The following is a 57,671-nucleotide window of genomic DNA, read 5'->3' on the forward strand; positions in this document are numbered from 1 at the left end:
GAGAGTACCAATGGTGCGAGCAAGTTCACCTTCCAGTGCCCGCTGGTAGTTAACTTGTTCACTGAATTGGCTGATACCAAATTTTTCTTGATCCAGTAATTCAAAACCGACCGCACCGCCTTTAGGCAGCCCTTGTTGCGCCAAACGCAGGCGGGTTTCATGCACCTTCTCTGCTGGGATCAACAATGCGCCGCCATTATCAGCGAAGCGGTAAGGAATATTCAGTTGTGTCAGTTGTGTAACGATTTCACCACCGTCACGATCACTGAGATTGCTATAAAGGACGCGGTAATCGGGGCTTTTAGCCCATAACATCAGCGCGACAATGATAGCGACAGCCGCTGCCGCCGCAATCAGCAGTGGGATTTTTGGATTCGCGCGTAGGCGTGCCAGCGTCGTCGTAAAAGCGTTATCACGATTTTCACCGCCAGTTATTGAGGCATTCATACACGTCCTTGGCCAAGCTGAACAACGTTTGAGTGAGTATTTTTTATATAATTAGTGTGTCGGAACAAAACAGACTCCCAAGTGCTGTAAGCGATAAAGCATCAATAGCTGTTCTCCCCTTTTATGGGCATGCCATTATTTGCCGTAAGTTATAATTCGATGGGTCAATAAGCTGGTATTTTTGGGCCTAATTATCCGCTTTAGCGCAAAAATGATGTGTTAGGGTGTCATCCTGAAAATAGTGACAGGTGATAGCGGGTGCTTCAGCGCGCTAACGAACTCACGGTGTCATTTAACCCACGACGTTATTTGATCGACGACCTATTCGGGGATGAGCATGTCTGTTCAAGGTATTGAAGGCGTTTTACAGCAGTTGCAGGTCACGGCATTGCAGGCATCGGGATCGGCGAAAACACTCCCCGCCGAGGCGGGTTTTGCCAACGAGTTAAAAGCGGCTCTCGGTAAGATCAGTGAAACCCAGCAACATGCCCGGACTCAGGCACAAAATTTTGAGTTGGGTGTCCCCGGTGTTGGCCTAAATGATGTGATGGTGGATATGCAGAAATCATCAGTCTCGTTGCAACTGGGTATTCAGGTGCGCAATAAGCTGGTCGCCGCTTACCAAGACGTGATGAATATGGGCGTGTGAGATTTTATCACTCTGTTTCGTGCGATAGCGCCCATAAATAGAGTGATGCGGTGGTTCCGTAGGGGGCGTAGCGGCGGCGGTATCGTTCAAAACGTTCACGCGGCAGTGTTTTATGGCGATATAAATTCATCATGCCACGGCGGATCGCCAAATCACCCCAACTGAGTACATCGGGGCGGCAGAGTGAGGATATCATTAACATTTCTGCGGTCCAGATGCCCACGCCATTGAGGTTGGATAACTGAGTAATGACATCACTATCAGGTAATTGCGCAATAGCCGCTAAATCCAGTGAGCCATTCAGTGCCGCCTCTGCTGCGCCTTTAATATATCCGGCCTTTTTCATTGTCATGCCACATCCCTGAATCGCTTCTGCGGATGCTGCCGCGACAGTGAATGGCGTAATCGTGCCCAGTAGTGCTACCAGACGGGCATTAACAGTGAGTGCCGCTTTAACCGATATCTGCTGATCGACAATATTTCGGATCAATGCGGCAAATAGATCAGGGGATAATGGGCGGGCTATCATTCCCAAACGGTCGATGGCCGCGGCCATCTTTTTATCCCGCCGTTTGAGATGATTAATCTCGGTTTCACCGTAACTGTAGAACACGTATTCCCTCCGGTCAGCGCCTAAGAAAAGGCGAAACTAAATAAAATCCTAACGAGCAGTAACTGGCTATGTAGCATAGCGACACTTTACGCTAATAACTCTCCCTTTCTTGCTCTCTAAGCCGACTCAGCCAGTAAAATATCTTGGTTACCTACTTTTTGCAGTAATACTGAGATATCAATGGCATCAACTTTATCCGCTTGCAGATGAGCCACGGCATATTCATGCCAAATACCGGATTGCAGGAACAGAATAAACAGATCTCGATCCAGATGATTTTCATTCACCATGTTAACCATAATATTCAGCGCTTCAGATAACAGCTTCCCGGGTTTATAAGGGCGGTCAGCGGCGGTTAGGGCTTCGAATACATCGGCAATGGCCATCATCCGCACAGGAATACTCATCTGTTTATAGGTCAATTGGTAAGGGTAGCCTTTACCATCCATGCGCTCATGATGCCCACCAGCAATCACTGGGACATTCGCCATGGTGCGTGGGAACGGCAATTTTTTTAGCATCACTATGGTTTGCATAATGTGTTCGTTTATTTTGTAACGGTCCTCCTCCGTCAATGTTCCACGACGAATACTGAGGTTATAAATCTCCCCTCGGTTATAGAGGAAGGTTGGCTCTTGTACTTTGAAATCATAATATTCTGGGCGCTTATTTTTATTATCGCGGTAAATAATATGCTCTTCTTTATCTGCCAGCATTGGCTCTTGCACGGGTAATGATGGCGCGCTCTGTCTGGCCTTACGCACCCGTTCTTCATGGGCCACACCGGCGTTATCATCTAATGTTCGAGTCCAATGGTAACCGGCGATCTGTTGGATGCGCGCAATAGCCTCATCAGACATAAACTCGCCGCCGATATTACAATGTGCAATAAAGTAAAAATCTTCATCTAACTGACGTAGTTCGTCAGCCAGTGCTTGCTGATCAACTTCACTGGCTGTGATGGTGGCATGACGACGCAAGAAGGCGATCTCTTTTTCACGTTTTAATACTTCAAATCGCATCCGTATTTCGTGAATACGATCGTAAATTAACTCCAGTTTTGTCGATTTATCAACGACAAATTCGGGGGTAGTTATCTTGCCACAGTCATGTAACCAGCAGGCGGTGTGCAGTTCTTCCCACTCGTTCTCTGATAAATTAAAGTGGGCAAAAGGCCCCTCTTTAACATTCACCGCTGCCCGTGCCAGCATTTTGGTTATTTCAGGTACGCGCTGACAGTGCCCGCCGGTATAGGCACTTTTGGCATCAATGGCACCCGCAATAAGCTCAATAAAGGCATTAAGCAGATTTTTCTGTTCTTGCAATAAGCGCTGAGTTTCGACGGAAACCGATAAACTGCCCACCAGAGCATTCACCAATTGGATTTTCGAGCGTTCACGTTCGGCATTTAACACATAAGGATTAAATAACAGTAAAAAGCCTAATAATTGATCATCATGTGTCTTCATCGGCACGGCAATAAAACGCAAAGGTAAATAGGGTTGCAGGAAATCTTGTAGCTGATTAAATATATTCTCTTTGTTCAGCGTTCCGACAATGGTCTTCCCTTCAAGCACTTGCTGGAAGGTGCTGAAGTTATCATTTTCTATCTGTAGCGAAGACATCTCTGTCACCGGAATATTTTTGCCATTCCAACGGAATGCAGTCGGGGTAAAGGTCCCGGTATCTTTATCAGTGAGAAAAATAATCCCGCCGGTCATGGCCGCAATTTCGGTTGTTTCACTTAATAGACCCTGCATTTGACGATAGAAATTATTTTCTGTGGTCAGCATATTACCCATCGATATAAATTGTTTCAGCGTTGACTTCATTTTTGACATGGATTTATGCAGCTCATCCACTTCTTCAATCACAGAGTGCTCTAATTCGCGCTCCTCGAAATACAAGTTACTGATGGAGTCGGCATCTTGCCGTAATCGAATAAGCGGTTTGGATATTTTTCTTGAGAAATACCAAACAAGTGGCAAACCAAGCATCAATAGGATAAATGCAATAAAGGTTGAATGATTACGGATAGAGTTTGCATCAGCCGTCAAATAGCTCGCAGGTGTTGCAATAACCAACTGGTAGTCATTGCCGTTAGTATTAATATCGACAATCGAGCCGAACCAAGACTGATTTTTCGCTTCAAACATAATACTGCGGGCAGGGTCACTCTGCTGAGTAGGGTTACTGGCAAGGCTATTTTTTTGAGTATTGAGTAGCGCTTGTAATACAGGAACTTGCTTGTCTTCGCTGGTGACGGTCGCCGCCGTCTCTTTGGTTTTTGGTAGGCTAGCAATCACTTCACCGCGAGAGTTTATAATAATGGCCTGACTACCCGGCGGCAGATTTTGTCTGATTAGGAATTGTGATAATGAAGCCAGAGAAACATCTAATCCAATAATTGCCTGTTTATTTTCAGCCTGACGACTGTAGGTAAAGCCCACTTCACCTGTGCCTTTAAAAATATAGATAGGGGAGGTGATCAGTGTGGGGCTGGCGGCCGCTAAAATAAACCAATCTCTCCTGCGAGGATCATAGTTATCATTATCTCGCGGCATCACCGCAATAACTTGTTGCTGCTTATTCAGATAAATAAAACGTTTTTCCGGCAGACTATCCAGAAAACGATTACTTTGAATCATCCATTCGGCGTCTTCAGGCGCATGGAATAGTACACGGTTAGCCTCAGTCAGACGGCGTAACATAAATAAATCGCCGTTGGGGTAAGCGCTATAGATAGCACTGGCGTAGTCATTTTGTTGCAGAACTTCAATAAACTTACCGACAAAAGCCATTCTTTGCTCAAGTGTCGATAATTCTGTTATTTGCATACTGGCGAGAAGGTTAACTGACATCATCATGGGCCGGGTTACTGCATCCAGTTCAGCGGCAATGGCCTCTCCGGTTTTTTGATACTGACGGTTGGTGCTGATTTCAGTCAATTTAGTTAATTGGCTATGGCCAAAAGCAATAATGACAACCCCAATTGAGACGATCAAGAGAGTAAATAGGGCGGCTATCTGGATGTGTAGAGGATAGCGGTTTTTTAGTCCGAACAGGTTACTTAACATCATAGCCATCCCGAAGTTTATTATTCAGTCATTTATAATCATAGAATGTGATGAAATTATAAACACCTATCCCTGGTTTTCAGTGGGCTATAAGTAATTGTATGATTAAAAAGACTTTACCTAATATTGGGTCAGGATTGTTGGATGAAAAAACTAATCGCAGTCTGAAAAAGAATGATTTAACGCGCGGAATATCTAAAAGCAGTATTTAGCAGCCCTGAATGTTGACTATATAAAAGAGTCTGGCGAGTGAACTCAATGAGATGCGGCAATATGACTCAATGGCTTAACGAGCACCATAGGAAAAGATAAACGTTTCACCTGAATAGGTTACATAGTGCCTAAATCAGGCGTGTGCAAACGTAAATAATCATGATAATCATCTGATGATGTTTCATGTTCTGCCGCCTGTAAACGATGATGTCCACGTATGGCTGTTGGCGCAAAACCAAAACGTTTGCGAAAACGTTCGGCAAAACGTGATGCACTTTCATAACCTACTTGGCTGGCAATTAAAGAGATTGGCCAATCTGTACCTTGTAATAAACGCAGTGCGCTGGTCATACGTACGTCGATCATCAAATCGCGTAAGAGTATATTTTCCGCTGCGAGTTTTCGCCTTAATACCACTTCACTCATCGCCATATGATCGGCTACTTCGGATGCAGACCATATTTTATGTGGGTCAATAGCCAAACAACGGCGTACTTTTTCACTTAAGGTATGACCTTCACTAAGGGTAAATTTAACACCGCGGTGGGCCAACCAAAGGAGTAATTCCAGCATCCGATGCCGGACGATGGCGGGGGGGATATCCCCGATATCTGAAATGGCTTTAAATGTATTACCGAAGGTATTAATGAACTCAGGGGCTAAATTGCGCACAGGCATAACCCCAGGAACAAACCCAAGCCCCGCTGAAGCCGGATGATTAGCAAAGGTCGCTATCAAACGGGGGTCACAGCGCAGTTGATGACTAAAAAAAAGTCCGTCATCAGATAAGCCATTAATAACATCAACCGTTTGTCCGCTACTTACCGCCACTATTTCACCCGCTTGAACAACACACTCCTGATTATCCCAGCGAATGATCTTATGCCCACGGTTAACCATAATGAGCAAGGGATTCTCAATATAGACTGAAGTGAGTAGTAGCTCTGTGTGTTGAATAACATGTGCTGAGCTACCCACACCAGGGCAAAAATTAATCGTACGTTCCATCGATATTCATTTCACAATTTTAGCCTGAGAATATCTTTACGCTTTGAATGGCAGACTAGCAACTCATTTTAATAGAAAATTTACAGTAACTGACTATTTTAGCGAAAAGTTATAGGGGGTATAATAATAGCCAGTTCGACATGGGTGATTGTTACTCTCAATATAATCTCATGTTAAAAACAATGACAATAAAAATTGATTGTCATGTTAATAATTGCAGTTGCATAGGATTTTTCGCCGCAAATCGATATATTAAGATTCTGTGACCGACAGATTACTGTGTTTCACCTAGCAGCAATGCATGGTCAGGAAACTGACCATAAGTATTATTAACCACTTGCTGTCGGGTGGATTGCCCAACCAACTCACTTAATGCATCAAGACGCTGTTGTAATAAACGCTTAATTTCAACTTCATTATCCAAAATAGCTCTTAATTTATCCCGTAATAACTCTTGTAATGCCAAGGATGAGCATGAGGATAGGGTGATATTAGCGGTATTTTCAACAGCTTTGAGATAAGTCATTTCCAGATCAACCAGCGCATCCCAATTACCCTCGGTCGCCAGCATTAACATTTGCTCACTCAGGGTCAGGATTTGTTGATATTCGGACAAAAGATGCTGGTGACGTTCCATTAAATGGGGTCCTAGTTGGGTTGATAATTGGGGCCGATCTGCCGCCAGGCATCCGCAATATTCTCGAGCAAAGCAGCGACTTCATTAATTGCCTGTTCGTCATTATGCAAATTGGCATGCAGTAAACGCCGTGACATATAATCGTACAAAGCAGATAAATTCTCAGCCATTTCGCCGCCTTTCTCCACGTCCAGCCCTGCGCTTAGGCCATTATTGATAATATCAATCGCTTTAGAGAGTGCGGTGCCTTTGCCAGGAATATCGCCTTGACTCATCAGGATGCGAGCTCGAACTAGGGCGCTTTGCGCCCCGTCGAACAACATCACGATCAATTGGTGTGGGCTCGCACTCATGACACCACTTTCCAAGCCTACTTTAGCGTAGGCCTGGCTCCCTGATCGGTTGTACATATCCTATCCTTTATGAAGAAAATTGCTGCGTTAAGAAGCTGGCGGTGTTATTCAACGAACTGACTAACTTATCGAGTTGAGTAAATTGCGTCTTATACCGTTCGATTGTGGCAGTAATGCTTTCAGTTGTTGCCGTAACCTGTTTATCCAGATTTTTTAACGTCTTATTGATGCCATCAGTCACCGTTTTCAAGGTGCCCTTGGTGGTATCCAGTGCTGTCTTAAGCAAAGTATCAGTCTGGGTAGCGAATCCGGTAGTTGTACCATCACCGACAAAAAATGCCGTTACACTGTTTGGCTTATCTTTTAGCGCTGCATCCAACTTGGTTGAGTCGATAACTAATTTGCCATCAAGATCCTGCGTAATACCCATGCTGGCCAATGTTTTTAGGTCACCGACTTGCGAAGAGGCCAGTTGGCTTTTCAATTGAGTTTGAATATTACGTAACACACCATCACCGACTAAAGCCCCATTACCCACAGATTGGTCTTTGCCAGCTTCTACAGCGGTGTATTTAGTTAAAGAACCAAAGGTGGTTTGCAATGAGTTGTAGGCATCAACAAAAGTTTGTATCGCTGCTTTTGTTGCTGTGCTATCACGAGCAATAACTAATTGTTCTGGCTCATTGGTTTTCGTTAAGGTTTTGAGATTAATGGTGACACCCTGTGGTGCATCCGTAATCGTATTACTTTGGCGAGTAATGGCGACGCCGTTAACAATTAATGTGGCATCTTCTGCTTTAACTTTTTGTGTCATTGCACCGCTGCCACCAGTGCTGCTTGGTGTGTAATTCAGGAAATCATTTAACTTATCATCGCCGGTAACACTGATGGTCATTTCTGACTTAGTGCCCGTATCTTTGGCGGTTAATGCGAGATAATAGGTATTATCATCCGCTTTCATAATACTGGCGCTAACACTGCCCTCTTTTTTATTGATGGCATCGCGAATATCTGTCAGAGATGTCTGCTGGTTAGTTAATGTGATTTCCAGCGGTTTTTCTTGCCCCGGCTGGGCAATAGTGATGGTACGAGTACCATTATCATTACCTAATTTATCAGTCGCATTAGGGACGTTACCAGACAGTAATGACTGCGCTTTAGCAATGTTTGTCACTTCAACAGTGTAATTACCCGCAGTGGCCTTGCTATCAGTTGTTGCACTAAACGCAGTGTTAGAGCTACTGACTGTGGTTGTACTGAGCGTATCCGCTTTTTGTAATGCGGCAGAGGCCGTTTCCAGTTTCGCTAGCGCACTTTGTAATACGCCATAGGCGGTAAGCTTAGCTTTATAGCTAGATTGCTGAGTGGTTAACGGCGTTAAACGGGTCTGCTCTGCAGCAGTTAATTTATCCAGTAAAGTGCCTAACTCCATATTTGACCCGATACCCAGTGTACTGATACTTGCCATGTCTAATCCTTAATATTCAAGTGTCGTTACCGGGTTATCGGCCAGAGAAGGAAAAAGTTTACACATAAAATAGAATTTATGATGGGCAGAATAACGGGGGATAACAGGGGGCTATTTACCCTATTGAATAGAACAGTAATTAAAGAGGAGATAAAGAATAATTTTCTGAGAATTTTAAAATTATTTCAAAGAATGGCTAAAGGTTCCTTAAAGAGCGCCGATACAAGTTGTGACGGTGATGAAGCCGTGGGCAGTAAGCCCAAATCATAACCCAATAGCATTTAAGGAATTCACTATGTCAGTAATTAATACTAACATCCTGTCTCTGAATACTCAGAACAACATGACCAAATCTCAGTCCGCTTTAGGCTCTGCCATTGAGCGTTTGTCTTCAGGTCTGCGTATCAACAGTGCGAAAGACGATGCTGCGGGTCAGGCAATCGCTAACCGTTTCACTTCTAACATCAAGGGCCTGACTCAGGCTGCGCGTAACGCTAACGACGGTATCTCTGTTGCACAGACGACTGAAGGCGCGTTAAACGAAATCAACAACAACTTACAACGTGTGCGTGAACTGACTGTTCAGGCATCTACCGGCAGCAACTCTACCAGCGACCTGTCTTCAATCCAAGACGAAATTCAACTGCGCCTGGACGAAATCGACCGCGTATCTGCTCAAACTCAGTTCAACGGCGTGAAAGTTCTGAGCACAGACACCAAAATGTCTATCCAAGTAGGTGCTAACGATAACGAAACTATCGATATCAGCCTGAAAGAAGTGACTTCTAAGACTCTGAATCTGGAAGGTTTCAACGTTACTGGTCCTAAAGGTGGTTCTGCAGCGACTGCTCTGGCTGCTGCTGATTTCCAAAAAGCTTTTGGCTCTACCACTGCGGTGACTACTGCAACTTCAGCAGAAAAAACTCCTGGTGATCTGGCAAGCCGTTTAGGTGTGGCTGCTGCTAGCGTGACTGTTGCTGGTGCACCAACGAAAGATAGCGCGGGTAATTGGTTCACTAAAGTAGATATCAAAGCAAACGACGCTACTGAAGCTAACAACCTGAAAGCCAATGGTTTTGATATCGCTTCTGGCGCAACTAAGTCCTTCTATATCGCTGTTGATCCACAAACCGCTGATACCACAACTACAGCAGGTACTGCAGCTATTGCTATTGATACCTCCAGCCTGAGCCTGAAAAAACTGACTACTGGTGCAACTAACGATCCGTTGAAAGCACTGGATGCAGCGATTTCTGATATCGACGTTCAACGTAGCTCCCTGGGTGCGGTACAAAACCGTTTCCAATCTACAGTAACTAACCTGAACAACACGGTTAACAACCTGACTGCTGCACAAAGCCGTATTCAGGATGCTGACTATGCAACTGAAGTGTCTAACATGAGCCGTGCTCAGATCCTGCAACAAGCGGGTACTTCAGTATTGGCACAGGCTAACCAAGTTCCACAAACTGTATTGTCTCTGCTGCGTTAATTGGTGCACCAAGTTATATAAACAAGGCGGCACATTGTGCCGCCTTGTTATTCTAAGTAAATTATTGTGACAGATTAATTTACTTAGAATAAAAAAATATGATTTATGGTCACCATTGAGGTTTTTGTGAAAGAACTTACTGTAGTTCAGCCCATCTATGTCGAGAATTTCAGTTGCATTGGTGCATCTTGTCGTGATCACTGTTGTAAGCGCTGGACAATAACGCTGGATAAAAATACTTACCGTAAGTACGCTAAAAGCCACAATCCTGATATTAAGCGAATTGCTGTGACTAATATTTCGGTCACTCGCACCAGCACTGCTAATTGGGCGGCAATAAAGCTGACTGAGCAAGGCAATTGCCCCTATTTAGATGAAGATCAACTCTGCGGAATTTATAAGCGTCTGGGTAAAGATGCACTAAGTGACACCTGTACTGTCTATCCTAGAACTGAGCATATTTATAAGCACGAAAAACGGCAAAGCTTGAATATATCCTGTCCAGAAGCCACGCGTCAGGTACTATTTAATCCAAATAGCCTAAAAATGAAAATGCAAGTCGTGGAACAGAAAGCTTTTTTTCAAGCTTCGGAGCTTCCTATAGAAGGGAATCTGATCAACCTTTTCTGCGTCAATTTATTAATGCCAAATCAGACTCGGATAGAAGAAAATCTTTACAGCATGGCATCCTTCCTACTTTTCTATCAAAAGTTAGAGGGCGATATCAATAGTAAACTGCCTTATATGGAGTCGGGTTTCGAAGGATTGCTTCTAAAACTTGAGTCCGGTGAAGTTATCGGGTGCTTAGATAATCTTCCCTTTAATGAAGAGTTACAATGGCAGCTTTTAATAAGATTACAAAACATCATGACGAAAACGCCTGAATCTCGGGGGCGTGAAACAATATTCAACTATTTGAATAAGCTACTTGACTATATTGTTTTAGATTTTGATGTTGAACTTATCGCCGATAAAATGAAAGAACTGAGTCGTATTTGGCGCGAAGATGCCAGCCCATTTTTTAATGAAAACCCACATGTTTTACGTAATTATTTTCTTTATCGGCTACACCATAATCAATTTGCAATAAATAATGAGACTTCACTGCTGAAGCAGTTTTATTTAATTGTGGTTGATTTCTTCTTCATTCGTTCTTTGATCAGTGCTTATCTGAAGGATAACAAATCGTTAACGGAAGATGTCATTATCGATATCTTCTATTCTTATCATGCATTTAGCCAACACGGCAGTGGTATTACAAATATCTTTATTGAGGAGATTGATAAAGTAAAAGTGAATGACGATCTCTCTTCGCTGCAATTACTGATATAGCACGGACAGCAAAACAGGCAGCATTTGCGTGAGTTAATGCAGAATTAAGTCGATAAAAAAGAGGCATCAAAGTTTATTACGTGGGGCATAAGTCAAATAGCCGCCTTTTTATAGGTCTATTCCGCCGATTGTCTGACTGACCTGACAGGATAATGGTACGACTCTCTTACCCTTAGGTGCCTGTCTAGTGAGCGATTTGTATACCGCCGAAGGCGTGATCGACAAAAATTCCCTCTGGCAACGCTATGTTCCTCTGGTTCGCCATGAAGCACTGCGTTTGCAGGTTCGCCTGCCGGCCAGTGTGGAGTTGGACGATTTGTTGCAGGCTGGGGGTATTGGTCTGCTGAATGCTGTCGAGCGTTATGACGCTTTGCAAGGAACTGCGTTTACCACTTATGCGGTGCAGCGTATTCGTGGCGCGATGTTGGATGAACTGCGTAGCCGGGATTGGGCGCCGCGCAGTGTGCGACGTAACGCCCGCGAAGTCGCCAGCGCGATGCAACAGGTTGAACAACGTGTTGGTCGTCCTGCCACTGAGCAGGAGGTGGCGAAAATTCTTGATATTGATTTGGTGGAGTATCGCCAGATCTTGTTGGACACCAACAATAGCCAACTTTTCTCCTATGACGAATGGCGGGAAGAGCATGGTGAAAGTGTCGAACCCTTGCTGGAAGGGCATGAAGATGCCAATCCGTTGCAACATTTGTTGGAAGGAAATCTGCGGCAACGCGTTATTGAAGCGATCGAGGCATTGCCGGAACGCGAAAAGATGGTGTTGACGCTGTATTACCAGGAAGAGCTGAACCTGAAAGAGATAGGAGCAGTGCTTGAGGTCGGGGAATCCCGCGTCAGTCAGCTTCATAGCCAGGCGATAAAACGCTTACGCGCCCGCCTGAATAATGACTCTTAATTCACTTTCGCTCAGTGATATCACAGTGTTTAACTTTATTAATGCAGGTCTTCTTATGCCAGGACTTCAGCTAAAAAAGCGGCCGCTGAGCCGTTATTTAAAAGATTATAAGCACGGCCAAACACATTGCTCACACTGTAATAAACAACTTGACCGTATGGCGTTAGTTTTTCGCGGACAAATTATTAATAAAGAAGCGATCGCCGGTATGGATCAGCCGATTGACGATCAAGTGTGGTCAAAACTTCAGCATGAATTAACTGCATTATGCCGTTTTTGCAGCGAGATATATTGCAACAGCACGCCGGGCTATTTTGATATTATGGCATTCAAGCAATATTTGTTTGAACAAACTGAGATGAGCCACAGCACGGTTCGCGAATATGTCGTGCGCTTGCGTCGCTTAGATGAAATGTTGGTTGCCACTAATTATCCGGCAGAAAAATTTGCCAGTGAAACTATGCATCAACGCATTATTGATGAGCTGCCAAATGCAGCACATAACAATTATCGTATTGCTTTGCGTAAATATGATCAGTATTTGGCGTGGCAAAAGAATTACTAAACTCTGCCATAAAAGCTGATCGGGTGTTGAGAAAACTCTGTATTTTCAGCGATATCACTCGTGTAATAACGCAAAATTATCAAGTCATTGTCTATTGTGACTTTACGCCCGGCAAGGTGCATCTTGGCCGGGCGTTTTAATCTTTATTCTTACCTTTATTCAAGCAACAGGGGCGGTGACGGCTCTTACTCACTCGAATGACTGACAAGTAGACGCGCATCTTAATCCACTTTTTCCCGCTATGTTGACCCTTGAAATCGATGGGGCATCGCCTATCTACCCCACAAATTAAGCTATTCTTCTGCGTTAGTGATGACTGACATCTATAATAAAATCAGTGATTATTAATGTAACATCTGATAAATCTATGTTTCCCCTTGATCATTGAAGTCGCTGGGTTGTTAGCAATGTCAATCTCTGGCTTTGTCAGCTCATGGAAATTAATGAGCTTGCTGCTGACCTGCAACTTCAAATATTTTGGGTAATAATTGTCTTAAACATTAATTCTTTGGGGGAACCGTGACGTTTCAACACAAACTGGCACAATTTCCACGTCTGGATCTGGTCGGCAATGCCACACCATTAGAAAAACTATCCCGGCTATCTGATTATCTGGGACGTGAAATTTATATCAAACGTGATGATGTCACGCCTTTGGCTTTAGGCGGCAATAAGTTGCGTAAGCTTGAGTTTTTGGCGGCTGATGCATTGAGTCAGGGGGCGGATACCCTAGTGACAGCGGGTGCGATTCAATCTAATCATGTGCGCCAAACAGCGGCCGTGGCGGCAAAACTCGGATTGCATTGTGTGGCGTTACTTGAGAATCCTATCGGCACAACGCAGGAAAATTATCTGACCAATGGCAATCGATTGCTGTTGGATTTGTTTAATGTTGAGGTGGTGATGTGTGATGGCTTGCACGCCCCCAATCAGCAATTAGCTGAATTAGCAACTCGGCTCGAAGCACAAGGTTTTCGCCCATACGTAGTGCCTGTTGGTGGCTCTAATGCCTTGGGCGCGTTGGGCTATGTACAATGTGCATTGGAAATTGCCGCGCAGTCGGCGGGGAGTGTGGCTTTTAGCTCGGTCGTCGTGGCCTCTGGCAGTGCCGGGACTCATGCCGGGCTGGCTGTGGGTTTGCAGCAATTGTTGCCGGATGTCGAATTGATTGGTGTCACGGTGTCGCGCAAAGCGGATGAGCAGCGACCCAAGGTGACCCATATTCAACAAGAGTTGGCCGCATCCTTGGAGATCACTGGCCAACAGGCAGATATAACCTTGTGGGATGACTATTTCGGGCCACAATATGGTATGCCAAACGAAGAAGGGCTGGCCGCTATTTCGCTACTGGCAAGGCTAGAAGGGGTATTGCTGGACCCGGTTTATACCGGTAAGGCGATGGCAGGTTTATTGGATGGTTTGGCGCTGGAAAAATTCCGCGATGATGGCCCGATTCTGTTTATCCATACAGGTGGTGCACCGGCTCTCTTTGCCTATCATCCACAGGTGTAACCTTTGGTTATTGCTTATTCCATTTGTAGCTATGGTTATTAGTTTATATTCCTTTATTTCATTAATAGCACTGATAAAGTGCTGAATATCAAAAATAAACATGACAGTCGGGGTATTTATGGTTTTTTCAATTTTTCGTCGTCGAGTCGTTCTGGGTATGGTGGCGGTCGCACTCGCAACCGGCCTGAACGTGAAGTCTTATGCTGCGGCTGATTTACTCAATCAGGTTAAAGAACGAGGCACTCTGATTGTTGGGTTAGAGGGCACTTATCCGCCATTCAGCTTTCAGGGTGAAGATGGCAAGCTCACCGGTTTCGAAGTGGATTTTGCCAATGCTTTAGCTGAGCATATGGGTATCAAAGCAAAAATCACCCCAACCAAATGGGATGGTATGCTGGCTTCGCTAGAATCTAAGCGAATCGATGTGGCGATCAATCAGGTCACCATTTCAGATGAACGCAAGAAAAAATATGATTTCTCAACCCCTTATACGGTTTCTGGTATTCAGGTGTTGACCAAAAAAGGCAACGAAGGCAACTTCAGCAAACCTGAAGATCTGGAAGGCAAAAAAGTGGGTGTCGGTTTGGGCAGTAACTACGAACAGTGGTTACGTGAAAACCTGAAAGGCGTTGATATTCGCACTTATGATGATGACCCAACGAAATACCAAGATCTGCGCGTAGGCCGTACCGATGCCATCTTGGTTGACCGTTTGGCTGCTCTGGATTTGGTAAAGAAAACCAACGGGACACTGGCGGTTGCAGGCCCGGCGTTTGCTCGTCAGGAGTCAGGGGTCGCGCTGCGTAAAGATAACCCTGAATTGTTAGCGGCAATCAATCAGGCTATTGCCGAGATGCAAAAAGATGGCACGTTGGCCAAAATCTCTGAGAAGTATTTTGGTGCGGATGTAACTAAATAATGCATGAAAGTATTCAATTGGTGCTGGATTCAGCACCATTTTTATTGAAAGGTGCTTGGTTCACCCTCCAGCTGAGTCTGGGGGGTATGTTTTTTGGCCTGGCATTAGGTTTTATGTTGGCAATGATGCGGTTATCGAGTTTCTTGCCATTTTCACTCCTGTCCCGCTTTTATGTCTCGATCTTTCGTGGCACCCCGTTAATCGCCCAACTGTTCATGATTTATTATGGCTTGCCCCAGTTTGGTATTGAGCTAGACCCCATGCCTGCGGCCTTGATCGGTCTCTCACTTAACACGGCAGCGTATACGTCAGAAACATTACGGGCCGCGATTTCGTCGATTGAAAAAGGGCAGTGGGAAGCCGCAGCCAGTATTGGGATGACGCGTTGGCAGACACTTTATCGGGTGATTTTGCCACAAGCTGGGCGGACGGCTTTACCCCCACTGGGTAACAGCTTTATCGGTTTGGTCAAGGACACCTCACTGGCGGCCACGATTCAAGTTCCCGAGCTTTTCCGTCAGGCGCAGTTGGTGACTTCCCGCACATTGGAAGTTTTCACTATGTATCTGGCGGCGTCATTGATTTACTGGATTATGGCAACATTGCTGTCAGCACTGCAAAATCGGCTGGAAGCCCACGTTAATCGTCAGGATCAGGAGTAGCCATGAGTACCATAGACGTTAAAAAACTGACCAAACAGTTTAAAGGTCAACAGGTGCTGCACGGTATCGATCTTGAAGTGAATAGCGGTGAAGTGGTCGCGATCATCGGCCCTAGCGGTTCAGGCAAGACCACCTTATTGCGCAGTATTAACCTGCTGGAGATCCCCGATTCGGGGATTATTCGAGTCGGCGATATTGAGATTGATGGCAGCATACCTATCAGCAAGCAGCAGCGGCAGGTTCGCGCGCTGCGCCAGCAAGTCGGGTTTGTGTTCCAGAGCTTTAATTTGTTTCCGCATCGTTCAGTGCTGGAGAACATTATTGAAGGGCCAGTGATTGTTAAAGGTGAAAAGCGGGCTTCGGCTGAAAAGCGCGCCCGTGAATTGCTGGCAAAAGTGGGATTGAGTGGCAAGGAGGATGCTTATCCACGACGCTTATCCGGTGGGCAGCAGCAAAGGGTCGCGATAGCACGGGCTTTGGCAATGCAACCACAGGTTATTCTGTTTGATGAGCCGACTTCTGCGTTGGACCCCGAACTGGTGGGGGAGGTGTTAAATACCATCCGTGCACTGGCAGAGGAAAAACGCACCATGGTTATCGTGACTCATGAAATGAGTTTTGCCCGCGATGTGGCGGACAGGGCGATTTTTATGGATCACGGACGGATCGTTGAGCAAGGCCCGGCGAAAGCGCTTTTTGCCCATCCGCAACACGAACGAACTCGACAGTTTCTTGATAAGTTTTTGAATAATCACTGATTCGTCTGAATCTGAGTGTGATAGCTAAAGTGGGTTCAGAGGGGGCAGCTTATTGCCCCCGTTTTACCTAGCCGCCTTACAGGAAGGCTTCGAGTTTAAGTCGATGAGCTGTGGTCTTAACTTCTTTCATCCGCCCATGACCGGGCAATACTTTTTGTTCAACCGTCACTAATCCGGCTTTTTTCAGAATAGCCACATCGCGGGTGACAGCGCTGCGATCTCTTTTTAACAGCGTTGAAAGGGAGGTGATAGAACCGGGATGCATCTTTACCGCCCGCAGCAGCACGATGCGGGCAGCACTGAGTACCCGCACCATCTCCAGCGGATCTTCAAAGGTAATCGTGTGTTCCTCGGGCAATGCTTTCCCTGCATCAGCCAAGGCTGCGAGCTGTTTGCCGCGTGTAAAAAAATCATCTTCCGTTGCTGTTTTGATGACGAGCTTGTCCATTAACTTCTCCTTAATGAAGTCCAATCCTTTTGAAAGCAATCCTCTACCTGTTCAAAGCTGATAAAATTAACCGCTTCAATGCCGCCCAAATAGTGGCGATGATGGAAACCATGGGCATTGTCATAACCGATGACTCGACCATTATCACCCTGCGATAACCGGTGATTGATATAGGCTAAATTATAGCGCGTCACAACACCGTACTGATCAGCCCATATCTCACGCCGTAATTGACCATTACCGCGCCGATTCGCAATTTTATGGAGCTCATCGACAATTTTCTTATCAGCCATGAGTATAATAATCACCTCTGTGGTTGTTGTACACAATATCTTCATTCAGAAGAAAGCTAGGGCGCAAACATCTCAGCAATTTGCTTGAATTAATAATGGGTTAATTGCCGCCGCCCGCACAAGTGGGCCAAACGAACTGTGCGGGATGCCGTCAGAAGAGAATGGTTTTGTTGCGGCTTTACATTAGGCGCTGCGAGCAATCTCGAAGAATAAGCCGCCAACGCTACGGCTACCGAGACAAAAATAAAGGCCCCGAAGGACCTTTATGCAGGAGTGATTAAGAGGCGGGATTGACCTAACCGCGAATGTGAAACCCTAGCCGATGGTCATCAGGCTGGCATTGCCGCCTGCCGCAGCGGTATTCACGCTGAGGGAGTGCTCAATTAACAGGCGCTCCAGCAGGATATTCGTTTCGCCACGTGCGAAGCCTTGTACTGAGACAATCGGCCCGTCGATTTGCGCTACCTGCTCACAGACAGTGCGTAACTGATCCGCATCGCCATGGTAGATAGCTGCATCAAAGCTCCCATTTGCCGTTTGCCAATCATGGGTGAGGGTAATGCGTGCTTGCACGACCGCCGGTAATTTGCGCAGCAGATCTTTTTGTACGCCATTTTCCGACCATAAAACCTCACTCCCGACCGCCAATACGGCGGCCAGTTGCACCAGCGCATCCGCTTCGGTATCGGCCAAGCAGAGGACGCGTTCGCGGGGGAGTAGGGCGTAGGTGTTGCGTTCACCAGTCGGCCCAGGTAGCAGCCGGACAGTCCCCCCTTGCGCCAGTTCACCATAGCGCTGTGCCAACTGGGACAACTCGCTATGTTGCTGTGCGTCCATCCACGTGATCAGCGCGTGATGGGCCGTTTGTAACACCTCGCGGCCCGCGATATTCGGTGCCTGCTCATTATCTTGCTGCGCCAGTGTGTTGATCACCGCATCTTCTGGACGATGAGAGAGCAGGCGGTATAAGTAGAGCGGCCCCCCCGCTTTTGGCCCTGTTCCTGACAGCCCTTCGCCGCCGAAAGGTTGGACGCCAACAACCGCCCCAACCATATTGCGGTTAACATAGAGGTTGCCCACTTTGGCTTTTTCAGTGATATGGGAAATGGTTTCATCAATACGGGTGTGAATACCTAATGTTAAACCATAACCAGATGCATTGATTTGATCGACCAAAGCACTGAGGTTCTGTCGCTGGAAGCGCACGACATGTAGCACCGGGCCGAAGATCTCTTTTTGCAGCTCATCAAAGCTCTCCAGCTCGATCAGGGTTGGTTTGATGAAGGTACCGCGTTGCCACTCTGGCTCATCCTGCGGGTTGGCGCGAGCCGCCTGATAAACTTTACGTCCTTTGGCGCGCATTGCCTGAATATGGCGCTCAATGCCCGCTTTGGCGTCGGCATCAATCACGGGTCCAATATCGGTAGAGAGGCGCTCTGGGTTGCCCATGCGGCACTCCGCCATCGCGCCGCGCAGCATCTGTAAGGTATGCTCAGCAACATCATCCTGAATGCAGAGAATACGCAGGGCAGAGCAGCGCTGACCCGCACTGTCGAAGGCCGATGCCACCACGTCAGTTACCACCTGTTCGGTGAGTGCTGATGAGTCCACGATCATGGCATTGAGGCCACCGGTTTCAGCAATCAGCGGGGTTGGGCGACCTTGTGGGTCGAGTCGGCCGGCAATGCTGCGCTGCAAAATGGCCGCCACTTCGGTGGAGCCAGTGAACATCACACCGCGCACACGGGGATCATTCACCAGTGTTGCCCCGACACTATCACCTTGCCCCGGTAACAGTTGCAATACACCTTGCGGAATCCCGGCTGCCAGTAAGATACGCACCGCCTGTGCGGCAATGAGCGGTGTCTGTTCTGCGGGTTTGGCTAACACACTGTTACCGGCAGCCAGTGCGGCGGCGATCTGACCGGTAAAGATTGCCAGTGGGAAGTTCCACGGGCTGATGCACACCACTGGCCCCAGTGGGCGGTGGCTGTCATTGGCAAAGTTATCTCGTACTAATCCGGCATAATAGTGCAGAAAATCAACGGCTTCACGTACTTCGGCAATAGCATTACTAAAGGTTTTACCCGCTTCGCGGACCAGTATCCCCATCAGGGTTTGCATCTGAGCTTCCATCAACTCGGCAGCACGCACCAAGATGGCGGCGCGTTCAACGGGTGGGGTTGCAAACCAGATAGCCCCTGCACTGGCGGCGGCCTCCAAGGCGCGGCTGACTTCAGCCGTCGTCGCTTCACGCACGTAACCGACAATATCAGTCGGTTCAGCCGGATTGGTCACGGCTTTTTCTGTTCTATTATCCAGTTCAGCGCCACTATTCAAGTCAGCCCCACTGTCCAGCTCGGCATCAATGATAGGTTCTGCCCGCCACACTTGGCTGGCACTGGTGAGTAGGGCGCTGGAGAGTGAGGCCAAACGGTGTTCGTTCGCCAGATCCAATCCGCTGGAGTTGGCCCGCTCTTTACCGTACAACTCACGCGGTAATGGGATGCGCGGATGCGGCAAACCGAGTTGCCCCTCACTGGCCGCTATCGCCTCTACCGCGCTGACTGGATCGGCAACCAGTTCATCCAGTGGCAGTGTGGCATCCGCAATGCGGTTCACAAATGAAGTGTTAGCTCCGTTTTCCAGCAGGCGGCGCACCAGATAGGCGAGTAGAGTTTCATGAGTCCCTACCGGCGCATAAATACGGCATGGGCGGTTAAGTTTACCGTCAGCCACTCTCCCCACCACTTGCTCATACAGCGGCTCACCCATGCCATGCAGACATTGGAACTCATACTGGCCGGGGTAGTAATTTTGCCCCGCCAGATGATAAATCGCCGCTAAAGTATGTGCGTTATGTGTCGCAAATTGAGGGTAAATCAGGCTAGGCACCGCCAGCAATTTACGGGCGCAGGCCAGATAAGAGACATCGGTATACACTTTGCGGGTGTACACCGGATAACCCTCCAAACCCTCCACTTGGGCGCGCTTAATTTCGCTATCCCAATACGCCCCTTTGACCAAACGAATCATCAGTCGGCGACGGCTACGCTGAGCCATATCTATCACGGCATCAATGGTTGCAGGGCAGCGCTTCTGGTAAGCCTGAATCACGAAACCGATCCCATTCCAACCGGCAAGTTTGGGTTCAAAGCAGAGTTTTTCCAGCAGATCGAGTGAAATTTCCAGACGATCGGCCTCTTCTGCATCAATGTTAATCCCGATGTCATACTGGCGAGCTTGTAAGGTGAGCGACAGTAATCGCGGATAAAGCTCATCCATCACCCGTTGGTATTGAGCGCGACTATAGCGGGGGTGTAGGGCGGAAAGCTTGATGGAGATGCCCGGCCCCTCATAAATGCCCCGTCCATTGGAGGCTTTGCCAATGGCGTGAATTGCCTGCTGGTAGGAGAGCAGATAGGCCTGCGCGTCAGCTTCAGTCAGCGCGGCTTCCCCTAACATATCGTATGAGTAGCGAAACCCTTTATCTTCCAGCTTACGGGCATTTGCCAGTGCTTCGGCGATGGTTTCACCAGTGACGAATTGTTCACCCATCAGGCGCATCGCCATATCCACGCCTTTACGGATCAGTGGCTCGCCACCTTTGCCGATAATGCGGTTCAGTGAGCTGGAGAGTTTGACTTCGTTATGGGTCGAAACCAGATGCCCGGTAAACAGCAAGCCCCAAGTGGCGGCATTGACAAACATGGATGGGCTGCGGCCCAGATGGGAGTGCCAGTTGCCGTTGCTGATTTTGTCGCGGATCAGCGCGTCACGGGTCGGTTTGTCAGGAATCCGCAGCAGGGCTTCCGCCAGACACATCAAGGCTACGCCTTCTTGCGAAGAGAGGGAGAACTCTTGCAGCAACCCCTGCACGATCCCCGCACGGCCATTGGCGCTTTTTTGATTGCGTAGTTTCTCGGCAATGGAGTAGGCGAGGGAGTGTGTGGCTTGCGCCAAATCAGCCGGCAAACGCGCTTGCTCCAATAACATCGGGATAGCTTCTGTTTCCGGACGGCGATAGGCCGCAGTGATGGCGGCGCGGGTCACTGATTGTGGCAACACCTGCTCGGCAAAATCTAAAAATGGCTGGTGGGCGCTGTCAGCGACTTGCGGCATAATGTCGTCCGCTTCCAGTGGCTGAGGGGCATAGGTCGTTGGAAGTTCAGGTAATTCACTGCCACTTTCCAGTCGCTCTAAATAGTTAAAGATGGCCTGCTTGATTAGCCAGTGCGGCGTGCGGTCTATCCGTTGTGCTGCGCCCTTGATTCGGTCGCGGGTCGCTTCATCGAGTTTTACGCCCATTGTGGTGCTAGCCATGCTGTCAGGCTCCTTTTATAAGGGGAGTTATGATTTTATTTCCGACAATATCAATCATGTTGCAACTTTGTGCAACCGTGTTAAATCAGGCATGTGAATGAACTGTGAATTCAGTCTGGTTTTTAACAATTATTCAGAGGGAGAGATAGCGAATATATTACGAGTTGTGATGGCGAAGACTAATAATAGTAGGATTTGTGGGGTGTTTACCTCAGGTATCACTCATTTTGTCATGGAAGGTGTCACTCCAAACGCGGCTTAATGTGATGTGGCGTGAATTTTTTGTAAATAATTTGTTTAAATTGTTGTGGGTGAAGAAAGTCCTCCACTAGGATAGCAACCTCGAGCTAGCGGTTCGCTGGCGAATAGTTGTACTAATAATTTTTTTAAGGTTGGATGTTTATCTGCGGTTAACAGTTTATCTGAGGTTAATCGTTTGTCTCTGGTGCAACTGAGTGTCACGTTCCGACCATCCAGAGATAAACATGATGCCGCCCTCAGAGAGAAGAACTAAAAATAGCAGACATATTAAAACGATAAAGGCACTAGGGAGACATTGCATGACCATGAATACACCGATGTTGGTGACTTTTTTAGTTTACATTTTTGGGATGATATTGATTGGCCTCATGGCCTACCGGGCAACCAATAGCTTTGATGATTACATTCTGGGCGGGCGAAGTTTAGGCAGTGTCGTGACGGCACTCTCTGCTGGCGCTTCCGATATGAGTGGCTGGCTTTTGATGGGGCTTCCGGGTGCGATTTTTCTGTCGGGTATCTCCGAAAGCTGGATAGCCATTGGTTTGACAATTGGTGCTTATCTTAACTGGAAGTTGGTCGCTGGCCGTTTGCGGGTTCATACCGAAGCCAATAATAACGCGCTGACCTTACCGGATTATTTCACCAGCCGATTTGAAGATAAAAGTAAATTGCTGCGGGTGATATCAGCCGTGGTGATTTTGGTCTTCTTTACCATTTATTGTGCATCAGGCATTGTGGCTGGGGCGCGTCTGTTTGAAAGCACCTTTGACATGAGTTATGGCACGGCGTTGTGGGCGGGAGCGGCAGCCACTATCGCCTACACCTTTATTGGTGGTTTCCTTGCGGTCAGTTGGACCGATACCGTGCAGGCGACACTGATGATTTTCGCCCTGATATTAACGCCGATTATCGTTATTCTGGCGGTGGGAGGCATCGATACATCAATGATGGTTATCGCCGCGAAAAACCCAGCCAATATCGATATGTTTAAAGGGTTGAATCTGGTCGCTATTCTCTCGCTGTTGGGCTGGGGTTTAGGCTATTTCGGCCAGCCGCATATTCTGGCGCGTTTTATGGCGGCAGACTCCCATCGGACGATTCGTAGTGCTCGTCGCATCAGTATGACTTGGATGATCCTCTGTCTGGCAGGGACGATTGCGGTGGGCTTCTTTGGTATCGCCTACTTTGAAAACCACCCAGAGCAAGCGGGAAATGTGACCCAAAATGGGGAGCGGGTATTCATCGAGTTAGCCAAGCTGCTGTTCAACCCATGGATTGCCGGTATTCTGCTCTCCGCCATTCTGGCAGCGGTCATGAGTACATTAAGCTGCCAGTTGTTAGTGTGTTCTAGTGCGCTGACAGAAGATCTGTATAAAGCCTTCCTGCGCAAAAAAGCCAGCCAGAAAGAGTTAGTCTGGGTTGGCCGTGCCATGGTGTTGCTGGTGGCATTGATCGCCATTGCACTGGCAGCGGACCCTGATAACCGCGTGCTGGGTCTGGTCAGTTATGCCTGGGCAGGCTTTGGGGCAGCATTTGGCCCAGTGGTGCTCATCTCGGTGACATGGCCACGCATGACCCGCAATGGCGCACTGGCGGGGATGCTGATTGGGGCTATCACCGTTATCGTCTGGAAACAGTACGCATGGCTGGGCTTGTACGAGATTATCCCCGGCTTTGTGTTCGCGTGTATCGCCATTGTGGTGGTGAGCTTGATGGGTAAAGCACCGAGCAATGCCATTACCGAACGTTTCCGCGATGCTGAAGCGGAGTTCAAAACCGTTTAATCACCGCGTTGACTTTACTTAATCAGCCTCCTACCAAAATAGGGGGCTTTTTTTATAGGAAAACCGGCCTGTTTTGCTCGCGATATGACGTGGCATCCTGATGAATTCATGCGTTATCTCACCACTCAGAAACAATTTGCCACACTTTGATTAACAATATTCTTACGCGCTCTATTGAATTTCTTTTTAACAGAATGATAATCACTATCGTTTTGAGTTTTACTTTTCTTTACGCAAATTGACGTTGCTTGTCATCATCGCGTTATACCCATACCTACCGCAGGGGTTCCGGCATGTTCGTCCCATTTCTTATTATGTTTCGTGAAGGGCTGGAGGCAGCACTGATTGTTAGCCTGATCGCCAGCTATCTTAAACGTACTCAACGCGGTCAATGGATGGGGGCAGTGTGGGTTGGTGTGATCACAGCGGCGGCGCTCTGTCTGGCTATCGGCATCTTTATTAATGAAACTACTGGTGAGTTTCCGCAAAAGCAGCAAGAGCTGTTTGAAGGGATTATCGCGGTGGTGGCGGTGTGCATATTAACCTATATGGTTTTCTGGATGCGCAAAGTGTCCAAGTCAGTCAAAACACATCTGGAAGGGGCAATCGACAGCGCCCTCAATTCTGGCCGGAGTCAGGGCTGGGCCTTGGTCGCTATGGTCTTCTTTGCCGTGGCTCGGGAAGGGCTTGAGTCCGTATTCTTCTTACTGGCGGCTTTCCAGCAAGATGTCGGCATTGGCGCGCCCATCGGGGCCATATTGGGGTTAACCTGCGCTATTCTGGTCGGCATGGCGATCTACTGGGGTGGCATCAAGTTGCATCTGGCTAAATTCTTCAAATGGACCAGCCTGTTTATTCTGTTTGTTGCCGCAGGGCTGGCAGCGGGTGCGATAAGAGCCTTCCATGAGGCGGGTCTGTGGAACCATTTTCAAGATATCGCCTTTGATCTGACCCATGTGCTCTCAACACACTCACTGTTTGGCACCTTCCTCGAAGGCATGTTCGGCTATCAAGAAGCGCCAACCGTCAGTGAAGTAGCGGTCTACTTTATCTATCTGATTCCGGCATTAATCCTATTTTTCCTTCCACCCCGCACCACGGCGGCCACAACCGCCCCTGCTGCGCGGAAAACTCACTAATCATTCAGGGATTTATCACATGTCTAACCGGTTCTTCCGTCGCACAGCGTTGCAAGTCGCGTTACTGGCACTACCTGCTTTGGCTATCAACGCACAGGCTGCTGATATTCCACAAGTTAAAATCACGGTGAATGATAAGCAGTGCGAGCCAATGGCGCTGACGATTCCTGCCGGTAAAACCCAGTTTATTGTCCATAATGTCAGCCAGAAAGGGTTGGAGTGGGAGATCCTCAAAGGGGTTATGGTGGTTGAGGAGCGCGAGAATATTGCTCCGGGCTTTACCCAAAAGATGACCGCTAATCTGGAGCCGGGCGAATATGACATGACCTGCGGTTTGCTGAGCAACCCTAAAGGCAAATTGACTGTCACGGCGGCAGCGGGCGCAGAGGCCGCCGTGAAGCCGGACGCCATGGCATTAGTAGGGCCGATTGCGGAGTACAAAGTCTATGTCACACAAGAAGTGGCTCAGCTAGTCACGCAAACGAAAGCCTTTACCGATGCGGTAAAAAAAGGGGATCTGGCGCTGGCACGCAAGTTGTACGCGCCGACTCGCCAACATTACGAGCGTATCGAGCCGATTGCTGAACTGTTCTCCGATTTGGATGGCAGCATTGATGCCCGTGAAGATGATTTTGAGCAGAAAGCCGCCGATCCGAAATTTACCGGGTTTCATCGGTTAGAGAAGATCTTGTTTGGCGACAACACCACCAAAGGTGCCGACAAATTTGCTGATCAGCTCTATCTGGACACCTTAGAGCTGCAAAAACGCATTACTGGCCTGACATTTGCGCCGAACAAAGTGGTTGGCGGAGCGGCGGGCTTAATTGAGGAAGTTGCGGCCAGCAAAATCAGCGGTGAAGAAGATCGTTACAGCCGCACGGATTTGTGGGATTTCCAAGCCAATGTTGATGGCGCACAGAAAATTGTCAATCTACTGCGGCCACTGCTGGAAAAAGCGGATAAGCCACTACTGCAAAAAATTGATGCCAACTTCAAAACGGTTGATGGCGTATTGGCGAAATACCGCACCAAAGAGGGCTATGAGTCCTACGAGAAGCTAACGGATGCTGATCGCAATGCAATGAAAGGGCCAATCACGGCGCTGGCGGAAGATCTGGCTCAGCTCCGTGGTGTATTAGGTCTGGATTGAGGCGTTAACGATGAGTCAGAAAACCGGCCCGAAACACGGGCCGTATCAGCAAGATAATGGGGCGGCCTTGCCGTCCCGTCGGCGTTTACTGCTGGGGATGGGGGTGATGAGTAGCGCACTGGCGCTTGGTGGAGCAAAAGTCGCCCGTGCGGTGGAGTGCCCAGCATCTGAGGCGCAACCCGCCCTAGATGAGCGCTGGCAGAAACAGCCCTTTTACGGTCAGCATCAATCCGGCGTGTTAACGCCACAACAGGCGGCGATGATGCTGGTGGCGTTTGATGTGCTGGCAACTGATAAAGCCGCACTGACCCGCTTATTCAAGCTATTGACCGAGCGTATTGCCTTTTTGACGACCGGCGGGCATGCGCCCTCAGTTAATGCCAAATTGCCCCCGCTGGACTCCGGAATTATGGGGCCAGAGATCTACCCAGATAACCTGACCATCACGGTTTCGGTCGGTGATTCGCTGTTTGATGAGCGCTTTGATTTGCAGGGGCAAAAACCACTGCGGCTTCAGCGAATGACTCGTTTCCCCAATGATTCGTTGGATGCGGGCTTGTGTCATGGCGATCTGATGCTGCAAATTTGCGCCAATACTAATGAAACCGTGATTCATGCACTGCGCGATATCATCAAGCACTCACCAGATCTGCTCAGTGTGCGCTGGAAGCGGGAGGGGTTTATCTCGGCTCATTCTGCACGTAGCAAAGGCAAAGAGACGCCAATCAATTTATTGGGGTTTAAAGATGGCACTGCGAATCCCAAAACCAGTGATAAGCCGCTGATCAATCAGGTGGTCTGGGTTCAGGAAAATGCGGGCGAACCCGCATGGGCGGTCGGGGGGAGCTATCAGGCGGCGCGCATTATCCGCTTCAAAGTGGAGTTTTGGGATCGCACGCCATTGCAGGAGCAGCAAACCATTTTCGGCCGTGATAAGCACAGTGGTGCGCCTTTGGGCATGGTGCATGAGCATGATGAGCCGGACTACACCAAAGACCCTGATGGCAAAGTGATTCAGTTGGATGCGCATATTCGTCTGGCAAATCCACGCACCGCAGAAACCCAGAGTAACCTGATGCTGCGCCGTGGCTACAGCTACTCGCTAGGTGTCTCAAATTCGGGGCAGTTGGATATGGGGTTGCTGTTTGTCTGCTATCAGTCTGATTTGGAAAAAGCCTTCCTGACCGTGCAAAAACGGCTGAACGGCGAGGCATTGGAAGAGTACATTAAGCCGATTGGTGGCGGGTATTTCTTCACCTTACCGGGGGTGGTGGATGCCAATCACTATCTGGCTCAAGGTCTGCTCGATGCGTAAAGCTGTTCGCTGATATACCCGTCATACTTCAAGCTGCATGTGCGTTGGCTGCCTTCGTTCACCCCAGTCACTGACTCATGTAAGCTCCTGGGGACTCGCTCAGTTGCCGCCTTCCTGCAACTCGAATTATTTAGGGTATGTACATAATAGAGCACCGCTTCCACGCGGTGCTTTTTCGTTACGGTATTTGTCTAGCTCTTCAACTTGGCGGTAATCTTCGCCACATGCTCACCTTGGAAGCGGGCAATTGCCAGCTCTTCAGCACTGGGTTGACGGGAGCCATCACCGCCAGCAATCGTCGTTGTGCCATAAGGGGTGCCACCACGGGTCTGCGAAACATCAAACAGCTCTTTCGCGCCATAGCCGATAGGCACAATGATAAAACCGTGATGTGCCAGTGTGGTCCAAGTGGAGGTAATGGTGTGCTCTTGGCCGCCGCCCGTGCCAGTTGAGGAGAATACGCTGCCGACTTTGCCATACAGCGCACCTGATGCCCATAAGCCACCAGTTTGATCGAGGAAGGTCCGCATCTGCCCCGCCATATTACCGAAGCGGGTTGGCGTGCCAAAAATGATGCCATCGTAATCAGCCAGCTCTTGTGGGGTCGCCACTGGCGCTTGCTGGCCCGTTTTACCGCCTGCATTAGCGAACGCCTCGGCAGGCATGGTTTCCGGCACCCGTTTTATTGTCACTTCAACGCCGCTGACTTTTTTTGCGCCTTCGGCTATTGCGCCAGCCAGTGTCTCGATATGCCCATACATGGAGTAATAAAGTACTAAAATTTTCGCCATCTCGCGTTGCTCCAATCAAATTTATTGAATAATGCTGATGATGTCATCATAGTCGCTGCTAATGATACTAATTAACCATACGCCATTATATGTCGGCTGCAACTTTGCCCGCACAGAAAGTGAAACACCGACAAAAGTGTTGAGGCTAACATCTGCACTCACCGCTAATAACGTGTTTTAAAAATCCAATAGGAGAGTAGTAAGGCAAAGCCGGATAAAGAGATATAGATGCCCGCATAAATCAGACCATAGGGTAATACCGTGTCGATAATTAAGGGAGTCATACCACCCAATAGGCTGATTGAGATATTGCAGCCAACACCCATGGTCGCGGTGTGCCCATCGGCCACTTTAGCGATTATAGATAAATGACCACAAAGTATCATGGCCGCATTCGTAGTGATAAATAACTGAGCTAATAGAACCAGCTCAAAAACAGTGCTGGATAAAAGTAAATAGAGTGGTGCTGAAAATAGTATTAAACTATAGACCCCCCATGAAAATACTTTCTCTGCATTAGCATACTTATCTGCGAGCCAGCCAGTTAACATCAATAAGCATAAAAAGAGTGAGGTGGAAAATACCGCATATAAACTTTTAAAACTGCCAATATGGAGTGACTCTCGTATTATCGACATTGACATATTTTGTGCATAAAAAACAGTGGTGGCAGGGGCCATAATTAAGCATATATGCATGATGTCAGCCCAGTTAATGCGGCGCGTATGAGTCCTTGTCGACTGGCGAGGTAATTTAACTCTGAAATAGAAACTCACGGCGATATTAACAATGCCGAGCAGTAAAGGAATACGCCAACCAACGGTCTGCATGGTTTCCGAGTCAAGAGTGTGTTCAAGTGCATAGACAATAATCAGTGATGCCAGCACCCCAATGAGGGAACTCCCCACAATCAAACTGCAAATCCTGGCACGCTCGTGAGTGGCAGGATCATCATAAAGATAAGTGGTCAACGAGGCTATTTCACCACCAAAGCTAAGTGATAAAGTCATTTGAAGCAGTAATACCACCAGCGGCGCGTAATAACCTAATGTATCGATGGGTAACAGTGCCATACACAGGGTGGCGACCCCAGTGACAGAACTGGTGAGAATCAATGCCGATTTACGGCCCACTCTGTCAGCGTAACGACCAATAATATAGCCACCCAGCGGTCTGGTGATAAATCTAAGCGCAAATATCCCCCAGACAATACTTTCAGAATTCTGATACCCCTGCCGCGCGAATTCGGCACTCAGATACATTGATATCGCAGCAAATACCGCAATATCATAATATTCCAACGTATTACCTGCGACCGCCCCTAATCTGAATTTCCATTTCATTTTATTCCCTCATGCATTACATCAATATCTTATTACTGATAATTCCATTTATTTTCATATTATCGACATCACTCCAGTCAAAGCAGTTGGCGAAAGCACTCCTCATTTTAGTGCAATTAATTTCAAATTGATTATTTGTAGCATCCATAAATACTCCTGATTTAAGTGGTGACGGCGAGTGCGGTATGATTTATATAGCTCTAACATATCGTCATTTTAAATAAAAGATCTTTTTATAGTGACAGCATGTTAACTATTTATCTTTTAGACTGCTTAATAACAGCTCGTTTTTTTTAGATAATTATCAAACTAAAGTTAGCAACAGGAATTAATTTATAAGGTCATCTATATATGACTAATAAAGACAATATTGATTGGTGTGGGTTTGATATTATTTCGGCCTATAGATAATAGGGGGAGTCGCTCCCTTTGGCTGGGAGAATATCATTCAAGGGCAACACTGGGCTGCCCTTGGTGTTTACGCGTTATCACAGATTACGTAACTTCTTTTGCAGCCGCTTTTGCTGCCAGCGCTCCACCCAATTGCCCAGAATAAAGGTATTGATAGCTCTTAACCCTAATGGGATGCTTAATCCAAGCACCACCCACCATGCCCACATATAGCCCGGAGAGGTGAACCAGTTAATGGCAAAGAGAAAGGCGCAAAGGATCACCGCGCGCAGTAATTGGCGAAAGAAAGCCATCTCATTCTCAACGGCATCACGCGCATCGAGGACGCGTTGGTCCACGGCATCAGCAGGTGCATCTTGCTGTTGGTTAGCTCCGGGCGCGTAGAGTTCGCTGACCTTGAGATCCAAAACGGCAGCAATTGCACTTAAGGTTTCAAGACTGGCTTGCTCACCATTCTCTATCCGTTGGATAGTGCGCACATTGAGGCTGCAAAGTTCGGCTAATTGCTCCTGTGACCAGGCTCGGGCCTGCCGTAATTCACGAATACGATAAAGATTCATATTAAGCTCCCCACGGGGTTTGTTGGTCTATCGGCCAACTTACGCGCATGTGTTTGACATCACCACGACATTCTCCCGACATCTTCCCGACAGCAAGACGACAGCGGTATCACGGCCGATATTGCCCATTATCTCAGCCCAATATTTGCCCGTTACTGGACTATTTATCACAGTGACTTGCTATCCATATTGACAGAACCCGACGCGATTAATATCTTTATTGATAGTTAAGCTCCACTTTTAAAAATATAATGGAGTTTTATTTTCAACCACCACCCAACACACACTCGCCTGAATTATTGATCAATGGGGAACACTGCTGATGACTCAGATATACCGCCAATATAAGAAAAAATGGACTGCAAGAGTAGCACTGTTTAGCGCGCTCACTTTATGGGTGACCTTCTCCTTGCCACAAGCCAATGCTCAAGGTTATCCCGATGTGCCGGTTCCCTTTAAAAATGGGACTGGCGCGCGGGTGAATCATCATCTGTATATTGGTCTGGGCAGTGCTGGACAATCTTGGTTTCAGCTTGATACGGATAATATCCGCAGCGGCTGGCAGAAAATAGCCGATTTCCCCGGACAAACGCGAGAGCAAGCTGTCACAGTGGCGCTGGAGGGGAAACTGTATGTATTTGGTGGCGTTGGTAAAAGTAGCGCCACTGATACTCAGGTGCGCGCGCTGAATGATGTCTACCGATTTGACCCGCAAACCAATCAATGGCAGCAGTTAGCCACGCGCGCCCCACGCGGTTTGGTCGGCACGGCGGCCACGACACTGAATGGCACTCAGGCGCTGCTGTTTGGCGGGGTAAACAAAGCTATTTTTGATGGCTATTTCGCGGATCTGGTGGCGGCGGGAAATAATGAAGCACAGAAGAGCTCAGTGATTAATGCCTATTTTAATCAGGCCCCAGCGGATTATTTCTATAACCGTGATGTGCTTATTTATGAGCCGACCCAAAATCAGTGGAAAAGTGGCGGTCAGGTGCCGTTTTTAGGCACCGCAGGATCAGCGATTACTGGTGTGAATAATCGCCTGATATTAATTAACGGTGAGATTAAGCCCGGCTTACGGACCGCCGCTGTATGGCAGGGGGAGAAGCAGGGCGCAGAACTGAAGTGGCAGCGGTTACCCGATTTGATCGGAGCTGAAAAGGGCAGCACACAAGAGGGATTGGCCGGGGCATTTTCCGGTGTCAGTCATCATGCCGTGTTGGTCGCGGGTGGGGCCAACTTCCCCGGCGCTTGGAAACAGTTCAATGCGGGTCAACTCTATGCGCACAAGGGGCTGAAAAAACAGTGGCAACAAGGCGTTTATGCGCTGGTCGATAATCAATGGCGGCTGGCAGGTCAATTGCCTCAACCACTGGGTTATGGTGTATCTATTCAGGACAATAATAAGGTGATTCTGGTGGGGGGGGAAACCACTGACGGTGTCGCGACATCCGCCGTGACTCAGATCTCTTGGCAGGGTAATCAATTGCATATCGAGTAGGGCAGGTGAGACGGCGTCAGAGCAACTCTGACGCCGAATAACTTAGCGGTTATTGCTGTCGAATAGCTGGGTTTTGCGCTTTTTCAGGATGAGATAGCCGATGGTCAAAATGACAAACCACAGTGGCGTCACCATCAGCGCCTGACGTGTATCACTCTCCAAGGTTAACAGCACCAATACGAAGGCGAAGAACGCCATGCAGACCCAAGACATAAAAATACCAGCAGGCATTTTGTAGATCGATTTTTTATGCAGCGCTGGGCGTCTTTTGCGATAGACCAGATAGGAGCAAAGGATGATGGTCCAGACGAACATAAACAGAATCGCCGACACCGTGGTGACCAGAGTGAAAACGGTCATCACATTCGGGATCAAGTAAATCAGCACCACACCGCCCAGCAAGCAGATACAAGAGAATGTCAGGCCGGAAGCGGGCACGGAACGGCGCGACAACTTACCAAATTGCTTGGGTGCATCGCCCTCTTTTGCTAGCCCGAACAACATACGGCTGGTGGAGAACACGCCACTGTTAGCTGAAGATGCCGCCGAGGTTAAGACCACAAAGTTGATCACACTCGCGGCAGCAGGTAATCCGACTAAGACGAATAGCTCAACAAACGGGCTTTTATCCGCCACGACGGAGCTCCACGGGGTGACCGACATAATCATAATCAATGAGAAGACATAGAACATAATAATGCGGATAGGGATGGAGTTGATTGCACGGGGCAATACGACTTCAGGATCCTTGGTTTCAGCGGCGGTGGTCCCGACTAATTCGATGCCCACAAAGGCAAAAACCGCAATCTGGAAACCGGCAAAGAAGCCACTGATGCCTTTCGGGAACATCCCGCCATCATTCCATAAATGGGCAAATGATGCCGTGGTGCCTGAAGGGGACTGATAGCTCATTAACACCATCGTCAGACCGGCAAAGATCAGTGCGACGATGGCCACGATCTTAATCATCGCGAACCAGAACTCCATCTCACCGAACATTTTTACCGTCGCTAAATTCAGTGATAGCAATAGTAAAACCACTAACAATGAAGCGACCCATTGGGAGAAGCCGGGGAACCAGAATTGTGCATAAGCGGTAATGGCGACCACATCGGCGATACCGGTGATGACCCAACAGAACCAGTAGGTCCAGCCGGTGAAAAAACCGGCCCAAGGGCCAAGTAGGTCAGCGGCAAAATCGCTGAATGACTTATATTTCAGATTCGATAGCAGCAGTTCACCCATTGCTCGCATCACGAAAAACAGCATAAAACCGATAATCATATAAACGAAAATGATCGACGGCCCGGCAAGGCTGATGGTTTTACCCGACCCCATAAACAACCCAGTGCCTATGGCGCCGCCAATAGCGATCAGTTGAATATGGCGGTTGGAGAGATTCCTTTGCAGGTGCTCTTCAGGTTCCGGCAAAGGCTCTGCCACTATCTTGGATTGGTCTACCATCTTTCCCATTCCCTCTTCCTGTGTTTGTGAAGTTGTTGAGCTCTATGTTGGCTCTTTGATCTAACCTGTCTGTCTGTCTGTCTGTTTTTTCTATGTTTACAGCATTATTTGCGAATTATTTAATAATATCGCAACAATAATTACACAATACGCCTCGTTTTCCAGCGTTTATATTTCATACACTGAATTTTGTTAAGTTCATCACAGCGCGTGGAATTACAACATGATCTTACATAACTAACAATAATCGTCAGTAACAGATGAATAATTAATTCATGTGGCGGGAAATAACCCCGAGAAAAGAGAAAAATCTGATGAAGTGTTTGACAGCCAAGACTAACAGGAGAATAATTATCGCCGTTGGGTCGTTAGCTCAGTTGGTAGAGCAGTTGACTCTTAATCAATTGGTCGCAGGTTCGAACCCTGCACGACCCACCAACAGAATCAACTGCTTAGACCACATTAAATATATCTTGATTATATTCGCGTGCCATATTCGTGCCATTAAGATTTAATATCCCGTCTATTTGTTTCGCATGTTGAGTTAAATGAATTGGTGAAAGGTGTGCATACCTTCTCACCATTTCAATACTTTCCCATCCACCCATTTCTTGTGATACAGAAATAAGTACTCAGAATTAAATTAACCCTTTTGTCGATTAATTTCTTAAATCAGGAGTTATCTATTTTAGCTTATTTTATAACCAAATATGATGTTTTCTGAGGGCGTTGATAAAATTGCTGAGAGCAAAGCAGATTTAAAGAAATAGCAGTAGAGCGGCGATTAATGATGGCTGCGGCTATCAATTCAAAATAGGTAACATTCAATAATCATCCTCAATGTCCTTAGCCGCTGAGCGGAGAACCCACCAGGCAATCAGAGCAATAATCGCCAGTATTGCTAGGACAATCAGTAATGTTTTCAATCTCAGATACCTTTCTTATACGTATGGGCAATTCTCACCTTAATACAGGTAGTAATCAAATCGTATCGGACGATCATTTAGATAGCATTGATCGTTTAAAGCGATTAATGCTATGCATGGCTGAGATTGAGGTTGGAAGATGACAAGTCGATGCTTTTTTCACCTTAATTCTTTATTGAAAAACGAAATGAATGAGTCCGGCAACCAGCAGCAGAAACAAAGTATATTGTAAGTAGTACGCCGACATTGTTCTCATGTTTACCCCCTTGATGTGATTACACTTAACCAAGCAAGATTTACGCCATATCTAATTAGTTGATAAATAATTATTTTTAATTTTCGCCAAAGAACATAACGCCCTTAATTGGGGCGTGAGCACCATTTAGGCGCGTATTAGTGGGATGGACTGGAGGGGATATCGGGGGAGTTAACCTCCCCAAGTGTAGATTTAGAATGCAAAAAATAATGAGTGAAGCTGAAACGGACTTTTATTCAGGTTTTTTAGCGGAGAGTAAAAATAGCATTGGGCGTTCTTTCTCTTCATCCAATGCTGGGTTGTCGGCAATCTGTTGTGCTGTTGGCCCCCACTCGTCCAAAGTGGTGATTACAAATCCTTGTTTGACCAAAAGATTAATATAAGTCCCTAATGTGCGATGTTGCTTGATAACACCATCAGCTAACCAGTTTGTTACCCGTTCTCCTTCAGCTTGATAGCTATTGAGTGGCCATGATTTTTGCCCGTTATCTGCAATTAACCAACCCGGTTGCTTAGGTGCGGTATAGATAGGATGTTCTGCGGTAAAAACAAAACTCCCGCCCGGCAGTAATGCGTTATAAACCGTAGCAAAGAGGGTGGGTAACTCTTTGATGTAGTGCAATGTCAGCGAACTATAAGCTAAATGGTACAGCTCCTGTGGGAGATGCAGCTTTTCCAAATCTTCCTGACGATAAATAATATCGTCATCAGGCGTCAGTTCCTTAGCTCGGTTTAACATTTTTTCGGAGACATCTAGCCCTAAAATGTCAGCAGCGCCTTGCGAGCGGGCATAGCGGCAAAACCAACCATAGCCACAGCCGAGATCCACAACTTTACGTCCAGAGAGCGGCGGTAGAATTTTGCGGATGGCTGACCACTCAGGTGCCCCCTCCAACCCATCAACTGAACGGCTAAGTTTGGCATAGCCTGCAAAAAAATCCTGATTATCATAAATATTTTGAGTCATCTATTTTCCTCGTGAAATGGACCTATTATTGCCCAATAAAAAGCACTGAGAGTCTAGCATTAACAAGATGAAATTAAATAGGCTGACGGGAAAGTTGAATATTATTACCTCTATGCCATTTGGTGGCTGAGATGAGTTAACAGAGTCAAGATGGTTAATATCTGATAGTTCAAGCTAATTAATATGAGCGCGGATGGGGTTAATATTATCGCAACCATGTTATTTGCTGGGTAATAGGCTAAACTTTGTACAGTGCGATTAACGAGCTGTTGTTAACTGTGCTGGTTTACCAAAGACTGATAAAGCACGCATGTATTGCCAGTGCAGATGTCATTACCACTGATTCAGCGGCTTTATTCCTGACTAGATGCTTCTCTTGAAGGAGATAGCGATGACTCCCGTACAAATACTGATTATTCTGGTGCTAACACTTTTTGCATTGTACCGCCAGTCGGTCAGTCACGAGGTGTCGTTAGGCCCTGCTCGCTTTAAATGGGCTTGGATTTACGGGATGGTCGGTCTGGTCGTAGGAGGCACATATATGCCCGCGACAACGACCTCCTGGTTGGTCTTAGGCAGCGGTGTTTTATTCAGTATTGTCATTGGTGTGTTGCAGGGACGCCTTATAGAGGTCTGGCGTGAAGCCGATGGACGTATTTTTTGCAAAGGAACACCCCTGACTATTACTTTATTCCTGCTGCTTGTTGGATCTAAATGGATTATCGGCACACTGCAATATCTTTATAATCAGCCAACTGAACAAGGTGGTTTTGGTGAAATCCTGATTATGATCGCAGTGATGGCCGCATTTCAGGTGGAGATTGTCCGGCGTCGAATTCGGGTTTTATATCCAGATAATCCGGTTGACTCATTACCTGAAGGGCAATAATAAAATGTTATATCAGCTAACAGTCAGGGATGGGCTGTTAGCCGATGTCAGAAGGGAGTTGGCGTCTAGCGCTATTTTGATCCTGTAAATAGTTTTGTATCAATCGACAATAAAAAGTGTAGCGCCAGAGATTGTCGATGAGCGGTGTGCTTCTGCATGATCCGCAACTTGATAACTCATGCCTGTTTTTAATATAAAGACTCGCCCATCATCCAATTCAGTACTTAATTCACCGTCAAGGCACAGTAAAATATGGCCTTTGGAACACCAATGGTCTGCCACGTATCCTGCACTGTATTCAACCATCCGCACTCTTATACTGCCAAAATTCTGCGTTCGCCAATAGGCAACACCTTGCTCTCCCGGATGCTCGGTTTTATCTATTGTTGACCAATTGGTGATACCGAATGGGGTGTCGACTATATTCATTTAAGCCTCATTTGTTAATACAGATAGAGTGATTTCACATTAACGCATCTTAAAAGGAATACACAGTCTATTACCTTATTACCAGCCTAACTTTTATAAAGTGGGCCATACTATGGGGTAGAAGCTAAAATGGAGCTATCAAGCCTATGAAAAATCCCACGATTTTCCAGTTTTTCCATTGGTATTACCCTGATGGTGGCAAGCTTTGGCAAGAGATTTCTGAACGCGCGGAGCATTTAAGTCACCTTGGGATTAATTTTGTCTGGCTTCCACCTGCCTATAAGGGCGCATCCGGTGGCTACTCCGTCGGATATGACACCTATGACTTATTTGATTTAGGAGAATTTGATCAGAAAGGCACGCAGGCGACAAAATATGGCGATAAAGAAGAACTGTTAAATGCAATTAACCGATTGAAGGGAATGAATATAAAAGTTCTTTTTGATGTGGTGCTCAATCACAAAATGGGCGCTGATGAAAAAGAGCAGGTAAGTGTTCGCAGAGTGAATCCTGAAAATCGAACTGAATTTGATGATGATATTATCGATGCTCAAGCTTATACCCGCTTTACATTCCCAGGGCGCAATAAAATCTACTCATCATTTATTTGGGATAAGCAGTGTTTTACTGGGGTTGATTATATTGAAGAACCATCAGACGAAGGTGTTTTTAAAATCATAAATGATTATAGTGATGGGGGTTGGAATACGGAAGTTGATAATGAATTAGGTAATTTTGATTATCTTATGGGGGCGGACATAGATTTCCGTAATCCTGCGGTGATGGGGGAGCTAAAATATTGGGGTGAATGGTTGCTTGAGACATTACCAATTGATGGTTTTCGCTTGGATGCAGTGAAACATATTCCCGCATGGTTTTTTAAAGAGTGGATAGAACATGTCCGAAATGAAGCGGGGAAAGATCTACTGATTATTGCTGAATACTGGTCGCCTGATATCGAAAAACTCCAGCAGTATTTGGCGCGGGTAGAGGGTAATGCGATGCTGTTTGATGTCGCCTTACATCACAAGTTTCATGATGCTTCTAAGCAAGGTGAGGATTTTGATCTGACTCAAATATTCAGCGACTCTTTAATTGAGGTTGATCCAATGCATACCATAACCTTAGTCGCTAATCATGATACGCAACCACTCCAATCACTGGAGGCACCAGTTGAACCTTGGTTTAAGCCTTTGGCTTATGCACTGATTCTTCTTCGTGAGCAGGGCATTCCTTGTGTTTTCTATCCTGATCTTTTCGGTGCTAGTTATGAAGATAACGGTGATGATGGTGATATTTATCAAATAGAAATGCCGATTGTTGCTGAATTGGAAAAGTTAATTCAAGCCAGACAACATTTCGCCCACGGGGTGCAGACAGATTATTTTGATGATAAGAACTGTATCGCTTTTATTCGTGCCGGTACGGAGGAAGATCCCGGCTGTGTGGTCATTCTTTCTAATGGTGCTGAAAATGAAAAAACAATTGCCCTCGGCGCTGATTTCCCGAATAAAGAGTTCGCCGATTATTTAGGTAACCACCCAGCCGTTATTACGACTGATGACACGGGAGAAGCGGCATTCCCAGTGAATGGTGGGAGTGTCAGTCTTTGGGTACTGAAAGAGTTTTTGTCATAAAGAATGTGAACTGTGTTGATACCAGCGCTAAGAGCTAAGCCCTTATCATGCAATGGACTTAGCTCTTATTGATTATTTGCCTAGCTTATTGTGGAACCACTAATTTGAAAGAAGCGAATAACTTGACGCAATTCTGCCCCTTGTTCAGTTAATGATTGCGCCGCTGCTGCGGCTTCTTCAACCAATGCCGCATTCTGTTGTGTCACTTGGTCCATTTGTTCTACCGCGATACCGATCTCTTGAATGCCAATATGCTGTTCTTGTGACGCAGTGGATATTTCGCCAACAATATGCGCAACTTTGCCCACCGAATCAACAATCTCGCCCATGGCCTGACTTGCATGATCAGCCCGTTCTGAACCAGCATTAATTTTTTCAACTGTACCGACGATGAGCAGCTTAATTTCTTTCGCCGCATTTGCGCTTTTTTGGGCCAATGTACGTACTTCACTTGCGACAACAGCGAATCCTTTGCCTTCATTACCGGCTCTGGCCGCTTCAACTGCCGCATTGAGGGCTAATATATTCGTTTGGAAAGCAATCCCTTCAATTACAGCGATAATATCGACAATTTTCTTTGAGCTGTTTGATATTTCCTGCATGTGAAGTCGCATTTCATCAACAATAATACCGCCTTCGGTTGCTGTAGCTGAGGTATTAATGGCCAATTCACTTGCTTGTCGCGCATTATCGGCATTTTGTCGTACAGTTTGGGTCAATTCCTGCATATTAGCCGAGGTTTGAATGAGTGAAGATGCTTGCTCTTCAGTGCGCTGCGATAAATCAGTATTACCTTGTGCAATTTGATTTGATGCAACAGAGATTGACTCGCTACCGTGCATGATCTCATTAATCGTACTTTTTAACTGCTGGTTCATCGTGTTCAAAGAAGCCAGTAAGCTATTTTGATCACCAGGGCGAAGCTTTATTTCAGTTGATAAATTACCCGCCGCGATGTGTCCCATAATAGCGACCGCGTATGCTGGCTCGCCGCCCAATAAGCGGGATAGATTGCGAGCAATTATGATAGCAAGTAGTGCGGAAATTAAAATTGCGAACAATAATAAAGCGATCAATAGGTTTTTAGCCGTATTGAAGCTTTGTTGACCTTCTGTTGCTGCTTTCTCTCCCCCCTGAACTTCTAGTACGACTAATTCAGCTAAGTCTTTCATTAATTGCGTACGGTATTTTCTGGAGGTATCACCGCTTATCTTACTAGCTTCGGCCAATTGGTTACTATTAACGGCATCAATAACAATACTGTTTGCTTGAGAGAAATTGTCGAAGTCTGACATTATTCGCTTAAATAACACTGAGTCGTTATAGCCTTCAGGCAACTTTAAAAATCGATTTTGCGCTGCGCGGAAATTATCAACAGCCTGTAAAATCTCCAGCCGATGGCCCTCGCGTTCTTTTTCTGTCGATGAAGCAATGTATTGAACCTGTTGTAGTCGCAACTCTGCTAAAACACCGCGCATTTCCAATGCATAGCGGACACCTGGCAACCAACTGTCTCGGTAGGCCTCCAGTCTGGCGTTATTACTGCTTAACTGAGATAGCGCTACTGCACCAAGTAACAACATCATTACAATAACAACAGAGAACCCTGAGAGTAATTTTGTCAAAATGGAGAGGTCGGAAAACTTTTTCATGGCCATTAGGTTTATTAAAAATAGGTGTAATGTATAACGGCCAATACGATGAATTCTTGATGTAATAAAACTACTTAATTTAGTTTTTTTAGTATTTTATTTTTGCACGTTAGTTATAGCGAAGTGTTACTTTATAGGTTCTTTTTATCTGTTTTTAGTTCAGCCTTAGTTGATTTGGCTGTTTTTATAGTTTTTAATAGATGTTATATTCTGATTTTGTATCCGATTACTTCCATTGTTCTATAGAACAATTAACGAATAACTAACCTGATGCTAATCTTAGTGGTGTATTTATACTAACATCTCTTATCGTGTCTGGATTTTTTTTGACTTTCTTATGGCTGCAACTTAATGGTTTTTAAGGAGTGTGCTAAGCTCGAACGACTAAAACTTTGGGTGGTTAATTATGGTCTTTGTCATTCTTTGGTTTGCTATTGCCGCGCTTAGTGAATATCTGGTGTGGGGATATCCTTTATTGGCGGTGTCGTTGGCCCTACTTTTTGTGCTACTTGGCGGGTATTGGGTCTACAGAATTAGGAAAATTCAGGTAAGCGATGAGTCTTCAGATGATGTCAGGTCAAAGTCTATCAGCAACCTAAATCTGACTTTCTCCGTGGCAATGCTGGCGATTCATGCACTTATTTTGTTGTTATTACGTTGATTTAATAAGATTTTTTACAAAATCCGTTACTAGCTGTTCCATTGGCTCCAGAGGGATATGAGTATCCATGCAGCAATAATCCAACATACTACAGCAGCAACAAGAGCCTGCGATAAGCGCAGATGTTCGATGAAAAAATAAAGTGATATCAGATAGATAAAGTAAGGAATGATGGCCCATAAACCAAATATAATGGTTGTACGTAATGCTTCGATGCTGCGCTCTTTACCCACTATATAGTGTGCAATGAGAGCGAAGGTAGGGAACAACGGAATTAAACCAGCAATATAGTAATTACGCGTTTTCGATAATATCCCAATCAATACCACAACGCTGGCACCGATCAGTGCCTTAAGCAATAGTCCCATGACACTCTCGAAAGATCAAAAGAAGCTGCCGATAGGATATATTTCAATGAAAATAATGAAATTTATAATCAGGCAGCAGGGTATAATTAGCTAATTACAGGGTGTCTCTGGCTACTATTGGCGATAGCCGTTCTTGATTTGAGCCACTGTATTGGTAAAAACTTCAGCTTGAGCAGCGTCTTCGATACCGGCAATAGAGCGTTCGATATTTAAGATTACTTTCCCAGCATCGGCTTGGCCGATCGCTTTTAGCAGCAGAGTTAATGTTGCTTTCAAGCAGGCAACTTCATTTGCTAAAGTTTCTGGGTCAGCAGAAGTGGTAAAGTCTGGATTACTCATTTTTTTTCCTGAAGTGATAGCGTGCCAGTGAACAAGGTGATGTTGGGAGCCCCAGTATCGCAGTGAACATTCGCGGTATTATTAAACAGTTGCCCTATTATACCATAAACTGATAGTTCGCTTTGATAACAAGTGCGCAATCTTTTATTAATAGCCCAAATTTTGACCGTGTTTGTGATGATGAAAGAGGTAGCCTGTCAATGTTTCTTATCCTAATGTGGGCTTTATCTTAATTAAGATAGTTATGTTCATAAAAACCATATCGTTTTCGGATGGATAATTTGTGTCAGAATCACACACTCTGATAGTGAATAAGAGATAAGCAATAAATAGATGAGCTAAGAGTAATTCCTATGCATGAGAATTAGCATTGTTTTACTTGATCTTTAGATGTATCAATACGTTGTGTTTTTGGGTGCAAAATTAACTCTCTTAATGCAAATCATTATTTTTTTTGTATGAATAGCTAAGTTACCCCAAGAAAAATCTTAAAAAACTTTTCTTTTTTATCAGTCTGTTAAATCATATGTCTGCAAATTTATGTACATAGTTAAAATGTTGATGAAAATAATATATGTCAAACAATATAGATATGATTTTGCAATTTTTCTGTATTCATTATTTGGTCGAAAACAAGTAATATCATTGTTGTAAACAAAGCGTGATTTAGGTTACTCCCTTATTTTTGGAGAATTTTCTTTGATTAGCGTTCTTCTTGTTGATGACCACGAACTGGTGCGCGCAGGGATACGACGCATTCTTGAAGATATCAAGGGTATCAAGGTAGCGGGTGAGATGCAGTGTGGTGAAGATGCGGTAAAATGGTGCCGTAGCCATGTTGTTGATATTGTATTGATGGATATGAATATGCCCGGCATCGGCGGGTTGGAAGCTACGCGTAAGATTTTGCGTTATTCTCCAGATACTAAAGTTATCATGCTAACCATTCATACGGAAAATCCGTTGCCGGCGAAAGTCATGCAGGCGGGTGCTGGTGGGTATTTAAGTAAAGGTGCGGCACCTCAGGATGTTGTTGCAGCTATCCGTGCGGTTCATTCGGGGCAACGTTATATCGCTTCGGATATTGCACAACAGATGGCGTTGAGCCAGTTGGAACCGCCCGCTGAGACACCTTTTAGCTGTTTATCAGAGCGTGAGTTACAAATTATGCTAATGATAACTAAAGGCCAAAAGGTGAATGAAATATCGGAGCAACTTCACTTGAGTCCAAAAACAGTGAATAGCTATCGATACCGGATGTTTAGCAAACTGAATATTAGTGGTGATGTTGAATTGACACATTTGGCTATCCGCCATGGTCTGTTTAACGCGGAGATGTTATCTAATAGTGACTGATTGTTTTGATTCTAAAGAGTTTTTAAAAACTGTCACCAGTCAGCCTGGCGTCTACCGTATGTATGATAAGGCGGGGACAGTTATTTATGTCGGTAAAGCAAAAGACCTTAAAAAGCGCCTGACGAGTTATTTTCGTGCCCAAGTTGCGAGCCGTAAAACGGAGACCCTGGTCAAGAATATAGCTCAGATTGACGTGACCGTGACTCATACGGAAACGGAAGCTTTGTTGCTTGAGCATAATTACATCAAGCTTTATCAGCCTCGTTACAATGTGTTGTTGCGGGATGATAAGTCGTACCCACTTATTTTCTTAAGTGCGGATACACATCCACGTCTGGCTATTCATCGCGGAGCAAAGCACGAGAAAGGGGAGTACTTCGGGCCATTTCCAAACTCCTATGCTGTCCGCGAAACACTGGCATTACTGCAAAAGCTTTTTCCGGTCAGACAGTGTGAAAATAGTGTTTACCGCAACCGTTCACGGCCCTGCTTGCAATACCAAATTGGTCGTTGCTCTGGGCCTTGTGTCGCAGGGCTGGTGAGTGACGAAGAGTATCAACGTCAGGTTGATTACGTGCGCTTGTTCCTGTCGGGCAAAGATCAGCAAGTCTTAACCCAACTGATTTCTCGCATGGAAGAGGCCAGTAAATCGCTGCATTTTGAAGATGCGGCACGTATTCGTGATCAAATACAAGCGGTGCGACGAGTTACTGAGCAGCAGTTTGTTTCCGGGGATAGTGAGGATCTCGATGTCATCGGTGTTGCATTCGATGCCGGATTAGCTTGTGTTCATGTGCTATTTATACGACAGGGAAAAGTGCTGGGAAGCCGAAGTTATTTCCCGAAAGTGCCTGCGGGAACGGAGCTAAGTGAGGTCGTCCAAACATTTGTTGGGCAGTTTTACTTACAAGGCAGCCAAGGGCGCACACTTCCTGGCGAAATCCTGTTGGACTTCTCACTTGAAGAAAAGGATCTGTTGGCCTCATCTCTGTCTGAGCTAGCCGGAAGGAAAATTCAGATTCAAAGTCGACCTCGGGGCGATCGAGCGCGCTACCTTAAGCTTGCTCGTACAAATGCCTCAACCGCTTTGATTACTCGTTTATCGCAACAATCAACCATTCATCAGCGGATGAAAGAGTTGGCCAAGATTCTCAAGCTTGATGAGATCAATCGTATGGAGTGTTTTGATATCAGTCATACGATGGGAGAACAAACAGTCGCATCTTGTGTCGTATTTGATGCAAATGGGCCTGTACGTTCAGAATATAGGCGCTACAATATTAGTGGCATCACTCCCGGTGATGATTATGCAGCGATGTCCCAAGTGCTTAAGCGTCGATATGGTAAAGCATTAGACGAGAAAAAAATTCCTGATATCATTTTTATTGACGGCGGGAAAGGTCAGTTATCTCAAGCTTTTGACGTCTTTGCTTCGCTCAACGTGCCATGGGATAAGCAAAAACCTTTACTAGTGGGGGTTGCAAAGGGAAGTGATCGGAAAGCGGGGTTGGAAACATTGTTCCTTGCGGCGGAAGGGGAAGGTTTTTCGTTACCACCAGATTCACCCGCGTTGCATTTGATCCAGCATATTCGTGATGATTCTCACAACCACGCAATCACTGGACATAGGCAGCGCCGTTCTAAAGTAAAAAACACCAGTGCGTTAGAAACGATAGAGGGGATCGGCCCAAAAAGACGGCAAATTTTGCTGAAATATATGGGTGGGCTGCAACCTTTACTTAACGCAAGCGTCGAGGAAATTGCAAAAGTGCCGAGTATTTCACAAGCATTGGCAGAAAAAATCTACAATGCATTGAAACACTGAGGCTAATGTTGCACCATACTCATAATGTCCACACCAGCCAGATAGTTATCGTAGCATTATGCAATTGAATATACCGACTTGGCTTACCCTGTTTCGTGTTGTACTTATCCCATTCTTCGTTCTGGCGTTTTACCTGCCATTCGTATGGGCTCCGATGGTTTGTGCCATCATATTTGTATTTGCAGCGGCAACTGATTGGTTTGATGGTTTTTTAGCCCGTCGCTGGAAGCAAACAACCCGCTTTGGGGCTTTTCTTGATCCGGTAGCGGATAAGGTTATGGTCGCGATTGCCTTAGTGCTGGTTGCTGAGCATTACCATGTCTGGTGGATTACATTACCAGCAGCAACCATGATAGCCCGAGAAATTATCATTTCCTCCCTCCGTGAGTGGATGGCTGAACTTGGTAAACGCAGCAGCGTCGCGGTCTCATGGATTGGCAAAGTTAAAACAACAGCTCAAATGGGGTCACTTGTTGGCTTACTTTGGCGTCCAGACCATAACATCGAGCTGGCCAGCTTTGTTCTTCTTTACATTGCTGCGGTTCTGACATTTTGGTCAATGTTTCAATATTTAAACGCGGCTTGGAAAGATTTGCTCGAACCTTGATCGAAGCGCCGTAAAAAGCAGCAAACGAACGCATTAGTCAGATAATTTTATTGACTCACTGCGTCAGGTAAGTAGAATGCATCGCATCAGACGGCAGCAACAAAAATGTCGAAAGATAGCAAAAGAATCAGTAAGTTCTGATGTTGCGGGAATAGCTCAGTTGGTAGAGCACGACCTTGCCAAGGTCGGGGTCGCGAGTTCGAGTCTCGTTTCCCGCTCCAAATTAATAGGTTGGCAAAAAGCGGACCTAAGCTGTAAAGGCAAAGAAGAATAAGGCGCGTTGGCAGAGTGGCCATGCTACGGATTGCAAATCCGTCTACCTCGGTTCGACTCCGGGACGCGCCTCCAGTTTTCCAGAGCCCGGGTGGTGAAATCGGTAGACACAAGGGATTTAAAATCCCTCGGCTTATGGCTGTGCGGGTTCAAGTCCCGCCCCGGGCACCATGGAAAATATTCTAAGTAAAACAAAGTAGTATGAGTATGTCGTTAACCGCCGAGAGGCGGTTTTTTTGTGCCTGAGATTTGAAAATGGCAGCAGAGTGACTACAAAATGACTACATTGTGTCTACGGCACTTTTCACACCCTCAAGGCTGCATCCAGTAGCAAGCACGATAAACCGCCAATTATCCCCAATAAGATATTAATTACGCCAAATTTTAATAATAAAAAAACCTGCAATTTGCAGGCTTCTTCAATTACATCCACAACACACCTTGATTCCCTTTAGGGTGGGGCGGTACAGCATTAATTATTCCCGGCTCCATTATCGTATCAACGATTGTTTCATGGGTCTTAAAGGTTTTGCCGCAATTAATATTCGTGCACTGGTGATAGCGTTCTTTAGTTTCATCACTAAGGTAACGACTGGATCTCGCGTGTGCTGCAAATTTACAGCGTGGGCAATGCATCATATTTACCTCCGAAACTGCATATTCAGTAATTACGCTGATCTTATCACCAGTGTTCGCATTTGTGAAACAAATATCAATTAGTTGAATTTTACTGCTCAGTGGCCTCGTATGTTACATCCGACAACAAAACTTCGAGAGACAATTGGGTGGTGTAGCCGCTGTTGCTGAGGCTGTGCGATACCTTGCTAATTATCCAGCTCTGTTGGTCTATCACTGATTTAAAACCGTTGACCGCGACAGGTGTTTCAGGAAATAAATCAGCGCGCCCCATGGCAAGAGTGATAGAGAACTCAGCAACACCGCGCTGTAACTTCTCCCATTTAGACTGGGCAGCGCGCATGGCAGCTTTTTGCGTGGCGTAAACCGTCGTGATAACAAAGACATTATCCTCAGCCCCCACCAGATAATCCCCTTGCTTTTCCTCTACCGGTTTTTTCTCTTTAGCCGCTTTAGTGCGGGTCGGCTTGGCTTTGGGGTGTTCCAGTGCGCGGAGCTGTTTAAACTTCGGCTTGCGCTTTAACTTAACTTTTTTCGGCTTGGCCGGTTTGGGGTCTTTGGTGTGCAACCAACTGGCACTGACACCGGTATACGCGCCCCGGTCAGCAATACTAAAGCTGTGCTGGTCGCCATCTTGTCGGGTGATCGTCATTTGCGGAATGGGTTTACCACTGGCAGTGACACCGCTGCCCGGCTTGATAAACAACAATCGCCCGGCTTTGACGGCGGCCACTGCGCCGTTAAGCGAGGCTAACCGGGTGATAAACTTGGCGTCAGTCTCTTGGGTCTGGTCGATATGAGAGATAGCAATATCCGCCAGCCCCTCGGCCAGCATCGCTTTCAGGTTGTTGCGCTCCGCCACTTGCGCCACGACTTTACCCAGCGTTGTCTCATGATAAGAGACTTCCCGCCGCGCATTGAGCGAACCCCGAAAATCGGCACTGCGGGCGCGAATAGTCAGCGTATCTGGTGCGCCATGGTGCTCGACCTCATCCACGGTAAAATCACCCTTTCCAATCAGCGCCGACCCTTTCCAGCCCAAGAACACCGACAACACCGCGCCGCGTTCCGGCAAGGCGAGTTGGCCGTCAGCGTCATCCAGTTCGACATCAAGCTGGTCAGCTTCAAAGCCCCGGTTATCGGTCAGGCTCAGGGACAACAGCCGGGGGCGAATATTCTGCGTGATATCTTTCGCGTTAATCGTCAGCATATAGTCCGGGGCCATATCCGCCCCGGCCGGTAGAGACATGCCGGTCATCATGAGAATAATCCTCCGATAGCGGCCTGTGCTTTACTGGTCATTGCTGTCGCTTTACCCAGCAACTCGTCAGCCTGTTGTTTCATGTCGCCGAACATGGCCGTTAATGACTCGTCAACCCGCAACAGATTGAGGGTGAACTCAATGCGCCGGGCGCTACCGTCTTCAAAGAATAGCGTGCCGGTCTGGCTCAGGCTCTCGATGACAAACATGCCATAAATCATGCCGCTACCCTCCACCAACGGCCATGCTTTGCCTTGGTCGGCCATCGCCTCAAGGGCCAGCAATGACAGGCGGCCACCGGTCAGCTCCGGCAGTAATACACCGGACAGCTTAATTTTTTCACTGTCTACGCCAAGAAATTGCGCGGACGGGCGCAAGCCCACCCGGCTGTTAGTCGGCCAACGGTAATCAATATCGCGCCCCATGCTTTGGTAAGGCGTGGTCTGGCGCATAAAAACAAATAACCCCAGTGATAACATCATGATTAATCATTCTCCATCTGGCCGCGCTGACGGGCGCGCTTATCGCGTTCGTTCTTGGCAAGCGCATCGGTCATCATTCGCTCCGCATCCTGTCGGCTCATGCCCGGCGGGATAGTCACCTTGATATCATTGGTGGTGACACTGCTATCAACGATAGTGGTGCCGGTATTGGCGGTGACCGGCTGATAACCGCCGTATAACACGCCGCCACTGGGTGAGTACCCCCCCGCGTAAGGGTTATCTTTCGGGACGTTATCGGCCAGCCCGGCAGATTTACTATCAATAATGCCGAGTTTTTCCAGTACCCAGTCAATGCCACTGCGTAGCTGCCCCAGTGCATCAATGGGAAGTTTGAGCGCATAAGCTAAACCTCGGCCGAATGTTTCCCCGGCAGTGGTAGCAATAAGCAACGACACCCCACTAAATTTGATGGGGGCGACCAATTCAGCAAACAGTGTCTTGAGCTGGTTAAAACCATTAATTAGCGGGGTAAATGCCGCACTGATTGGTCCGGCAACAGCGGTAAAGCCTGTCACTACACCCGCCATAAATGCGCTAATAGGCTCCCAAAACTTACGAATAAGCAGCGCACCAGCGATAATAAGTGCAATCACCGCAGTGACCGGCCATGCCAACGTGGCTAGTGTTGCGGCAATTGTTCCACCCATGATGGAAAAACCTGTACTCAACAGACCAGCCCCGGCCAACAGCAGGTTAAACCCGGCCATGACCGGCCATGCAATCAGCCCCAGCGCCCCCAAGCCGGCAACCAGTACCAACGCCGCGCCAGTAACGGTGGTAATGGTGCTGACCAGCTCCGGGTTTTTCTTGGCCCATGCAGCCACATTAATCAGCCAGTCGGTTGCGGTTAGGGTCAGTTTGCGCAGCGCGGAGTCTTGCTTCTCAAAGACTTCAATCTCTAAGTCTTCCCATGCCGAACTCAGGTTTTTCAGGTCGCCGTCAAGGTTATCCATTCTGACCGTGGCAATAGATTGCGCGGTGCCACCGGCCTGCATCAGCTTACTTTGTTTCTCCGCCAGCTTGCCGTTACCGGCAGCAGCCACCAGTTTCACCGCGCCTTTCATCGCCTCTTCACCGAATATCACTTTCAGATACTCGGCTTGCTGTGCGGTGCCTAACGTGTTCTTTTTAAACGAGCGGTCAATATCTTTGAGGATTTTCGCCACCGGCAACATATTGCCTTTGTCGTCGCGGGTCGTTATTCCCAGTTCTTTCAGTGCGGCCGGTGCTTGCCCGACAGGCGCTTGCAACCGGCTAAACACCGCACTGGTACTGGTGCCCGCCATGCTGCCCTTGATACCGTTATCAGCCAGTACACCGAGTAACGCGGTGGTGTCTTCAATGCTGGCCCCGGCGGCCTCAGCAATCGGGGCCACATATTTCATGGCCTCGCCTAGCTCTAACAGGTTGGTGTTTGAGCTGGTAAAGCCTTTCGCCATCACGTCCGACACGCGTTTAATCTGGTCTAACGGCAGGTTAAACGCCGATTGCATGTTGGTGACAATATCGGCCGCCTCGGCAATATCCACACCGGACGCCAGCGACAGGTTAACCGTCGGTTCAGTGGCGGCCAGAATAGAGTTAGCGTCATAGCCGGAACGCGCCAGTGTGTCTTGCGTTCGTGCTACGTCAGTCGGGGAAAAAGCTGTTGAACCGCCGATATCTCGCGCCTGTTTACGAATGGCGGCCAGCTTGGCGTCATTTTTATCCAGCCCTAAAATCGCCTGAGTGCCCGACATCTGGCTATCAAACTCCATACCTGGCGCAACCAGTTTCGCCGCGCCGTACAGCCCGGCGGTTGCCACGCCAAGACTCGCCGCACTGGTATTACGCACGGCACTGGTGGCGGCTTTGCCTTGCTGGTAACGATTGCTGATACGGTTGAGTTGCTCCTGTTTCAAGCTCAGGCGTTGCAGTTCTTGGCGCTGGCGACTCAGGGCAACAGTCGCCTCGGCGGCGCTACTGCGTAACCGGCGTTGTTCACTGCTCAGGTTTTTGGTGGCAATGCCGTCAGCGTTAAGGGCGTCGCGCTGGCGCTGCACTGACTGGCGCAGCCCGTTGTATTTGGTTTGCAGTTCAGACGCCGCGCGCTTGGCTCCCTCCATCAGTCGGGCTTGTTGAGCGGTGGGTTTCTCGGTGTTTTTAAAGGCGATAGCCAGCGCCGCCGCGTCTTCTTTGGCTTTTTTCAGCGCCTGCCCGGTGACGGCCAGTTGGGCGCTGGCCTTGCGGAAACCGTCAATTTTTGCCGCCTGCGCATCAAGGGATTTGATGCTGCTTTGTGTGTTGCGAATATCCCCGGTGAGGGATTTACTGGCGGTTTGAATGGCTTTAAACGGGCGGGTGGCTTGGTCTACTGCTTTGAGCAATACCTGTAGCTGTAAGCTCTTACTCATGATTTACGGCTCCACTGCGTAGTAGGGCTTTATGACGCCAGCGCACCAGCTCGGTGAGGCTCAAGGCCCAAAGCTCTGACGGCGGCCAGTGAAAAATGGCGGCAATATCCGCCATCAGGTCGTCAACTTCCAGTTTCGGGTCGAGCGTTACGCCCCCTGTTTCGGCGACAAAAAACCAATCACCTTGCCCGCCAGCGCCACTAAATCCGGCAATTCCAAGCGGCTGCATTCTGCGGCGGTCAGTGTCGGTGTCGTGATCCGGGGTAACACCACAATCAGCGCATCCACATCAGAATGAGCGACATCTGAAAGCCGCACCCCGCGCAGCGCCCCGGCATTCGGGCGGTAAACTTCAATTTCAGTAATCAGGGTATCGCCACGCTTTAGCGGTGTTTCCAGTACCACCACATTCTCGTTAACCTCGGCGATGGTTTCAGTTTTAACAGTGAGTTTTTTCATGGTTTTTTCCAATTCAGTCAGGGAGGGCCAGCGGGTAACACTGGCCGTCAGGGGTTAGCGGCCAATGGCCTTGCGTTGCGCTTCCAGCAGGTCTACGCCATTAACAATTTCAATCAGGTTAACCACGTCAATTTCCATTACCACCTTGCCGTCAATGGTCAGCTTGTAGTAGGTACACTGGGTGGATACCTTGGTTTCAGTGTCTTCCCCTTGCTTGGATTCGCCGCCATCAATCTCTTTATGACGGCCACGGATTTCGACTTCTACCGCTGTCACTTCGCCGGTATCGTCACGCTGATAAGCGCCCGCAAAGCGCAGCGGAACCCCGTCAACTTTAGGCGTTCCCCATTGCTGCAACACCAGCTCGTCGAGGCCGCCCATCGACCACTCCATGGATAGCGCATCGTCATCCAGACCCAAATCAATCGGCGCAACGCCATTCATCCCGCCGCCCCGGTAGTTCTCCAGCTTGCGAGTCAGTTTCGGCAGGGTGATGGCGGACACGATCCCCATGTAATCCCAGCCATCGTTAAACAGGTTCATCAATTTCAGCTTACGTGGCAGTGCCATAAGTCAGTTTTCCTTAGCTGTTGACGGCGGCGGCAAAGTTCACCAAATATTTATCGGTGATACGCTGGCGCAGGGTTAAATCTTCCAGTGGTGGCACTGGGGTATAGTCGTAATCGATAAACAGCTTGCCCGCTTTCAGGGTGTCTTTATCGTTGGCGCTGTCGTCATACCAGCAAGCGCCGTCAATAATCAGCCCGGCGGATTTCATTTCGCGGAATTTGGCGTTGATGCTGCCAATCATGTCTTTGACCAGCGTCGGGTGCATCGGGCGGTCTATCGCCCACAACTGCGCCTCGGCCATGGTGTCGGCCAGAATCTGCGCGGTGCGGGTGTAGTTCTCAAAGGCAAACAGTGGATCATCAGAACAGGTACGCGACCCCCAAAACTTGAAGCCGTCTTTACGAATTAGCGTTGTTACACAGGCTTTGTTAAGTAAGTCAGCGTCAGTGCCAACGGTCTGCAAATCCCAGTAGACGCTGGCAGAGATACCGGTTACGCCATTTACGCCGACGTTAGACAGGGTTTTATGCCAGCCGGTATCAGTATCAATCTTGGCGCGCAGACCGAGGGCGCGGGCGGTGGCATAAGCAATATCTGTGCTGTTGGCGGTGGTGTTCCAGCTCAGGAAGTCCGGCCAAATCAACATCAACTCGCGTTGGCTGAAATTGTCACGGTACAGGATAGCTTCGGAAAGGGTTTTGCAGCCATAAGCGCTGATATAGCCAAAGGCGCGCAACTGCTGGCAGATACTCGCCAGCGCAGTAGACACTTGTTGGTTATCCAGCCCCGGCACACCAAGAATGCGCGGACGCACGCCGGTGACTGATTGCGCATCTAACAGCGCTTTCATACCGGTGTAGCGGCCGTTCTCGTCAGCACCGCCGATAATATTAGACGTGGTTTCGGCTTCATCTTTGCCGGTAGCCACTCGCACCACAATGGTAACCGGGCGCGACTGTTCAGCAATCGCCAGCAATGACGCGGCCAGCGTGCCTTTCTTACCGGCTTTACCGGCGGCGGCGCGCACATCAGTGATCAGTACCGGGGTGTTGAGAGGGAATGCGGTTGCGTCAGCATCGTCACTGGTGCAGACCATGCCGACAATGGCGGTGGAAATAGTGGAAATGACACGCGTCCCCTCGTTGATTTCGAGAACGCGGACGCCGTGATGGTAATCACCCATGGGGTAACTCTCCGTTGGTTAAGGGTGAGAGTATGGTGACGACTTACCGCGCAGGGGGCATTCAATGGGTGTTTTGTGGTGGCTGGCACAACGAGAAAAACCGAGAAAAATAGGTCGTGATACATAGAGCACTGGAACATGAGAAACCAATGGGTTTCTCATTGCATGATTTTTATATTAGATTGCGGCGTTCTTCTGCTGGAATGTACTTGTAAATAGTTTTCGGTGACACATCAAGAACCAAAGCGACTTGATGGAGGCTGGCACCATTTGCAAACATGCGCTTGGCCCGCTCAATCACTTCAGTTGTCATTATCCTACGACGCCCCCCAATTCGCCCCTCAGCCCTAGCTGCTGCCAGTCCAGCACGAGTGCGCTCGACGATAAGTTCACGTTCCATTTCAGCCAATGCAGACATGACATGAAAGAAAAAACGCCCCATTGCCGTACCAGTATCAATGCTGTCGGTCAAACTGCGAAAGTGTACCCCTCGGGTCTTTAATTCTTCTATCAGCGCTATTAAATGGCGAACACTACGGCCCAAGCGGTCAAGTTTCCATACAACCAACGTATCACCCTCGGACATTGTACGCATTGCGCGTTTTAAACCCGGACGATCAGATGACTTTCCGCTTATTTTATCTTCAAAAATCTGTTCGCAATTTGCACTAACCAGCGCATTGCGTTGCAGTTCTGTATTTTGGTCATTTGTTGATACCCTGATATAGCCAATAAGCACCTTATCACCCTCGTTAAATAGATAAAGTTTGTCACAAGTAAGCCGTGATAAAAATGGGCGGGGAAATATCCAAGGCTAAAAAACGTTGGTTTGGGCGACATCAGCGCTAAGTTGCCAAAATTCATAATTTCATACCCTGATGGTACAGAATCAGCACCGGCGATAATGACCAAAAACATAAGAAAGGCCATTGCAAATCCGTTCCCTAGCAGGCGAGTTGAAGCATTAGTTGAGGTTCTAATTGCAGGGAAATGGGGCGCGACGGGTTGGCTTTATAACCCCAACGTAGCTGGTTTTGGTAGTGGTATTTCAGCATACCCATACGGTTCCGGCTCATCAGATGATTTTATAATAATCCAATCGGGTGGGTTAGAAGTGACAACAAGTAGCTCAAGCGCGGGGAACCCGCATGGAATTAACGCGCAAGTAACATCAGCCCCTTATCGCGTAAGAATTAAAACGGTGGATTAATGAATAAATATTTTGGAAAAAAAGATGACTCAACGGAGTTTTCATTTGAATTAGGGTTAGCTATTGATACCAAGGGCTGGATATTAATGTCTGGCCCGCGTCCAACACCAGAGCATATTGCTACTAATGGTGGCGAGTGGGTACTTGCTGATACTCTACCTGATACTATTTAGTTATGTAAAATATACCGGGCAATTAAGCCCGGTGTATTAATTATTGTGGCGATTCGGGCCACTCGACACCCGGCGCTTTTGATGTATCAATCCGCATCAACGCCAATCGATATTTACGCCACGCCGCAAGATCCACTATTTCCTTTTCGCTTGCACTGCCGTCATCAACAGCATCTTGACGCCATTCAATTTCTGAATCGGCAGCAGCCTTTAACTGGTTCTTTTTAGCAATAGCGCTGGCGACCAATTCCTCATGTGTCGGCGGTGGTAAATCCACCCACGCAGGACGCCCAGTAGCAACACCCAATGTTTTTCCGCAGGGTGGTGATTGCTTCCAATAGTTGAGCCTTTCGCTATCAGACAATTCAACAAAATCGCCATAACTATCACTATAGCTACCATCTTCGACCATATCTAATGTACGAAAACCAAGTATTGTGGGGCTGAAAAATATTTTCATATCAATATCCAATAACAAAATATGCGACAAAACCGCCAACCGTTGCGTTTAGAACGCGCTCAAACGCCCATACAGTACAGCCAGTTACTCCTCCTATATGCTGGAAAACAGGGAAATCACCACCGCCATCCATATAATTATCTCCGGGTATGCAAGATGTGCCGGTGATAGAGAAAACAGCAGTTGGGAACTGGATTGGATAGGTGATTTTTGCCGACTTTTCACTAACGGTTGTGGGTATTACAACTCTCCCCCACTGCAAAATTAATCCACCTGGAACATCAGGTATGCGAATGTAGTCATTTTCAGAGAAAGCTCGTTTACCGAAAATACTCATTAACCCAACCAGTGAAACCAGCTTATCCGCTGTTCCCACCTGCATTTCCGCATTTGATGCAATTCCCTTTTTAGCCGCGTCGCCTAAACCAACGTTTCATTACTCAATTTTGCTCTCGGTATTTGCCTCGACCAAAGTTTCTAAATGAGACTTTATTTCTGATTCCGTTGCCTCTCTAGCGCCATCTATTTTATCTCCGGTATAAATAAAACCGTCCGCGTTGATATAGAATTTAATTTCTATGCTACCCATATAACCTCCGCTTAATACCAAATTCTAAAAATGTAGCGCCAATTACTTACAGGGGAATTGGTGACTAATGCCCCAGTAGTTCGGTTTATAAATTCAATGCCTGAAATACTGGTATCAGTAACCGGCGTAAACAGTCGTATGTCTGTTAACGATAAGCTGGGCGTAACGGATAACGTATGATATGCAACCGCATTGATGGTTAACGAGGCTGAAAGTGCAACATCCCCAACAGCGTAGCCATCTCCTGCAACGGCTCGCTTTAGAACAACATCACATTTGCAGCGCAGTAAATTTAATCCCGTCAACCCATGAGCGGAAATTGTCATTGTGTTATTAACTGGCGTGTACTCATTTGACACCCATAACCGGGTATTTTCTGCGTTAACTTTAATGTAACGCTTATCACTAATTGCTATGTCAGGGATGTCATTTGTTTCCGTTCCTACCCCGCGTTTCGCAGCTTCTCCCAGACCAAGGTTTGCGAGAGTCTCAGCCAGTGCGGCTGGCCCCAGTGCTTTAATCTCAGATAACAGATTGGCAATCTGAAAATACTGGTCGTGCGGATTAGCGTCTTTGCCGTGGTCTCCCAATGCTTTCGCTGCTGCTTCGGCGACTGTTTTGACCGCTTTCGGCGTGGCGGCTAACACTTCGCTATCGCTGGTTGTGGCACTGCTTAATTTAACAAAGCCCTTTTCGGTCTTACTGGCATCCGGGTGATTGCGTGATTTCTCATGCTCGGTGAGCAGGTTGTCAGCGTACTGCTTAACCTCAATCGCTTTATCATCAGCATACTTGCGCGTAGCCAGCACCACTGACGGGTCGATTTTCAGCGTGACAGCAGCCGTGCTACTGACAATTAAAATCATCCGAATGGTTTGGGTGCGCCCGCTGCCCTCTTGCAATTGTGGCTTATAAGTTTCGGCGCAGTTGGCAATGGCAATCAAGTCACCGTCTTTATCCAGCAAGCCAATTTCACGGATCCACCACCCGCCCTCAGTCTCAGGGATAACCTGTTCAGCAATAATCTGACTGGTGTTAATCGGGTCAATGGTCAGCATGTTAAGGGCGGCGCGGCGCTGCTCATTCACCAGTTTGGTTTGTGCCGGGATAGGGGTTGGCAGGGTTCCGCCGCCATCCCCGACCGCCATTTGGGTAATCTCTAAGCGGGTGCCGAGCGCGGTGGCGTTCGCCAGCTTGGCCGCACCAATATTGGTCAGTAAAGCAAAGAATCTCGCTGTCATGGGTTCACTCTCAGGTCATCGATAATGTGGATTGCGGCACTGGCGTAACCCTCGCCGGTCACGGTTATAGTTTCAGGTAAATACGGGTATACGGTCAGTTCATCACCGCTGTAACTGGCGGCGGCTATATACAGCGGGCCGCTACTGTCGAGATTGATGGACAGGCCGACTAAGTGACGGCTGCATGGCTTGGCGTCGTCTATCAGCCGCTCAAGCTCTTGATACATTTCCTCGGTAATGCCGGTTTCCAATACACCTACATCGAGGCGAAAGGTGCCGGGTGTTTCGTTGGTCTTCCACCACTCAATCACCTTGATGAGATAGCCGAGCGGCTCAACCACCCGACGAATTGCGCCAATGGTGCCTTTGTGTTTGTGGACGTACTGCGAGGACTTCACCACCTCACGCTTGGTGGCTTCCGGCCAGTTCTCATCCCAGCGGTCAACAGACCACGCCCACGCCAGATAGGGCAACAGTGGTAGCGGGCAAGTGTCGGCGTTCCAGAGCTGGCGAATCGGAACCGGGGTATTTTCCAGCTCGGCGCAGGCGCGCGCGGCGGCCACTTCCAGCACAGAAGAACCAACAGGCAATAAACGGTCAGTCATCCGTACCCCCGACAGTGATGTTGCTGCCGGTACAATAGGCCGCTTGGGTTTTATCCAACACCACATCAGCCAGGGGGGCATTAATTACCGCCCGCTGGACACCCTCAACATGCAGCGCGGCATACAGAGCCGATAGGCGAATGTCGCGACCAAGGCGGCGTTGTGCAGTGACAAAGGCAGTCAGTTTCTTCTCAGCCGCAAGGCGCACCGGCTCAGCCTCCGGCCCCGGATGCAGATAGAGCACCGCGTCAATCTCATAATCTTCAATGTGGGCCGATTGCACCGTCACCCGGTCAGCCACCGGCCGCGTGTTCTCATCATTCAGCGCGGCTTCAACCACGGCCAGCAGTTCGGCTGAGGCTTCGCCGTTGCCATCCCGCGATAACACCGTGACCGTGACACAGGCGGGGGTCGGACTGATTGCCGAGGCATCGGCCACACGGCCGTCAGCACTTTTGGCGTGATATTCATACGCACCCGTTGGCCCGGCGACACTCAAGCCCTCAAAGGCTTGCGGGATACGCACCCGGAAATAACTGTCAGATTCCATCACCGCCTCAATCGGCGGAATGGCCGTGGGGTCTGCCGGGGTGATAACCAGCCGCTCAACGTTGTTATTTGCGCCGAGCTGGTCTAAATCGCTGCCGACGGCATAGGCCACCATCACCGCGCGGGCCGCATCATTGACGCGCTGGCGCAATATCACCTCGCGATAGGCGTTTTCCTGTAGCAACTTGACCAGCGGCTCCGACTCCAGCGACAACGTGCGGGCCACGGCGGCGCGCTGTTCTTCCGGGTAAAGAGA

56 protein-coding genes, 4 tRNA genes and 1 pseudogene (2 of these 61 cut by a window edge) are annotated in these 57,671 nt (G+C 47.6%); 26 read left to right on the forward strand and 35 right to left on the reverse strand.

Features of this window, described 5'->3' with window-relative positions; genetic code table 11:
* Positions 1-447: the 5' portion of a flagellar basal-body MS-ring/collar protein FliF gene (fliF, locus tag HRD69_RS13770; protein ID WP_004876575.1), read on the reverse strand. Its footprint begins 1,272 nt before the window's first position; 447 of the gene's 1,719 nt are visible here — the first part of the coding sequence; the start codon lies at positions 445-447; its stop codon lies off the left edge, out of view.
* Positions 448-784: 337 nt separating this feature from the next.
* Here fliF and fliE point away from each other — a divergent pair, with 337 nt between their 5' ends.
* Positions 785-1,096 (forward strand): flagellar hook-basal body complex protein FliE, encoded by a 312-nt coding sequence (gene fliE, locus HRD69_RS13775; protein ID WP_004876573.1) that lies wholly within the window; start codon positions 785-787, stop codon positions 1,094-1,096.
* 7 nt (positions 1,097-1,103) lie between these two features.
* On the opposite strand, the gene HRD69_RS13780 is transcribed toward fliE, so the two are convergent.
* The 6 genes from HRD69_RS13780 to fliD form a co-directional block, all read right to left on the reverse strand.
* A complete protein-coding gene (locus HRD69_RS13780; RefSeq protein WP_004876571.1) occupies positions 1,104-1,709 on the reverse strand; it encodes a DNA-3-methyladenine glycosylase family protein in 606 nt (201 codons plus the stop codon).
* Between the two features lie 116 nt (positions 1,710-1,825).
* The gene (locus tag HRD69_RS13785) at positions 1,826-4,786 is read right to left on the reverse strand and encodes an HD domain-containing phosphohydrolase (RefSeq protein WP_032815193.1); all 2,961 of its coding nucleotides are present in this window, start codon (positions 4,784-4,786) and stop codon (positions 1,826-1,828) included.
* 330 nt (positions 4,787-5,116) lie between these two features.
* Positions 5,117-6,007, reverse strand: coding sequence for a helix-turn-helix transcriptional regulator (locus HRD69_RS13790; RefSeq protein ID WP_032815182.1), 891 nt, complete (start codon positions 6,005-6,007; stop codon positions 5,117-5,119).
* Positions 6,008-6,281: 274 nt separating this feature from the next.
* Positions 6,282-6,644 carry a flagella biosynthesis regulatory protein FliT gene (fliT, locus tag HRD69_RS13795; RefSeq protein ID WP_004876566.1) on the reverse strand — a complete coding sequence of 121 codons (363 nt, stop codon included), beginning with the start codon at positions 6,642-6,644 and terminating at the stop codon, positions 6,282-6,284.
* Positions 6,645-6,655: 11 nt separating this feature from the next.
* Positions 6,656-7,054: a flagellar export chaperone FliS gene (gene fliS, locus HRD69_RS13800; RefSeq protein ID WP_032815179.1), complete on the reverse strand. Its 399-nt coding sequence runs from the start codon at positions 7,052-7,054 to the stop codon at positions 6,656-6,658.
* A gap of 10 nt (positions 7,055-7,064) precedes the next feature.
* A complete protein-coding gene (gene fliD / locus HRD69_RS13805) occupies positions 7,065-8,465 on the reverse strand; it encodes a flagellar filament capping protein FliD (protein ID WP_004876562.1) in 1,401 nt (466 codons plus the stop codon).
* Between the two features lie 295 nt (positions 8,466-8,760).
* On the opposite strand from fliD, the gene HRD69_RS13810 reads away from it, so the two are divergent.
* From HRD69_RS13810 to tcyN, 8 genes are all read left to right on the forward strand, one after another.
* The gene (locus HRD69_RS13810) at positions 8,761-9,957 is read left to right on the forward strand and encodes a FliC/FljB family flagellin (RefSeq protein WP_032815176.1); all 1,197 of its coding nucleotides are present in this window, start codon (positions 8,761-8,763) and stop codon (positions 9,955-9,957) included.
* Positions 9,958-10,083: 126 nt separating this feature from the next.
* Positions 10,084-11,289, forward strand: coding sequence for a flagellin lysine-N-methylase (gene fliB, locus HRD69_RS13815; protein ID WP_032815192.1), 1,206 nt, complete (start codon positions 10,084-10,086; stop codon positions 11,287-11,289).
* A 187-nt stretch (positions 11,290-11,476) separates the two neighbouring features.
* Positions 11,477-12,199, forward strand: coding sequence for an RNA polymerase sigma factor FliA (locus HRD69_RS13820; RefSeq protein WP_004876556.1), 723 nt, complete (start codon positions 11,477-11,479; stop codon positions 12,197-12,199).
* Positions 12,200-12,254: 55 nt separating this feature from the next.
* Complete coding sequence (fliZ, locus tag HRD69_RS13825) at positions 12,255-12,764, forward strand: flagella biosynthesis regulatory protein FliZ (RefSeq protein WP_032815190.1); 510 nt, start codon at positions 12,255-12,257, stop codon at positions 12,762-12,764.
* A 519-nt stretch (positions 12,765-13,283) separates the two neighbouring features.
* The gene (locus tag HRD69_RS13830) at positions 13,284-14,276 is read left to right on the forward strand and encodes a D-cysteine desulfhydrase (protein ID WP_004876551.1); all 993 of its coding nucleotides are present in this window, start codon (positions 13,284-13,286) and stop codon (positions 14,274-14,276) included.
* Positions 14,277-14,394: 118 nt separating this feature from the next.
* Complete coding sequence (tcyJ, locus tag HRD69_RS13835) at positions 14,395-15,195, forward strand: cystine ABC transporter substrate-binding protein (RefSeq protein WP_032815175.1); 801 nt, start codon at positions 14,395-14,397, stop codon at positions 15,193-15,195.
* Positions 15,195-15,857, forward strand: a complete 663-nt coding sequence (tcyL, locus tag HRD69_RS13840) for a cystine ABC transporter permease (protein WP_032815174.1) — start codon at positions 15,195-15,197, stop codon at positions 15,855-15,857. Before tcyJ ends, tcyL begins: the two co-directional genes overlap by 1 nt.
* A 2-nt stretch (positions 15,858-15,859) precedes the next feature.
* Positions 15,860-16,615 (forward strand): L-cystine ABC transporter ATP-binding protein TcyN, encoded by a 756-nt coding sequence (tcyN, locus tag HRD69_RS13845; RefSeq protein ID WP_004876547.1) that lies wholly within the window; start codon positions 15,860-15,862, stop codon positions 16,613-16,615.
* Positions 16,616-16,691: 76 nt separating this feature from the next.
* On the opposite strand, the gene HRD69_RS13850 is transcribed toward tcyN, so the two are convergent.
* The 3 genes from HRD69_RS13850 to putA form a co-directional block, all read right to left on the reverse strand.
* Positions 16,692-17,063, reverse strand: coding sequence for an HVO_A0114 family putative DNA-binding protein (locus tag HRD69_RS13850; RefSeq protein ID WP_004876545.1), 372 nt, complete (start codon positions 17,061-17,063; stop codon positions 16,692-16,694).
* The gene (locus tag HRD69_RS13855) at positions 17,063-17,356 is read right to left on the reverse strand and encodes a toxin-antitoxin system TumE family protein (protein WP_032815173.1); all 294 of its coding nucleotides are present in this window, start codon (positions 17,354-17,356) and stop codon (positions 17,063-17,065) included. The genes HRD69_RS13850 and HRD69_RS13855 overlap by 1 nt, the downstream gene beginning before the upstream one ends.
* 315 nt (positions 17,357-17,671) lie before the next feature.
* Positions 17,672-21,679, reverse strand: a complete 4,008-nt coding sequence (putA, locus tag HRD69_RS13860) for a trifunctional transcriptional regulator/proline dehydrogenase/L-glutamate gamma-semialdehyde dehydrogenase (protein WP_032815172.1) — start codon at positions 21,677-21,679, stop codon at positions 17,672-17,674.
* Between the two features lie 560 nt (positions 21,680-22,239).
* Here putA and putP point away from each other — a divergent pair.
* From putP to efeB, 4 genes are all read left to right on the forward strand, one after another.
* Positions 22,240-23,724 carry a sodium/proline symporter PutP gene (putP, locus tag HRD69_RS13865; RefSeq protein ID WP_004876540.1) on the forward strand — a complete coding sequence of 495 codons (1,485 nt, stop codon included), beginning with the start codon at positions 22,240-22,242 and terminating at the stop codon, positions 23,722-23,724.
* Between the two features lie 293 nt (positions 23,725-24,017).
* On the forward strand, positions 24,018-24,863 hold the full coding sequence (gene efeU, locus HRD69_RS13870; protein WP_032815171.1) for an iron uptake transporter permease EfeU: 846 nt from the start codon (positions 24,018-24,020) through the stop codon (positions 24,861-24,863).
* Between the two features lie 19 nt (positions 24,864-24,882).
* Entirely contained in the window at positions 24,883-26,013 is a 1,131-nt protein-coding gene (efeO, locus tag HRD69_RS13875; protein ID WP_032815170.1) for an iron uptake system protein EfeO, read from the forward strand.
* 10 nt (positions 26,014-26,023) lie between these two features.
* Positions 26,024-27,328 carry an iron uptake transporter deferrochelatase/peroxidase subunit gene (gene efeB / locus HRD69_RS13880; protein ID WP_004876535.1) on the forward strand — a complete coding sequence of 435 codons (1,305 nt, stop codon included), beginning with the start codon at positions 26,024-26,026 and terminating at the stop codon, positions 27,326-27,328.
* A gap of 191 nt (positions 27,329-27,519) precedes the next feature.
* On the opposite strand, the gene wrbA is transcribed toward efeB, so the two are convergent.
* The 3 genes from wrbA to HRD69_RS13895 all read right to left on the reverse strand — a co-directional run bounded on the left by wrbA (position 27,520) and on the right by HRD69_RS13895 (position 30,433).
* Positions 27,520-28,119 carry an NAD(P)H:quinone oxidoreductase gene (gene wrbA, locus HRD69_RS13885; protein ID WP_004877567.1) on the reverse strand — a complete coding sequence of 200 codons (600 nt, stop codon included), beginning with the start codon at positions 28,117-28,119 and terminating at the stop codon, positions 27,520-27,522.
* Between the two features lie 164 nt (positions 28,120-28,283).
* Complete coding sequence (locus HRD69_RS13890) at positions 28,284-29,462, reverse strand: MFS transporter (protein WP_004877562.1); 1,179 nt, start codon at positions 29,460-29,462, stop codon at positions 28,284-28,286.
* 488 nt (positions 29,463-29,950) lie between these two features.
* Positions 29,951-30,433, reverse strand: a complete 483-nt coding sequence (locus tag HRD69_RS13895; protein WP_004877560.1) for a helix-turn-helix domain-containing protein — start codon at positions 30,431-30,433, stop codon at positions 29,951-29,953.
* A 322-nt stretch (positions 30,434-30,755) separates the two neighbouring features.
* On the opposite strand from HRD69_RS13895, the gene HRD69_RS13900 reads away from it, so the two are divergent.
* Positions 30,756-31,934: an N-acetylneuraminate epimerase gene (locus HRD69_RS13900; RefSeq protein WP_004877557.1), complete on the forward strand. Its 1,179-nt coding sequence runs from the start codon at positions 30,756-30,758 to the stop codon at positions 31,932-31,934.
* 42 nt (positions 31,935-31,976) lie between these two features.
* On the opposite strand, the gene cycA is transcribed toward HRD69_RS13900, so the two are convergent.
* Positions 31,977-33,398 (reverse strand): D-serine/D-alanine/glycine transporter, encoded by a 1,422-nt coding sequence (gene cycA, locus HRD69_RS13905; protein WP_172984647.1) that lies wholly within the window; start codon positions 33,396-33,398, stop codon positions 31,977-31,979.
* A gap of 362 nt (positions 33,399-33,760) precedes the next feature.
* Between cycA and HRD69_RS13910 the strand changes: the two genes are divergently transcribed.
* Positions 33,761-33,836, forward strand: a tRNA-Lys gene (locus tag HRD69_RS13910).
* Positions 33,837-33,850: 14 nt separating this feature from the next.
* Here HRD69_RS13910 and HRD69_RS20615 read toward each other — a convergent pair.
* Together HRD69_RS20615 and HRD69_RS13915 are read right to left on the reverse strand one after the other, a co-directional pair.
* A pseudogene (locus tag HRD69_RS20615) lies at positions 33,851-34,030 on the reverse strand (integrase); the annotation flags it as partial.
* Positions 34,031-34,812: 782 nt separating this feature from the next.
* On the reverse strand, positions 34,813-35,547 hold the full coding sequence (locus HRD69_RS13915) for a class I SAM-dependent methyltransferase (protein ID WP_004877552.1): 735 nt from the start codon (positions 35,545-35,547) through the stop codon (positions 34,813-34,815).
* 391 nt (positions 35,548-35,938) lie between these two features.
* Between HRD69_RS13915 and HRD69_RS13920 the strand changes: the two genes are divergently transcribed.
* Positions 35,939-36,436 carry a hypothetical protein gene (locus HRD69_RS13920; RefSeq protein ID WP_032815480.1) on the forward strand — a complete coding sequence of 166 codons (498 nt, stop codon included), beginning with the start codon at positions 35,939-35,941 and terminating at the stop codon, positions 36,434-36,436.
* A 99-nt stretch (positions 36,437-36,535) separates the two neighbouring features.
* Here the strand turns inward: HRD69_RS13920 and HRD69_RS13925 are convergent, their stop codons facing one another.
* Positions 36,536-36,865 (reverse strand): DHCW motif cupin fold protein, encoded by a 330-nt coding sequence (locus HRD69_RS13925; protein ID WP_004877549.1) that lies wholly within the window; start codon positions 36,863-36,865, stop codon positions 36,536-36,538.
* A gap of 146 nt (positions 36,866-37,011) precedes the next feature.
* Here HRD69_RS13925 and amyA point away from each other — a divergent pair, with 146 nt between their 5' ends.
* A complete protein-coding gene (amyA, locus tag HRD69_RS13930) occupies positions 37,012-38,502 on the forward strand; it encodes an alpha-amylase (RefSeq protein WP_172984619.1) in 1,491 nt (496 codons plus the stop codon).
* An 80-nt stretch (positions 38,503-38,582) separates the two neighbouring features.
* Here amyA and HRD69_RS13935 read toward each other — a convergent pair whose 3' ends face one another.
* Positions 38,583-40,154 (reverse strand): methyl-accepting chemotaxis protein, encoded by a 1,572-nt coding sequence (locus HRD69_RS13935; RefSeq protein ID WP_032815482.1) that lies wholly within the window; start codon positions 40,152-40,154, stop codon positions 38,583-38,585.
* 406 nt (positions 40,155-40,560) lie between these two features.
* On the opposite strand from HRD69_RS13935, the gene HRD69_RS13940 reads away from it, so the two are divergent.
* Positions 40,561-40,815 (forward strand): hypothetical protein, encoded by a 255-nt coding sequence (locus HRD69_RS13940; RefSeq protein ID WP_004877543.1) that lies wholly within the window; start codon positions 40,561-40,563, stop codon positions 40,813-40,815.
* A 29-nt stretch (positions 40,816-40,844) separates the two neighbouring features.
* Here HRD69_RS13940 and HRD69_RS13945 read toward each other — a convergent pair whose 3' ends face one another.
* Complete coding sequence (locus HRD69_RS13945; RefSeq protein ID WP_004877542.1) at positions 40,845-41,183, reverse strand: GlpM family protein; 339 nt, start codon at positions 41,181-41,183, stop codon at positions 40,845-40,847.
* 114 nt (positions 41,184-41,297) lie between these two features.
* Positions 41,298-41,522: a DUF2594 family protein gene (locus tag HRD69_RS13950; protein WP_004877540.1), complete on the reverse strand. Its 225-nt coding sequence runs from the start codon at positions 41,520-41,522 to the stop codon at positions 41,298-41,300.
* A 699-nt stretch (positions 41,523-42,221) separates the two neighbouring features.
* Here HRD69_RS13950 and uvrY point away from each other — a divergent pair.
* The 6 genes from uvrY (at position 42,222) to HRD69_RS13980 (ending at position 45,754) form a co-directional block, all read left to right on the forward strand.
* Entirely contained in the window at positions 42,222-42,878 is a 657-nt protein-coding gene (uvrY, locus tag HRD69_RS13955) for a UvrY/SirA/GacA family response regulator transcription factor (RefSeq protein WP_032815479.1), read from the forward strand.
* The gene (gene uvrC, locus HRD69_RS13960; protein ID WP_032815478.1) at positions 42,871-44,703 is read left to right on the forward strand and encodes an excinuclease ABC subunit UvrC; all 1,833 of its coding nucleotides are present in this window, start codon (positions 42,871-42,873) and stop codon (positions 44,701-44,703) included. The genes uvrY and uvrC overlap by 8 nt, the downstream gene beginning before the upstream one ends.
* 58 nt (positions 44,704-44,761) lie before the next feature.
* Positions 44,762-45,310 carry a CDP-diacylglycerol--glycerol-3-phosphate 3-phosphatidyltransferase gene (gene pgsA / locus HRD69_RS13965; RefSeq protein ID WP_032815476.1) on the forward strand — a complete coding sequence of 183 codons (549 nt, stop codon included), beginning with the start codon at positions 44,762-44,764 and terminating at the stop codon, positions 45,308-45,310.
* A gap of 145 nt (positions 45,311-45,455) precedes the next feature.
* Positions 45,456-45,531 (forward strand) — tRNA-Gly (locus tag HRD69_RS13970).
* 53 nt (positions 45,532-45,584) lie between these two features.
* A tRNA-Cys gene (locus tag HRD69_RS13975) sits at positions 45,585-45,658 on the forward strand.
* Positions 45,659-45,668: 10 nt separating this feature from the next.
* Positions 45,669-45,754 (forward strand) — tRNA-Leu (locus HRD69_RS13980).
* A gap of 252 nt (positions 45,755-46,006) precedes the next feature.
* On the opposite strand, the gene HRD69_RS13985 is transcribed toward HRD69_RS13980, so the two are convergent.
* From HRD69_RS13985 to HRD69_RS14025, 9 genes are all read right to left on the reverse strand, one after another.
* Complete coding sequence (locus tag HRD69_RS13985; protein WP_011192198.1) at positions 46,007-46,222, reverse strand: DNA-binding transcriptional regulator; 216 nt, start codon at positions 46,220-46,222, stop codon at positions 46,007-46,009.
* Positions 46,223-46,310: 88 nt separating this feature from the next.
* Positions 46,311-47,480 (reverse strand): phage late control D family protein, encoded by a 1,170-nt coding sequence (locus HRD69_RS13990; RefSeq protein WP_032814946.1) that lies wholly within the window; start codon positions 47,478-47,480, stop codon positions 46,311-46,313.
* Entirely contained in the window at positions 47,477-47,962 is a 486-nt protein-coding gene (locus tag HRD69_RS13995) for a phage tail protein (protein ID WP_032814945.1), read from the reverse strand. Before HRD69_RS13995 ends, HRD69_RS13990 begins: the two co-directional genes overlap by 4 nt.
* A 2-nt stretch (positions 47,963-47,964) precedes the next feature.
* Positions 47,965-50,376, reverse strand: a complete 2,412-nt coding sequence (locus tag HRD69_RS14000) for a phage tail tape measure protein (RefSeq protein WP_032814944.1) — start codon at positions 50,374-50,376, stop codon at positions 47,965-47,967.
* Positions 50,369-50,491 (reverse strand): GpE family phage tail protein, encoded by a 123-nt coding sequence (locus HRD69_RS20785; protein WP_004875948.1) that lies wholly within the window; start codon positions 50,489-50,491, stop codon positions 50,369-50,371. Before HRD69_RS20785 ends, HRD69_RS14000 begins: the two co-directional genes overlap by 8 nt.
* A gap of 32 nt (positions 50,492-50,523) precedes the next feature.
* Positions 50,524-50,835, reverse strand: a complete 312-nt coding sequence (locus HRD69_RS14010) for a phage tail assembly protein (RefSeq protein WP_014609032.1) — start codon at positions 50,833-50,835, stop codon at positions 50,524-50,526.
* A 54-nt stretch (positions 50,836-50,889) separates the two neighbouring features.
* The gene (locus HRD69_RS14015) at positions 50,890-51,405 is read right to left on the reverse strand and encodes a phage major tail tube protein (RefSeq protein ID WP_004875946.1); all 516 of its coding nucleotides are present in this window, start codon (positions 51,403-51,405) and stop codon (positions 50,890-50,892) included.
* A gap of 13 nt (positions 51,406-51,418) precedes the next feature.
* Positions 51,419-52,588, reverse strand: a complete 1,170-nt coding sequence (locus HRD69_RS14020) for a phage tail sheath protein (protein WP_004875945.1) — start codon at positions 52,586-52,588, stop codon at positions 51,419-51,421.
* A 172-nt stretch (positions 52,589-52,760) separates the two neighbouring features.
* A complete protein-coding gene (locus HRD69_RS14025; protein ID WP_004875944.1) occupies positions 52,761-53,327 on the reverse strand; it encodes a recombinase family protein in 567 nt (188 codons plus the stop codon).
* Positions 53,328-53,492: 165 nt separating this feature from the next.
* Here HRD69_RS14025 and HRD69_RS14030 point away from each other — a divergent pair, with 165 nt between their 5' ends.
* Together HRD69_RS14030 and HRD69_RS14035 are read left to right on the forward strand one after the other, a co-directional pair.
* The gene (locus tag HRD69_RS14030) at positions 53,493-53,798 is read left to right on the forward strand and encodes a hypothetical protein (protein ID WP_172984620.1); all 306 of its coding nucleotides are present in this window, start codon (positions 53,493-53,495) and stop codon (positions 53,796-53,798) included.
* The gene (locus HRD69_RS14035; RefSeq protein ID WP_153802291.1) at positions 53,798-53,971 is read left to right on the forward strand and encodes a hypothetical protein; all 174 of its coding nucleotides are present in this window, start codon (positions 53,798-53,800) and stop codon (positions 53,969-53,971) included. Before HRD69_RS14030 ends, HRD69_RS14035 begins: the two co-directional genes overlap by 1 nt.
* 40 nt (positions 53,972-54,011) lie before the next feature.
* On the opposite strand, the gene HRD69_RS14040 is transcribed toward HRD69_RS14035, so the two are convergent.
* The 6 genes in view from HRD69_RS14040 to HRD69_RS14065 are tightly spaced (at most 60 nt apart) and all read right to left on the reverse strand, a layout consistent with a single transcriptional unit that may run on beyond the window.
* Complete coding sequence (locus tag HRD69_RS14040; RefSeq protein WP_032814942.1) at positions 54,012-54,431, reverse strand: tail fiber assembly protein; 420 nt, start codon at positions 54,429-54,431, stop codon at positions 54,012-54,014.
* Position 54,432: 1 nt separating this feature from the next.
* The gene (locus HRD69_RS14045) at positions 54,433-54,807 is read right to left on the reverse strand and encodes a gp53-like domain-containing protein (RefSeq protein ID WP_172984621.1); all 375 of its coding nucleotides are present in this window, start codon (positions 54,805-54,807) and stop codon (positions 54,433-54,435) included.
* A gap of 60 nt (positions 54,808-54,867) precedes the next feature.
* Positions 54,868-55,020 carry a hypothetical protein gene (locus tag HRD69_RS14050; RefSeq protein ID WP_004875943.1) on the reverse strand — a complete coding sequence of 51 codons (153 nt, stop codon included), beginning with the start codon at positions 55,018-55,020 and terminating at the stop codon, positions 54,868-54,870.
* A gap of 11 nt (positions 55,021-55,031) precedes the next feature.
* Positions 55,032-56,261, reverse strand: coding sequence for a phage tail protein (locus tag HRD69_RS20625; RefSeq protein ID WP_244953500.1), 1,230 nt, complete (start codon positions 56,259-56,261; stop codon positions 55,032-55,034).
* Positions 56,258-56,866, reverse strand: a complete 609-nt coding sequence (locus tag HRD69_RS14060; protein WP_032814940.1) for a phage tail protein I — start codon at positions 56,864-56,866, stop codon at positions 56,258-56,260. The genes HRD69_RS20625 and HRD69_RS14060 overlap by 4 nt, the downstream gene beginning before the upstream one ends.
* Positions 56,859-57,671: the 3' portion of a baseplate assembly protein gene (locus HRD69_RS14065; RefSeq protein WP_004875939.1), read on the reverse strand. 96 nt of this gene lie beyond the right edge of the window; only the last 813 of its 909 coding nucleotides appear in the window; its start codon lies off the right edge, out of view; its stop codon occupies positions 56,859-56,861. Before HRD69_RS14065 ends, HRD69_RS14060 begins: the two co-directional genes overlap by 8 nt.

This window comes from Yersinia mollaretii ATCC 43969 (assembly GCF_013282725.1).
Classification (GTDB): Bacteria; Pseudomonadota; Gammaproteobacteria; order Enterobacterales; family Enterobacteriaceae; genus Yersinia; species Yersinia mollaretii.

Bases quoted from the DNA above. Each gene is read 5' to 3' on its own strand.
- fliE (WP_004876573.1), top strand. From the start codon at position 785: ATGTCTGTTCAAGGTATTGAAGGCGTTTTACAGCAGTTGCAGGTCACG.
- HRD69_RS13785 (WP_032815193.1), bottom strand. From the start codon at position 4,786: ATGTTAAGTAACCTGTTCGGACTAAAAAACCGCTATCCTCTACACATC.
- HRD69_RS13790 (WP_032815182.1), bottom strand. From the start codon at position 6,007: ATGGAACGTACGATTAATTTTTGCCCTGGTGTGGGTAGCTCAGCACAT.
- fliT (WP_004876566.1), bottom strand. From the start codon at position 6,644: ATGGAACGTCACCAGCATCTTTTGTCCGAATATCAACAAATCCTGACC.
- fliS (WP_032815179.1), bottom strand. From the start codon at position 7,054: ATGTACAACCGATCAGGGAGCCAGGCCTACGCTAAAGTAGGCTTGGAA.
- fliD (WP_004876562.1), bottom strand. From the start codon at position 8,465: ATGGCAAGTATCAGTACACTGGGTATCGGGTCAAATATGGAGTTAGGC.
- HRD69_RS13810 (WP_032815176.1), top strand. From the start codon at position 8,761: ATGTCAGTAATTAATACTAACATCCTGTCTCTGAATACTCAGAACAAC.
- fliZ (WP_032815190.1), top strand. From the start codon at position 12,255: ATGCCAGGACTTCAGCTAAAAAAGCGGCCGCTGAGCCGTTATTTAAAA.
- tcyJ (WP_032815175.1), top strand. From the start codon at position 14,395: ATGGTTTTTTCAATTTTTCGTCGTCGAGTCGTTCTGGGTATGGTGGCG.
- tcyL (WP_032815174.1), top strand. From the start codon at position 15,195: ATGCATGAAAGTATTCAATTGGTGCTGGATTCAGCACCATTTTTATTG.
- tcyN (WP_004876547.1), top strand. From the start codon at position 15,860: ATGAGTACCATAGACGTTAAAAAACTGACCAAACAGTTTAAAGGTCAA.
- HRD69_RS13850 (WP_004876545.1), bottom strand. From the start codon at position 17,063: ATGGACAAGCTCGTCATCAAAACAGCAACGGAAGATGATTTTTTTACA.
- HRD69_RS13855 (WP_032815173.1), bottom strand. From the start codon at position 17,356: ATGGCTGATAAGAAAATTGTCGATGAGCTCCATAAAATTGCGAATCGG.
- putA (WP_032815172.1), bottom strand. From the start codon at position 21,679: ATGGCTAGCACCACAATGGGCGTAAAACTCGATGAAGCGACCCGCGAC.
- putP (WP_004876540.1), top strand. From the start codon at position 22,240: ATGACCATGAATACACCGATGTTGGTGACTTTTTTAGTTTACATTTTT.
- efeU (WP_032815171.1), top strand. From the start codon at position 24,018: ATGTTCGTCCCATTTCTTATTATGTTTCGTGAAGGGCTGGAGGCAGCA.
- efeO (WP_032815170.1), top strand. From the start codon at position 24,883: ATGTCTAACCGGTTCTTCCGTCGCACAGCGTTGCAAGTCGCGTTACTG.
- efeB (WP_004876535.1), top strand. From the start codon at position 26,024: ATGAGTCAGAAAACCGGCCCGAAACACGGGCCGTATCAGCAAGATAAT.
- wrbA (WP_004877567.1), bottom strand. From the start codon at position 28,119: ATGGCGAAAATTTTAGTACTTTATTACTCCATGTATGGGCATATCGAG.
- HRD69_RS13890 (WP_004877562.1), bottom strand. From the start codon at position 29,462: ATGAAATGGAAATTCAGATTAGGGGCGGTCGCAGGTAATACGTTGGAA.
- HRD69_RS13895 (WP_004877560.1), bottom strand. From the start codon at position 30,433: ATGAATCTTTATCGTATTCGTGAATTACGGCAGGCCCGAGCCTGGTCA.
- HRD69_RS13900 (WP_004877557.1), top strand. From the start codon at position 30,756: ATGACTCAGATATACCGCCAATATAAGAAAAAATGGACTGCAAGAGTA.
- cycA (WP_172984647.1), bottom strand. From the start codon at position 33,398: ATGGTAGACCAATCCAAGATAGTGGCAGAGCCTTTGCCGGAACCTGAA.
- HRD69_RS13915 (WP_004877552.1), bottom strand. From the start codon at position 35,547: ATGACTCAAAATATTTATGATAATCAGGATTTTTTTGCAGGCTATGCC.
- HRD69_RS13920 (WP_032815480.1), top strand. From the start codon at position 35,939: ATGACTCCCGTACAAATACTGATTATTCTGGTGCTAACACTTTTTGCA.
- HRD69_RS13925 (WP_004877549.1), bottom strand. From the start codon at position 36,865: ATGAATATAGTCGACACCCCATTCGGTATCACCAATTGGTCAACAATA.
- amyA (WP_172984619.1), top strand. From the start codon at position 37,012: ATGAAAAATCCCACGATTTTCCAGTTTTTCCATTGGTATTACCCTGAT.
- HRD69_RS13935 (WP_032815482.1), bottom strand. From the start codon at position 40,154: ATGAAAAAGTTTTCCGACCTCTCCATTTTGACAAAATTACTCTCAGGG.
- HRD69_RS13940 (WP_004877543.1), top strand. From the start codon at position 40,561: ATGGTCTTTGTCATTCTTTGGTTTGCTATTGCCGCGCTTAGTGAATAT.
- HRD69_RS13945 (WP_004877542.1), bottom strand. From the start codon at position 41,183: ATGGGACTATTGCTTAAGGCACTGATCGGTGCCAGCGTTGTGGTATTG.
- HRD69_RS13950 (WP_004877540.1), bottom strand. From the start codon at position 41,522: ATGAGTAATCCAGACTTTACCACTTCTGCTGACCCAGAAACTTTAGCA.
- pgsA (WP_032815476.1), top strand. From the start codon at position 44,762: ATGCAATTGAATATACCGACTTGGCTTACCCTGTTTCGTGTTGTACTT.
- HRD69_RS13985 (WP_011192198.1), bottom strand. From the start codon at position 46,222: ATGATGCATTGCCCACGCTGTAAATTTGCAGCACACGCGAGATCCAGT.
- HRD69_RS13990 (WP_032814946.1), bottom strand. From the start codon at position 47,480: ATGATGACCGGCATGTCTCTACCGGCCGGGGCGGATATGGCCCCGGAC.
- HRD69_RS13995 (WP_032814945.1), bottom strand. From the start codon at position 47,962: ATGATGTTATCACTGGGGTTATTTGTTTTTATGCGCCAGACCACGCCT.
- HRD69_RS14000 (WP_032814944.1), bottom strand. From the start codon at position 50,376: ATGAGTAAGAGCTTACAGCTACAGGTATTGCTCAAAGCAGTAGACCAA.
- HRD69_RS20785 (WP_004875948.1), bottom strand. From the start codon at position 50,491: ATGGCGGATATTGCCGCCATTTTTCACTGGCCGCCGTCAGAGCTTTGG.
- HRD69_RS14010 (WP_014609032.1), bottom strand. From the start codon at position 50,835: ATGAAAAAACTCACTGTTAAAACTGAAACCATCGCCGAGGTTAACGAG.
- HRD69_RS14015 (WP_004875946.1), bottom strand. From the start codon at position 51,405: ATGGCACTGCCACGTAAGCTGAAATTGATGAACCTGTTTAACGATGGC.
- HRD69_RS14020 (WP_004875945.1), bottom strand. From the start codon at position 52,588: ATGGGTGATTACCATCACGGCGTCCGCGTTCTCGAAATCAACGAGGGG.
- HRD69_RS14030 (WP_172984620.1), top strand. From the start codon at position 53,493: ATGACCAAAAACATAAGAAAGGCCATTGCAAATCCGTTCCCTAGCAGG.
- HRD69_RS14035 (WP_153802291.1), top strand. From the start codon at position 53,798: ATGAATAAATATTTTGGAAAAAAAGATGACTCAACGGAGTTTTCATTT.
- HRD69_RS14040 (WP_032814942.1), bottom strand. From the start codon at position 54,431: ATGAAAATATTTTTCAGCCCCACAATACTTGGTTTTCGTACATTAGAT.
- HRD69_RS14050 (WP_004875943.1), bottom strand. From the start codon at position 55,020: ATGGGTAGCATAGAAATTAAATTCTATATCAACGCGGACGGTTTTATT.
- HRD69_RS20625 (WP_244953500.1), bottom strand. From the start codon at position 56,261: ATGACAGCGAGATTCTTTGCTTTACTGACCAATATTGGTGCGGCCAAG.
- HRD69_RS14060 (WP_032814940.1), bottom strand. From the start codon at position 56,866: ATGACTGACCGTTTATTGCCTGTTGGTTCTTCTGTGCTGGAAGTGGCC.